Here is a 49,783-nt window from a genome sequence, read left to right as displayed (position 1 = left end):
GCGTTAAAAAACCCAACCCCAATGTGCGTTGGGTATGGCCGTGGCCCGGCGGGCCACGGACATCGTTACGCTCAACGCAGGGCGAAGATGTTGGTCTGCGTGCTGTCCGGACCCGAAGCCAGATTGCCGTTGTTGAAGCTGCCGCTACCGCCGGCACCGGCCGTGGCGCCACCGGAGACGCGGTCGCCCGCCTTCGTCACGTACTTGTGGTTCATCGGACGTACCGCATCGAAGTGCGTATCGCCGCTGCCCGAGTACTCGGCCAGATTCGCGAGGTTGTCGGCGATGAACTTCTCGGTGTACTTCGAGCGGTTCATATACGACGTGTTCACGCCCGGATCGGCCAGTGCGAACATGTCCTGCATGGTGCGCACGAACGAGAAGTGGCTGTACGAGTCCGAATCCACGACCTGCTTCGGTGCGCCAGCCTGGTTCGTCAGCACGCCGAAGATGGTCGGGCCGTCGCCGCGGTTGGACTTCGAATAGGTCGGAACGGGCGTGGTGTTGCTCTCGCCGAGCGGCACGCCCGACGATTGCAGGCCACCCACATTCCAGCCGCAGCACGACGAGCTGCCGAAGAAGCTCGAGCCTTCGTCGAAGATCATCACGATGGCCGAGCGCTTGTTCGGGTTCTTCCACACCGGCGATGCCTGGATCTTCTCGACGAGGTACTTGGCGTACAGGTCGCCGCGGCTGATGATGGCCGTGCCGCCCGTGCAGTTCGCCACGGCCGAGCCGGTGGCATGCATGTCGTCGCACTGATCGGGCACGATGTAGTTCAGCGCGCCCACATCGCCGCTCTTCAGGTCATCCTCGAACTGATGCGTGTTCCACGTGATGTTGTTGGCCTTCGCGTACGTGTCGATGGCCGAGTCCCACTGACCGCCGCCCACCGAGCGCGTCAGGTTCTTGAAGAAGTCGGGACGGTTGCGCACGTCGTCGAAGTTCACGGCCGGGTGGTGCTTGGTCTTGTACAGGCTGCTGATCATCGGCTCCAGCGTATTGGTGCCGTTGCTCGTGTTCGCGCCCATGATGGCCGCGTTGCCGGCGCCGTCCTTGCGCGGATCCTGGCCCGGGTCCATCGACTCGCTGTAGACGCGCGTCGAGAGGCCGGCCTTGTACGTCGCGGTGAACAGGTTGCGGCGGTTCTTCAGGTTGTGGATCGCGGTGTTCGTGCAGGCGTTCAGCGGCACGAAGGCGTCGGTCGGCGCGTCGGCGGTGTTGCCCGTGGGCAGGCAGTTCCACGGGCTGTCGTCGGACACGCCCCAGTCGTCGGCGCTGGCCAGCGAGATGTAGTTCGGCTCGCTCGGGTTGCCCGTGGAGAAGTAGTTGGCCGCCTTGTTGCCTTCCTGGTTCAGGTAGCGATACAGGTTCGGGTACGACGGACTGTCGATCGACTGGTTGCTGTGGTTCTCGAAAATCACCACGAACAGGTGGTCATAGCGCGGAATGCCTTCCGGGTTGAACGCGGCGTCCTGCGCGGCGGCCAGTGTGGTGACCGGATCGGTCTTGGCGTCCGACGCATAGCCGCGGTCCAGCATCGTGCTGGCGAGCGCGAAGCGGTTGGCCAGCGCGTTGGCTTCGGTCAGCAGTGCCTTCCTGGCGTTGGCGTCGGCAACGGTGCCGGCGCTGGCGACCACGTCCGCGGCCTTGACCGTGACGTCCGTGGCTTGCGCCGTGTCGTTGTTGAAGCTCAGGCGGCCAGCCAGGCGCGCGGTGGCGTCGGCGTAGGTCAGCTTTTCGGCCTGCATCAGGCGCGCAACTTCGGTCGTCAGCGGACTGATGGTGACGTTCGCGCCGTTCAGTGACTGGTCCGGCGCGCTGCGCAGAACCATTTTTCTCGCGACGGCCGTGTTCCTGCCATTCTGGTTCGGATCGGCGAACGTGGTGGTCGTGCCGACCGTGGCGAGGAGGCTCGTGCCCGTCACGCTTTGCGGCACGGTCAGGCGGAACGTGCCGTCGAGCGCGGTGGCCGTGCTGGGTTCGCCCTGATCGCAGGCGCCGTTGCCGTTGATATCGGCGCAGACGGTGGCATTGCCGTACGCGATGGCCGTCGGCTTCAGATCGACGTCGTCACCGGTCGTGGACTTCGCGTAGTCGACGCCCGCGGCGCTCGATGCGGCCACGCCGGTCGGGGTCTTCATGGCCGCGCCGACGACGCTGCCCTGTACCGTGACCGAGGCCGGCGTGGTACCGCCGCCGGGCGTGCCGTTGCTGGCGCTCGTGGAATCGTCGCCACCGCAGGCGGCGAGCAGCGATGCCGCTGCCAGTGCGGTGAGAGCGGTGCGGACCTTGGGGGATTGAGCCAGATGACGATATGGCGTGTTCTTGTGCATGACTGACCTCTGCTTGTAACGGCGAAGCGTGGGATTTCTCTAGGGGATAGCTGACGGTGGCATGCCGTCGCGCCGTGTAGCGGCAGGCGCGATAGTAGGGTGCATAAATGACAATTTAATTTCATATGAAACTATATGACGAGGCTGTGGCTGAATGTCTGGACGTTGCATCAGGTGAAACACGCGGCAATAATGCGCGGCTGTTGCTATCCGGCAGGCGCCACGCGCCCCTCGTCATGACCACCCAGCAGACCACCATTCACTTCTCGGACGCGCTCGGCGACTGGATTGCGCGCAGCCTCGGCGCGGGCCACACCCCCGGCGATATCGTGGATGCGCTGGCCGCGCAGCAGTTCGACGCGGGCATTGCGGGACAGCTCGTCGCCGCCATCGCCCGCGCGCAGCGGGAGGGCTTGTCGATGCCGCGTGGCGCGTTGAACGTGGCCATGCCCGTGGCCGCGGGCCCGGTAGCTGCCGGCGACGGCCCGCGCATCGGCAAGGGGCCCGTCATCGCGACGACGGACCGCGACGTGCGCGTGGTGTCGCGCATGGAAAAGCCTCTGATCGCCGTGCTCGAGGGCGTGCTGAGCGGCGACGAATGCGAGGCGTTGGTGGCGATGGCGCGGCCGCGCCTCACGCCGTCCACCACCGTCGATCCTTCCACGGGTTTCGATATGGTCAGCGGCAACCGCACGAGCGAGGGCATGTTTTTTCGGCTCGAGGAGAACCCGCTGGTCGCGCGGCTCGATCGCCGGATCTCGGCGCTGATGGGGATGCCCGTGGAGAACGGCGAAGGGCTGCAGGTGCTGCGCTATGCGGAAGGCGCCCGCAGCGCGCCGCACTTCGACTTCCTGATGCCGAGCAACGCCGCCAACCAGGCGTCGATCGCGCGCAGCGGCCAGCGCGTGAGCACGCTGGTGATCTACCTCAACGACGTCGCGGGTGGCGGAGATACGGTATTCCCCGAGGTCGGCTTCGGCGTGGTGCCCCGGCGAGGCAATGCGGTCTATTTCGAGTACTGCGACGCCCGCAGCCAGCTCGATGCGCGGACGCTGCACGCGGGGTCGCAGGTCACGGCTGGCGAGAAATGGGTGGTGACGAAATGGATGCGGCAGCGGCGTTTCGTGCCGGCGGGAATGGCGGGCGGGATGTGAGAACCGGCCGCACAAAGAAATACCCCGACGCGCGGGGGCCGTCGGGGTACCAAGAGTTGCCAAGTGCGTTAGAGCCGTGTCGATACGACCCTGCCCACAGTGTGACGCGTCGGGCGCGGCACGCCAATAACTCAGCTGAGTTATTGCATGATGTTGCGGAATCTTTGGGGGAAATACGCGCTAAATCCCATCGCATTGCAGCATTCTGAACAAAGGAACGCAATTCCGTGCAATGTTCCCCGCACCTCGGTCCGGTTACTCCCGGAACGTGCACTGCATCAAGGTTTCCAGCCGATTCCGGGGACGCGTCAGCCGTTGCTGTCGGGATGCCCGGCGCGGCTGTCCACGGCCGGATGGTCGGGATAATGCTGCAGTAGCGCGCTCACAACACCGTTGGTCCAGCCGAAGCCATCCTGCAACGGATACTCGCCCCCGCTGCCCCCCTCGGCACCATCGCTGTGCCGCTGGAGCCGGTATTTCTCCACCAGCTTGAATTCCCGCGTGTACAGGCTGGCGACCGTCGCGAGCCAGCGGCTGGCGATGTCGTCGGCCAGCGCGTCGTGGCCATAGTGACGCAGCCCGACCACACCGATCCACTGGAGCGGCGCCCAGCCATTGGGCCGATCCCACTGCTGGCCGGACTGGGAGGCGGTCGTCGCCAGCCCGCCGTCCTCGAGCAGCCGCACGGCCACCGCCTCGGCCACGCGCGCGGCCTGTTCCGGGTTGGCCAGCTGCACGAACAGCGGCATCAGCGTGGCCGCCGAAAGCTGTGGCCGGCGTTCGCCGCGGAGCCAGTCCACGTCGAGGAACGTCCCGGTCGCGTCGTCCCACATCGTCATGTTCATCGCCTCGGCGCGACGGGCAGCGGCATCCTTGTAGCGCGTGGCGGCAATGGCATCGCCGGCGGCGGCCGAGAGTTCGGCGAGGTTGCGCTCGGCGTGCCATAGCAGCGCGTTGAGATCGACGGGCAGGATCGATGTCGTGCGGATCGTCGTGAGATCGGCGCAGGTCGCTCCGTCGGCATCCAGCGCGTCGCACCAGCGCGAACTGAAGTCCCAGCCCGATTCCGCCGCGGCGCGCAGGTCGCGGAACACGAGGTGCGCCGGCCGGCCGCTGCGCCGCGCGGTCTCGATGTCCTCCAGATAGGCTTCCTCGCGCGGATGCGCGCGATCGTCCCAGTAGCGATTGAGGATGCGTCCATCGGGCAGCATCACCACGCGGCGATGCGCGGAGCCGGGCCGCAGGATCGACACGCCGTCCATCCAGAACGCATATTCGCGCTGGAGCTGCGGCAGATAGGCGAGTGCGTCCTCGATGCCGTGGACCTCGAACAGATCGACCATCAGCGTGAACACCGGCGGCTGCGATCGGCTCAGGTAATAGGTGCGCGTGCCGTTGGGAATCAGGCCGTACGTGTCGAGCAGATATGCGAAGTTGTCCGCCATCGCGCGCATGAGGTCGTAACGGCCGCTCGCGGACAGGCCCAGCATCGTGAAGTACGAGTCCCAATAATAGAGCTCGCGGAAGCGTCCGCCGGGAACGACGTAGGGCTTCGGCAGCGGCAGCAGCGAGCACAGGGGCGGATGCTCGCTCGGCTCGCGCGTCAGGATCGGCCAGAGATCATCGATATGCTCGCGCAGCGAGCTGTTCGGGTCCGATTCGTAATGGTCGTCGGGCAGTTGCTCGCGCGCGAAATGTGCTTCGACAAAGCGCTGCAGCGAGAAGTCCGGCGCATCGCGTTGCTCGCGGTAGCGCGCGAGGATGACATCGGGCGGTTCGAGCGGGGCGCAGTCCGGAAACGTCTTGCTGTCGGCAAACAGCCCGCTCGACTGGACATCGACGAACAGCTCGGCATAACGTTCCGCGGGCGATACCGCGTCCGCCGAGGCGCAGCCGTGGAGTGTGCGGGGTTCGGGGCACGGCAGGTGCGTGATCGACGGTGCAAGCGAATGGCAATGCGCGTGGCGCGGCGCGGTGCCGGATGGATGCCCTACGGGATTATTGTTCTGCATAGTTCCAAAGCAGGCCGCCATCGACGAACAACGTGGTGCCGGTCATATAGGCCGCGTCGTCGCTGGCGAGGAAGGCGGCCAGGCCCGCGACATCGTTGGGCTGGCCAAGTCGGCCGAGCGGGATGTTGCGCAGCAGCGCGTCGAGTTCTTTCGGATCCGACATCAGGTTGCGGTTGATCGGCGTTTCGATGGCGCCGGGCGCGATATTGTTGACCGTGATGCCTAGCGGAGCGAGCTCGATCGCGAGGTTGCGCATCATCATGCGAAGGCCGCCCTTGCTGGCGCAGTAGCTCGTAAAGTGCGGGAACGGCAGTTCCTCGTGCACCGAACTGATATTGATGATGCGGCCGCCGGACTGGCCTGCCTGCTGCAGATGCCTGACGAATGCCTGCGTCAGGAAAAACGGTCCCTTGAGGTTCGTGTCGAGCACGCGATCGTAATCGGCCTCGGACACGTCGGAGAACGGCGCGCGGACTTCGACGCCGGCGTTGTTCACGAGGATGTCGAGCCGGCCGGCCGCCTGCACGCCTGCCTCGACCATGGCACGGGCGTCGGCCACCTTGCCCACATCGCCGCTGACCAGAAACGCGCGGCGCCCGGTTTGCGCGAGTTGCTCGATGACCTGCTGCGATTGCGCGTTGTCATGATGCGCGGCGACCACGATGTCCGCGCCTTCCTGCGCGAGCCGCAGTGCGATCGCCTGGCCGATTCCTGCCGCGGCGCCCGTGATAAGTGCAGTCCTGCCCTGCAGTCGCATGAAAGCCCTTTCGCATGGAACCCGATCACAGTGAGAGCGACGGATGCCGGGCAAAGTTCACGGCGGCGAGTCTGACTCTTCTGTCAGCCAAAGCCGCACGGCGTGGGGCCGGGCGGCTCCAGCCCCAGCAGCCGCAGCACCATGGTCGCGGCCTGTTCGACGCTGCCCTGGTGGGCGGGCATCACGAGGTGCGCCAGTTCACGATAGATGGGTTCGCGCGCGCGGTACAGCGCCTCGATGCGCGCGCGGGGATTCTCGCCCTGCAGCAATGGACGATTGCGGTTGCGCCGCGTGCGGCGCCAGACCTCGGCCAGCGAGGCATCGAGGTAGACCACGCGCCCGCGCGTGCGCAGCATTTCGCGATTCTCTTCCCGTAACACCGCGCCGCCGCCGGTCGCGAGCACGATGCCGCGCTGCCGCGTCAGTTCGTCGAGCATCCGGGTTTCGCGGCGCCGAAACCCTTCTTCGCCCTCGACCTCGAAGATCGTGGGAATGCGCACGCCGCAACGCGACTCGATCTCGTGATCGGTATCGAAAAACGGCCGTTCGAGCCGGCGCGCCACCGCACGGCCGATGGTGGTCTTGCCGGCGCCCATGAATCCGATGAGGAAAAGATTGTCGTCGTCCAAGATCGTTGTCGCCGCCTGCTGGAGCGACGTGTCGTGCGCTTTCGCAACGGTATCACGATGGCGTCATGAATCAAGGGGGGAAAACGCAGGCTGTCACCGACTGGGCCGGCAATCCGTTTGGCGTAGCTATACGTTGCAAGTATCGATACTGCGGGATACATATATTTTACGTGGCACCCTCCCGGTGATACCGTCACGGTCCAAAGCGAAATACCAGTGAAAGCCGGCCACTCGACCGGATACACATGGAGGAGACCAGATCATGACCACCGGAACATCCGGCCAGCGGCGCTATGCGTTGCTGGCAGCCGCTTTCGCGGCGACCCTGTTGCTCGGTGCCTGCGGCGGAGGCGACGACGCGCCCGCCACGGGCTCGACCACGCCGCCGCCCGCGGGCGGTAATCCGTCCGACCCGGGCAACCCCGGTACCGGCACCGGCAATCCGCCGCCCACGCTCAGCGCGCAGGAAGCCTGTTCCGCACTGGCCAGCGTCGCGGTCGGTCCCTCCCAGATCGCGCTCGCCACGGGCGGCGCCAAGGTAACGGCCGCCACGCTCGTCGCGGCCGATGCCACCGGCAACAAGCTCGGCGAATACTGCCAGGTGCGTGGCGCGATCGCGCCCGTGGACGCCGCCTCGCAGAGCATCAACTTCGCGGTCAACCTGCCGACGCAGTGGAACGGCAAGGGCATCCAGTTCGGCGGCGGCGGTTTCGACGGCACGCTGATCGACGGTACCGAGACCGTGCGCTTCGCGCTGCCGGACGATCCCGCGCCGCTTTCGCGCGGCTACGCGACATGGGGCGACGACTCGGGCCACCAGAGCACGAGCATCACCGATGGCCGCTTCGCGACCAACGACGAGCAACTGCGCAACTACGGCGGCGACACGCTGAAGAAGACCCACGACGTGGCGCTCGCGCTGATCCAGCAGCGTTACGGCAAGGCCCCCACGCGCGCGTACTTCCTCGGTACTTCGACCGGCGGCCGCGACGCGCTCAGCTATATCCAGCGCTGGCCGACCGATTACACGGGCGTGATCGCCAACGAGCCCGCGCTCAACTACACGGGCACGCGCCTCTCCAACGTTGCACTGGGCCGCGCGCTGTACCTCAACGGCGGTGCCGGCTGGCTCAACCTGAACAAGACGCTGCTCGTGCAGAACGCGGTGATGTCCGCGTGCGACACGCTCGACGGCGTGGCCGACAAGGTCATCAGCAACGTCGAGGGCTGCCGCCTGAGCTCGATGCAGGTGCTGCAGAGCCTGCAATGCCCGGGCGGTACCGATACCGGCGACACCTGCCTCTCGCTCGCGCAGATCGCGACGGTCAAGGTCATCGAGCAGCCGCTGCAGCTCACCTATCCGCTCGCCAACGGTGTCACGGTGGCCGGCGGCTACAACATCCTCGAAGGCGCGCTGGTAGCGGGCCCGTTCACGACGCGCGACCTCGGCACGCGCGCGGTGCCCGGCAATCCGGCCACGACGGCGGACGCCAACATGTACGTGACGGGCGACCAGTGGACCAAGTACTTCGTCACGCGTAACGCGACGTTCGACACCCTGACGTTCGATCCGGCAAGCCCCGGCAGCTGGACCTCGCGCGTGCAGGATGTGTCCGCGCAGACCGACGCGACGAATCCCAATATCGCGCCGTTCCTGTCCAATGGCGGCCGGCTGATCCTGCTGCACGGCCTGGCCGACGAGGTCATCAGCCCCAACTCGACGATTGCATGGTTCAAGGCCGTGACGACCACGGTGGGCCAGGCAGCCGTCGATCAGGGCATTCGTTTCTACACGGTCCCGGGCATGGGCCACGGCACCGGCAGCTTCGTGCCGGCATGGAATTCTCTGACCGCGCTCGAGAACTGGGTCGAGATGGGCGTGGCGCCGGGCACGATGCAGGTCATGGACACCAATGCGGGCACCTATGGCCGTACGCGTCCGCTGTGCCAGTACCCGGCATGGCCGAAGTTCAAGGGCGCGGGCAGTGCGGACGCCGCGATCAACTACACGTGCGAAGGCGCTTCCGGCGCGGTGCAGGCCTGCCTGAACATGCCGACGGTGGCTACCACGTGGAAGGGCGGCAACACGAACGGCGAAGAACTGTCCGTGCGCATCGACCCGGCCACGCTGCGTTACACGGTGACGATCGACGCCAGCCTGCAGCGTCCGGCCGCGACGGTGCGCACCGGCCAGCTTACGCTGCAGAGCGGCTGCACGTACAACAGCGACGAGAACGGCGCGCGCTTCACGCTGACCGGCGGCGGTGTGCTTGCCGGCGGTGTGGCACCCGCATCGGGTGGCGGCTTCCTGCCGCTGGTGGCATTCCAGAACACGACCTCCGACTACAAGGCCGTGGCGGACATCTACAACGTCAACGGCATCCTGAACACGGGCGGCACGGTATCGGTGGTCAACGGCTCGGCACGCATGCGCTCGTCGGCCGCAACGTGGCAGACGTGCAAGGATCCGGTCAACGGGTACATCGTCTATGACGCGGCCTGCGCGACGACGACCAAGGGCTATATCGCGTGGAACGCCTCGCGCAATGCGTTCGATGCATTCGATACGGGCGCGACCACGGGTACGACCGGCGGAACGGCCATCGGCTCGGTGGTGGGCGGCCTGGTCAACGGGACGCCGGTGCCGCTGATCCTGACGCGCAGCGCCACGTCGTTCGGCATGAGCGTCTATGCGAAGCAGACCGCCACGGCCGTGGGCTCGGCGGACGGCAACTTCCGCATGATGTCGACGGACGGCTCGCAGTTCGCTTCGCAGCTGGCCGGGACGTCGATCACGCGCGACGGCACCGCGGGCGCGCTGACGTACAACCAGCCCGTGCTCGGCGTGATGACGGCCGGTGGCGGTGTCGCGGCGACCTACCTGAACAACGGCGGCCTGCTGTTCGGCTCGTTCGGCAACAAGTTCGAGATCGGGCTGCTGAACTGAACCCCGTCATCACGATACGTCGCGGAATCGATCTTCAAGGGCCCTGCGGGGCCCTTTTTTTATGACTAGAATGGCACGGCGATCCCCACGCTCCGGAGGCCGGCATGAAACGATGCGTTGTGCTGCTGTTCGCAATGGTGTTGGCGTGGCCGGCAACGGCCCTGTCCTGTACGCGGTTCGTCTATATCGGCAACGACGGCGACGTGATCACGGCGCGGTCGATGGACTGGAAGTCCGATGTGGCGACCAACCTGTGGATTTTCCCGCGCGGGATGCAGCGCGACGGCGCGGCGGGGCCGCGCTCGATACGGTGGACTTCGCGTTACGGCAGCGTGGTCGCGTCCGGCTACGACATCTCGACGACGGACGGGCTCAACGAAGCGGGACTGTCGGTCAACGTGCTGTGGCTCGTCGAATCGAAATACCCGGCCGACGATGGCCGCCGGCCGCTGTTGTCGCTGGCTGCCTGGGGCCAGTACGTGCTGGACAACTTCGGCACCGTGCGAGAGGCGGTGGCCGCGCTACGCACGGAGCCGTTCACCGTGGTCACCGACAACGTTCCCGGCGAATCGCGCCTGGCGACGCTGCATCTGTCGATGTCCGATAGCACGGGCGACAGCGCGATCGTCGAGTACATCGACGGCCGGCAGGTCATCCATCACGACCGCGCGTACCAGGTGATGACGAACTCGCCGATCTTCGAAGAGCAGCTTGCGCTCAACACCTACTGGAAGAATATCGGTGGCACGACGTTCCTGCCGGGGACCAATCGCTCGTCGGACCGCTTTGCGCGCGCGAGCTTCTACGTCAATGCGATTCCGAAGAGCGAGGACCCCGTCGTCGCGCTCGCGAGCGTGTTCAGCGTGATCCGCAACGTGTCGGTCCCGTTTGGATTGACCACGCCGGACGAGCCCAATATCTCGTCCACGCGCTGGCGTACGGTGGCCGACCACAAGCGGCAGTTGTACTTCTTCGAATCGGCGTTGACGCCCAATACGTTCTGGGTCGATCTCAAGCGGGTCGATTTCTCGCGCGAGACGGGCAAGGTCATGCGGCTGGATCTGGGGCCGGAGCAGCGCATCGTCCATGCGGGCGACGCGCTGCGCGACTTCCGGCCGGCGCCGGCGTTCGGGTTCCTTTCGCCGGCGGTCGCGCGTCGCTAGCGTCGCTAGAGGCCGAATGGCCAGGTATCCGGCACGCCCGCGCGTGGCGTGGCGGGGAGCGCCTGCAAGGCGGTGGTCTCGGCGAGCCACAGCCAGGCATCGAACTGATGCGGCAGGACCGTTTCCATGTAATGGCTCTGGAATTCGGCCTCGGGGCGATAGATCACGCCGATAAAGCGCTGCTGGCGCGGGGCGAGGAGCGCCGCGCGCAGCGTATCGCCTGCCGCGCCCGGTCCGGTGGCGCCGGCACGCAGGTCGAGCATCGCGCGCGCGAGTCCCGCATCGTGCGCCAGATGCGCGTAGCTGTTCGCGCGCGCGGGGCGCACGGTCTTCGTCTCCGTGGGACCGTCCCAGTCCGAGGCGGCGGTGACCGTGCCCATGTAGGTATCGAGGCCGATCAGTGCGGCTTGCGTACCGAGTTCGTCGCGGCACAACTGGCCGAGGCTGATTTCGTTGCGCTCGGTGCCCATCGAGGTCGCGGCCGCGTTGCCGATATGCGAGTTGTGCGCCCAGACGACACCCTTCGATTTGCTGCCGTGCAGCGTCAGCAGTTGCATCAGCGTCTCGAACATATGGGTGTCGCGCAGGTTCCAGCCTTCGGCCGAGCCTTGATACATGATGCGGTAGTAACGTTCGGCCGAGGCGACGAGACGCGCGTTCTGCGCGGCCTCGAAAAACGCATCGCGATTGGCTTCGGCGTAGTGCAGGCGTTTGTCGAGCAGGTCTCGCAGCTGCGCCAGTACCGCTCGCTCGCAGGTGTCGAGCGCGCCCGTCATGACCGCGCGGCCATAGGCCGATGGCGCCCTGCGCCACGGATCGAGGCATCCATAGCGTTCGCGCGCAAGCGCGGCCGCCGCGGGATCGATCTGGTTGAGGTACGACAGCACGGCGGCCATCGAGGCGCGCATGCTGTAGATATCGAGCCCGTAGAACGCCACCCGATCGGCGGGGGAACGCTCGGCGTTGATCGCATGCAGCGTGTCGGTCAGTTGCGCGATTTCCGTGTTGCGCCACATCCAGGTGGGAAAGCGCGAGAACGGACGCGCCTCGTCGCCGCCGGGCACCGCAGGCCGCTGGCGGATATGGCGATCGATGGCGGCGGCATCGGGCCAGTCCGCCTCCACCGCGACGAAGTCGAAGCCGTGTCGTGTGACGAGCGCCTCGGTGATGCGGGCGCGCGCGCGATAGAACTCGGCCGTGCCGTGCGTGCTCTCGCCGAGCAGGATCACGCGGCAGTCGGCGAATGCATCGATCCATTCGGCAAACGCGGGGCGGTCGAGATCGGGCAACGGTAGCGCGGCGGCCGCGATCATCTCCGATATGTTACGTCCAGCGACGCTGCTGAGCCCCTGCGTCATGGCAGCGTCTCCCGATCGGCGTCGGCCTGCCAGCCTTGCGCGCCGACCAGCGGAACGAAGACCACGGGGCCGAGATCCTCGCGACGCAGCGTCCCATCGTCATCGCGCGTGATGCGCACGAGTTCCTGGCGGCCGAGCGTATCGCCGAGCGGCATGACCATCGTGCCTTGCGGCGCGAGCTGGTCGATCCATGCCTCGGGAATGCGCGGACCGCCGGCGGCCGCCACGATCGCGTCGAATGGCGCGGCGTCGGGCCAGCCGAGCGTGCCGTCGGCCGCGTGGACATCGACGTTGTCCACCGCGAGCGTGCGCAGGCATTCTCGTGCGGCGTCGGCGAGCCGGGGGTGGCGTTCGAGCGTGGTGACGTGGGCGGCGATGCGCGCCATCACCGCGGCGGCGTAGCCGGAGCCCGCGCCGATTTCGAGCACGCGGCTGACGTGCGTCAGCTGCAGGGCCTCGACCATGCGGGCGACGATGTAGGGCTGGGAGATGGTCTGGCCGGCACCGATGCCGAGCGGCGCATCGTCGTACGCGCTATCGACGAGGTCGGCCGCGACGAAACGCTCGCGCGGCACCTCGTTCATGGCACGCAGCACGGCCGCATCGCGAATGCCGCGGCGTGCCAGTTGCATTTCCACCATGCGGCCACGGCGCTCGCAGAGCGTACTCATGGCATGAGTCTCCTGACGGGGAATGTCCCTTCAGGGGCGCGCAAGATTCCTGCCACCGCGCGGGGCGCAGCGGAGGGCCGCCGACGCGGCGCGTTTTGTAGTTTGGAGGTGCAGGGGTGCAGTTTCTCCCGTCTTCAGGTTGCGCCCTCTTCCCCCCGTTTTCGATGCCGCGCCGCAATACGATGCGTGAGTGCCACGAGCGCCGCCAGCGCGGGGTCCTGGTCGGCGGATCGATAGCCGAGCGTCAGCGGCGCGCGCAGGCGGTCCGCCTCCACCATGCGGCAGTAGGCGACACCGTGGCGGTTCAGGCCCGCCATCGACGCGGGCACGACGCTCACGCCCGCGCCGGCCGCAACGAGGTTCAGGTTGGTCAGCATGCGTTCGACTTCCGCGCCGATGCGTGGGGTAAAGCCCAGCGCTTCGCATTCGCGCAGCAGATCGCCGTACATGCCCGGCGCGCCGGGGCGGCGCACGAGGATGAACGGATCGTTGGCCAGTTCGCGCAGGGAGACCGGTGTGTGCGTCGCGACCCCGGCGGCACTGCGCTTGCGCAGCAGCGGGTGGTCGAGCGGGAGGGCCATCACGAGTTCTTCCTCGAGCAGCAGGTCGAACTGGACGCCTTCGGGGTATTGGACCGGCGCCCGCACGAACGCGGCGCTGAGCTTGCCGTCGGCCAGTTGCTCGATCGCCTCGGCCGCGTTGCGCTCGGACAGCGACAGCGTGACGCGGGGAAATTGCCGGCGGCAGGCGCGCAGGACTTCGGGCGTGAGCTTGTGCGCGGCGGCCGAACTCGTAAAGCCGATGGCCAGCGCGCCTTCGTCGCCGCGGGCCATGCGCTGCATGCGGGTACGCATGCGTTCGATGCGCGCGAACAGATCCTGCGCGTCGTCGAGGAGGGCAGTGCCGGCCGGCGTGAGGGCGACGCCGCGCGGCTGACGTTCGAACAGCGTGACCCCGAGTTCGGTTTCGAGCGCCTTGAGCTGCTGGGACAGCGGCGGCTGCTGGATGCCGAGCTGCTCGGCGGCGCGCGTGACGGACCCGGTTTCGGCCACGGCAAGGAAATAACGGAGGTGTCTCAACTCCATGGTGGTCTATGTATATGGAAAAAATATAAGAAAGCCTGGAGGTATACATCCTACGTCGGTCATCGGAGCGAGGGCCATGGGCGTTTTCCCTTCTGTACGTCCCCCACCGTACGTCCCCCCATCTGCAAGGAGATGCCGTGCGCCTGCGTGCTTTGCTTTCCACCGCTGTCATCCTGCTGGGCAGCCATGTGCTGGCCTCCGCGGCCGAACCTCAATGGCAGCGTGTCCATCTGGGGCAGGGCGCCGGCTACGACTTTCCGGTTTATGCGAACCATCGGCTCGATGGCGATCTGCGCGGAATCCGGGAGGTGGTGTTCATCCAGCATGGGCTCAGGCGAAATGGGGACAGCTATTACGCGGCGGGCGAGGCGCTGTTGAAGGCCAGCGGGCGTCCGCCGGCGGAAGTCCTGCTGGTGGCGCCGAACTTTCCGGGCCGGGCCGATGGCCAGCGGTTTTCCGATATGCCGCACTGGACCACCGATGGGTGGATCGCGGGCGAGGACGCGGTGTCGGGGATTTCGGTGCCGCTGAGTTCGCTCCAGGTGCTGGACGACCTCGTCGCGTTCGTGACCGATCGGGCGCGGCTGCCGCGGGTGAGGGAGGTGGTGGTGGCTGGGCACTCGGCGGGCGCGCAGATCGTGCATCGCTATGCGGTGCTCAACAATGTGGACGAGCGCATCCGGGCGAGCGGGGTGACCTTGCGCTATGTCGTGGCGAACCCGTCCTCGTATCTGTATTTCACGCCGGTGCGGCCGGTGGCGCCCGATTACGAGCGGTTTGCGCCGTACGACACGGCCGTGTGTGCGAACTACGACCGGTACCGGTATGGCGTGCAGAATATGGTGCCGTATGCGCGGGGGGCGGATGGGATGGCGCTCTATACGCGGTATATGGGCCGGCAGGTGACTTATATGGTCGGCTCGGCGGACAACGATCCGAACCATCGCTTGCTCGATAAATCGTGCGGCGCCGAGGCCGAGGGGCCGACGCGGCTGATGCGGGCGCGCGCTTACATGCGCTACGAGCGGCTGCTGGCGGCGCCGGGGGAGGTGATCCGGCACGAGGCGTTCGAGGTCGAGGGCGTGGGCCACGACCAGTCACGGATGTTTGGGTCCCAGTGCGGGGCGAGGGCGCTGTTCGGCACGGACCCGGGGGCAGACTCGAGGGGGGCGGCCTGCGTGCCGGCGGGGGGCGGCTGAGGCTGGCCGCCAGCGGTCCGTGCAGCCACGCTGGTTGCAACCGGGTTTGCCCGGAGGCGGCACCTGGAGTGCGGTGCTACCATGCGGCGAGCATTCGCCTTTGGTCCAGCCTCATGCCTCTCCCCGGGTGGCCCGGTTCCGATAGCCGCGCCAAGACGCGTCCAGACCCGCCGCCGTATCGCACTCCCGCAAGCATCCCGCCAGATGTCGCCCGCCGACGGCTGCTGGCCGCGCTCGCCTGCCTGCCGCTTGCCCGCGGCGGGTCCGAGGCGTGGGCGGCCGACGCGGCGATTCATATGCTGGTCGGCTATGGCGCGGGCGGCGGAGCGGACCATATCGCGCGCCTGCTCGCGGACAGCCTGACTGGCGACGGCGTGCTGACGCTGGTCGAGAACCGCCCCGGCGCGGCGGGGCAGGTCGCGCTGAACGAGGTGGTGCGTGCGGGTCCGCAGCGGCAGACCTTGCTGCTCGGGACGGTCGGCTCGGTGAGTATCAGTCCGTTGCTGCCGAATCCGAACGCGCAGGCGGGATCGGCCCCCGGCATGGCCAGCCGCGCCGCCGGTGGCGCCCCTCGTGTCGATGGCGGCGCGGTGGCCCTCCCGGGCGCCCCGGGCGGGGCACGCGTGCCGCCCGCGCTTCAGCCGATCGCCGTGGTCGCCAGCACCCCTCACGTGCTGCTCATCGGCGGCGACGGCGCGCGGTTCGGCAGTGGCGACGCCATCGCGGCATTGCGCGCGCGCCTTGCGCAGGCCCGCCAACAGCCGGGCGAACTCGCCTACGCCTCGCTCGGCATCCATTCCAGCGCGCACCTCGTGGGCGAGCTCATGTGCCACGAGGCGGGCGTCACGATGACCCATATCCCCTATCCGGGCAGCGCCCGGGCGCTCATCGACCTGCAGGGCGGCCATGTGACGATGCTGGTCAGCACGCTGCAGGCCTCGCTGCCGCTGATGCGCCAGGGGCGCGTCCGCGCGCTGGCGGTGACGGGCCGGACCCGCAGCCCGCTGGCACCCGCCACGCCGACGTTCGCGGAGGCGGGTATCGACGGCATGTGGCAGTACGCCTGGTACGGCGTACTGGCCGCGCCCAGCGTCACGCGTGCCCAGTGCGCCGCGTTATCGCGCCGCTTCCAGCGGCTGCTGCTGGACGCCGCCCTACAGCGCCGGCTGGGGCAGGATGGCGCCGAGCCGCTGGGGTTGACCGGCGCCCGGGCCATCGACTACCTCGACCGGCAACGGGAAATCTGGCGTCAGGCGGTGGCGCTGGTGTCGCACCGGATCGCCTGAACGGCCGCGGCGTGCGCACACGCACAACGCCCCGCGCACAAGTGGCCGAATCCTCTCTACAATCGTCGCTGTGATGCCGCGGCGCGTGCCGTGGTCGCGCACGACGGGGTCAATCATGAGGGGCATCGTTCGCCGTACGGTTTCCAGGCTGTCCAGCCTGGCGCTAGCCTGCGCGTGCATGGCCGCCGTCGCGCCGGCCTTTGCCGAGACCCAGCAACTGGCCCCGCAGCCCGATCCCCCCACCGAATCCCAACCGCCGGCGGCCGCCTCCCCGCAGCCAGATGCCGCACGGAGCGCACCCGCCGACGGCGTGACCGTCATCGACATGAACACCGCGCTCACGCGCCTGATCCGCGCGATGAACGTGAGCCGGCTCATGATCGTCGGCATGGACCGCGCATTCGCGCGCATGCCGGACAAGGTCGGTCCGATTCCCAAGGACAAGCTCGCCGCGTGCGCGCATGCCAAGCTCACGCCCGAGATGCTCGAGCAGGTGGTGCGTCCCGCGTTCGCGCTGACGTTCACCGAGCCGATGCTACCGACCGAACTTTCCGTGGTGTTCGAATCGCGATTCGGTACCAAGATGATCGACCTCGTCATCCAGAACAAGTCCGTCGACCGCAGCAGCTTCACCGCCGACGAGGTCGAGGAAATGAACCGCTTTGCGCAATCGCCCGAAATTTCGGCATTCCTGCGCGACAACGGCTTTGCGCGGCTCATGCGGTCGATCACGCCGTACATCCTGGCTGCCGGCAGCCAGGCGCGCGACGCCTGCGTGCGCGAACTCGTGCCGCGCGAAGTCCCCGTGACCAACCCTCGTCCTGCCTGACGTGTCCCTGCCTGCCGATCCACGCCGCACCAGCGCGGCTTTCTACCTGTATTACGTGTCGCTCTACGCGCCCGTTGCCATCACCATCAGTTTCTTCCCGCTGTGGATCCGCGCGCAGGGCCTGAGCGAGCAGCAGACCGGCCTCGTGCTTGCGCTCGGCGCGGGCCTCGCCGTGCTGGTCAATCCGATGATCGGCGCGATGGCCGATCAGGCCCGCAGCCGCAAGACGATTCTGCTCGCGATGGTGGCGGCCTCCGCGATGAGCGCCGCCATGCTGACCCTCGCCGACGGCTTCGTCGGCGTGCTGCTGGTGTTCCTGGCCACGCGCGCCTGCTCCGCCAGCCTGCTGCCCCTCAGCGAGTCCATCGCCATCGCCGGTGTCGCGCGCCACGGCCTCAACTTCGGCCGCCTGCGCAGCGCGGGCTCGATGGCCGTGGTGGCCATGTCCATCGTGCTCGGCTGGCTCGTCGATCGCGCGGGCACCGACATCATCGCGATCGTGTTCCTCGTGGCCTATATCGCGCAGGGCCTCGTCGGCCTCGCGTTGCCCGGCGATGCCGTGCGCGTGGGCCAGCGCGTGCAGGGGCCGATCATGCAGGTGCTGCGGCGCCCAGGGTTCATGCTGTTCCTGTGCAGCGCCGCGGTATCGCAGGCCTGCCACGGGTTCTTCTACAGCTATGGCGTGCTGTTCTGGAAGCGCGAGGGATTCTCCGGCGCGGCCATCGGCTATCTTTGGGCGCTCGGCGTGGTCGCGGAGATCGTCGTGTTCACCGTGGGCGCACGCATCGTCGCGCGTGCCAGCGCGCCAAGGCTCATCGCCCTGGCGTGCGCGGCGAGCGCGTTGCGCTGGACGCTGATCGGCATGGCGCCGCGCATGGAGGTCGCCGTGATCGCACAGTTGCTGCAGGGCGCGACGCTTGGCTTCACGCAGCTTGGCGCGGCCGAGTACATGCGCTCACGCATGCCGGCCAATGTCCTGTCGAGCAGCACCGGTGTCTATGCGGCATTCACGGGTTTGCTCACCGCAGCGAGCGTCTACGCGGGCAGCTTCCTGTTCGCAAGCGTCGGCGGCCGGGCGTTCCTGTTGCCCGCAGCCTTGTGCGTGGTGGGGATGGCGTCCGCGATGATGCTCGCGCGCTCGCGTGCCGAACGCGCGGCGGACGCGCCCACGCGCGTCACCGCATAAAAAGAAGCCGGGACATCCATGACGGATGTCCCGGCCGTGGGCCTCGTCTTACCTCATTGCGTTGCGACAACCGTGGAGATGTCGCATCGAGGCCCGGGGGGAGCTTCGCAGTTACTGCTGCTTGTTACCTTGCTGCTGGTCGCGCTGATCTTGCTGGCCCTGTTGGCCCTGCTGGCCGCCCTGCTGTTGCGACTGGCCCGGGCGCTGATCCTGGTTGCCCATCTGACCGCCACCCTGACGCTGCTTGTCGTCTTGCATGCCGCCTTGCTGGTTACCGCGCTGACCGGGCTGCTGCGATTGTTCCTGCTGCTTCTGGCCCGATTGGTTCTGGCCCGATTGGGATTGATTTCCCGATTGCTGTCCCTGTTGTCCCATCGCTAGTCTCCATGACGCGGCGAGCATGCCGCGGTCCTTTCGTTGCAAGCGTCGTGCCACGCGGAAGATGTGTGTCCTCTTTCATCTGACAGGCCCGCAGGTAACGCATGCGAGGCATCGCAAGCACCGCGATTTACAACGCGTGCGGTGTTTTTACATGCCAGGCGCCGCGCTCGCTTTCCGATATCCGAACAAGTCCCGTCTGTGCCTGATTTCACGGGTGTCTTCGGGCTGGCCCGGGATTTGCAGTAATGGTCGTAACGGTCTCGTACCGTCGTTGCAAACAATCCCAAGCACTCAGGAGAGAGCCATGAAGAAGACTGCACAGACCCTTCGTATCGTTGCCGTCGCCGCAGCACTCGCCTTCGCTGGCGGTGCTCACGCCCTGGACATGGGCGGTGGTGGTTTCATCAAGGTGGCCACCACCTCGGATAACAGCAAGGCACCGCCTGCCAACAATGCGCCGGGCATGCCGGGCCATACGGAAGGCGACAAGGAAAAGCTGCCTGCCGCCACCACCGATGCCAAGCTCGGCGACAAGGTCGAGAACACGGCCGACAACGCCAAGCAGGGCGTGACGGACGGCGCGCTGACGACCAAGGTCAAGACCAAGCTGCTCGCCACCAAGGACCTCAAGTCCACGGGCATCCACGTCAAGACGAAGGACCGCGTCGTGAACCTGACGGGTACCGTGCCCTCCAAGGAACAGCATGAGCTCGCGCTGAGCACCGTGCGTTCGGTGGAAGGCGTGACCTCGGTCAACGACTCGCTCAAGGTTTCGTCGCGTTAATTCAACCGGATCCTTGATGCGCGGCGCAACATGCCGCGAAGCCGCGACACACGATTGGTGCCGCGGCTTTTTTTCGACCTGATTTTTCCAGTTCGGCAGGACATGGTGTTTCCCGGAAAACACCATTCGTGTGGCACGCCATGACGCAATATGTTCTCAAGCGTTACGGAGAATTTCCATGAGCCACAACCTCGACCACCTGCCCACTGCGGAAGAGGGCGCCGTCTACTCGCCGCTGATGCTGCGGCGTCACCAGATGTACCCCTGCCTGACCGCGGCCGAGATCGAACGCGTGAGCGCGTTCGGCATCCGGCGCGAGTGGGTCGCGGACGACTACGTCGTGCGCACCGGCGGCCCCGGCATGGGCATGATCCTCGTGCTGGCAGGCCATGTGCGCGTGCTGCAGCGTGACGGCCTCGAGCGCGCGGCATTGGTCACCGAGCATGGACCGGGCAATTTCCTTGCAGAGATCGGCCAGTTGTCCGGCAGCCCCGAGCTTGTCGATGGCATTGCGCTCGATGCGGTCACCGCCGTGGTGATACCTCCCGAACGTCTGCGTGCGTTGCTCGTGGCGGAAGCCGAGCTCGGCGAGCGCATCATGCGCGCGCTGATCCTGCGCCGCGCGGCGCTGATCGAGCGCGGACGCGGTCCGATTCTCGTCGGCCGCAGCAACGACTCGCGCATGTCGCTGCTGCAGGCCTTCCTGCGCAGGAACAATCATCCGCATACGGTCATCGACATCGACGCGGACGCCGATGCGGCGCGGATGTTCGCGGCCGATACGTGCGCGCCGCACGATCTGCCGCTGGTCGTGTGCCCGGGCGGCAACCTGCTGCGCCGGCCCGATGCGGGGCAACTGGCCTCGTGCCTCGGCCTGTTGCCGGAGTTCCAGCCCGAGCAGGTCTACGACGTCACGATCGTCGGGGCGGGTCCCGCGGGACTGGCCTCTGCCGTGTACGCCGCGTCGGAGGGGCTATGCGTGACCGTGCTCGATTCACTATCGCCGGGCGGCCAGGCGGGCGCGAGTGCGCGCATCGAGAACTATCTCGGTTTTCCGACGGGCGTGTCCGGGCAGACGCTTGCGAGCCGCGCGTTCGCGCAGGCCCAGAAATTTGGCGCGCATATCGCGATACCGCTCGAGGTGGACCGGCTGCAATGCAGCGGCAGAGGTGACGAGACCCATCAGGTGGTGCTCACGGATGGGCGGTGCATTCGCACGCGCGCCGTGGTGATCGCCTGCGGCGCCGCCTATCGCCGGCCGCCGCTGTCGCGGCTTGCCGAGTTCGAGGGACGGGGCGTCTATTACTGGGCGTCGCCGGTGGAGGCGCGCCTCTGCGCGAAGCAGGAGGTCGTGCTCGTGGGCGGTGGCAATTCGGCGGGGCAGGCCGCGGTGTATCTGGCCACGCATGCCGCGCATGTCCACGTGGTGATTCGCGGTCCGGGACTCGAGCAGAGCATGTCGCGCTATCTGATCGACCGGATCGCCGCGCAGCCCAATATCACCGTCCATTGTCATACGGAAGTGGAGGCGCTGGGCGGCGCGCATCAGCTGGACGACGTGACGCTGCGCCATCGCGACACCGACGTGCGTACGCATATGGCCGTGCGCCACGTCTTCCTGTTCACGGGTGCCGAGCCGAATTCGCGGTGGCTGCGCGATTGCGATATCCGGCTCGATGCAAAGGGCTTCGTGGTGACCGGGTTCGATGCCGAGCGGGGACAGGCGGGCAGCGGCTCGCTGCAGACGAGCGTGCCCGGCATCTTTGCCGTGGGCGACGTGCGGTCGGGGTCGACCAAGCGCGTGGCTACGGCAGTGGGCGAGGGCGCGGCCGTGGTGTCGCAGATCCACGCCTACCTCGCCGCGCACGCCATGGTCTGAAGCGAAGGGCTTTCCTCAGGGCATGCCGAGCAGCGGCAGACGGATGACGATGCGCGCGCCGCCTTCGCGCGGCCGCTCCGCACGGATATTGCCGCCATGCGCATGCGCGATGGTGCGGCAGATGGCGAGTCCCATGCCCATGCCGTCCGGCCGCGTCGTATAGAACGCATCGAACATGCGTGCCATGACGGCGTCGTCGAGGCCCGGGCCATTGTCCTGGACGGCGATCTCGGCCTCGCGGCCCACGCGGGCGAGCGTCACGCGCAGCCGCCTGCTGTCGTCGGCCGGACGCGCCATCGCCATGGCCTGTATGGCATTCATCAGCACGTTGACGAGCACCTGCTGCAGCGGCACGCGTTCGCCGAGCAACCGCAGGTCGTCGCGCGGCAGCATGGTCTCCACGGCGATGCGATGGCGGTCGAACTCATGGTCGAGCCATGCCAGGCACTCGCGCGTGAGGGCATTCAGCACGAGGGTCTCGGGCGCCCCCGGCTTGTCGCTCGCCATGGCGCGAAAGCGCGTCACCACCTCCATCGCGCGGTCGGCGTCGACGATCAGGCGCTCGATGGCGGCGATGGCCTCGGGCACGTCCGGCTGCGAGAGCCGCAACCAGCGCAGGGCGGCATGGCCACGCATCACGCTCGCGGAGATCGGCTGCAGCACGTCATGGACCACGGTCGCGCAGAGTTCGCCAAGCATCGACACGCGTGCCCCGCGCAGCGCGGCGCGCTCTTCGGGCGTGAGCAGAGGTCGGGTCGGTGTGGTCATGGGGGATGTCATGCCGGCCTCGTGGCCTCGTGTGGGTTGGGTGCGGCGATGTTACGAGGACGCCGGACGCACGGTAAATGACAGATATCCCTGTATTACTGCCGACTGCGTCCCGACGGCGATTATCCGCAAGGTGTAGGACCTCCGTCCATTGGACGGCAGCCACGCGGGCGTCGCGCTGCTAGATTTCGCGCCATGCCTCGCTCCCGGCGAGGGATACGATGATTGTTGCGCGTACGGAAACTTGAACGTCCCGGTTTCCGTCTTGACGCGTATTTTCACGATACCTAGACTCCATCGACGTAACAATTGCAGTCTGGAGTCTCGCCGTGAATCCCTCGTTTCTCCTCCCGTCACGCGAGCGCGTCCTGCCCGATGCGCTCGTCTATATCGTTGACGACGACCCCCATATGAATGGCGCGCTCGCGGACCTGCTGAGGTCGGTCGGCATTGCCTCGCGCGGCTTTCTTGCCGCGCAGGAGTTTCTGCAGAGCGAGCTCGAGGACCTGCCGGGCTGCCTTGTCCTCGACGTCAGGCTGCGGGGCACCAACGGCCTGGATCTGCAGGAACATTTAAGGCTGCACGGTATCGACCTGCCGATCATCTTTATCACGGCGCATGGCGATATCGAGATGTCCGTTCGCGCGATGAAGGCAGGCGCGCATGACTTTCTGACCAAACCGTTCCGCGATCAGGTGTTCCTCGATGCGGTGTCCGGCGCCATCGAGGCGGACCGCTGCAAGCGCGCCACGTTCCGGTGCGGACTCGACCTGCGCGCGCGATTCTCGACGCTGAGCGACCGGGAGCGCGAGGTGATGCTGCTGGCGGCGTCGGGACTCATGAACAAGCAGATCGCGGGCCGTATCGGCATCAGCGAGGTCACGATCAAGATCCATCGCAGCAAGGCCATGCGCAAGATGGCCGCGCGCACGTTCGCCGATCTGGTGAAGATGGTCCACGAACTGGGCGATGCGGCGGCGCGGCAGGAACCCGCATTTGCGGTGCCGCGCGCCACCGCGATGCCGGCCGCGCGCGCGGCCGGCTGACATCGCGGTGCCGGCTATTGCCGGTGCGTGCGGTGCAGGTCGTGCGTGACGAACGGCGCGTCGTGCGTCGGCATGGCGAGCCACTCGGGATGGCGCAGCGTTTCGCGGATATCCTCCAGGCCGCTCTGCCAATGCTCGCGCATCGTCAGCGGGCCGAACTGGAAGTCTTTGGCGTTGCCCTCGAACGGCTTGTCGCGATAGATCATCTGGATGACGTTGCGCCGCGCCGTGCAGGCATAGGCCGCCGCATCGCGGTAGCCCGCGCTATCGCGCTTGCTGGCCGGCACCAGCGCCATCACGTCATTGAGCATCTGCCGGAAGCGCTGCTGCTCCGCCATGTAGTCGGTGATCGCGCGCGTGCGGCTCGAGTACTGCACGTCCTTCTGTCGCGTCGCCACGTCCATCAGGTTGTCGGGCAGCGCGCCGCGCGCGCTCCACAGGTCCACCTGAAAGATCAGCGCATCGCGGCGCGGCTTGGCCCGTAGTACTTCCGACAGCGGTGTGTTGGAAACCAGTCCACCGTCCCAATAGTGCTCGCCGTCGATCTCCACGGCGGGAAAGCCAGGAGGCAACGCACCCGATGCCATGAAGTGCTCGGCGCGCAGACGGGTCTCGGTATTGTCGAAGTAGGTCAGATTGCCCGTGCGCACGTTCACCGCGCCGACCGAGACTCGCATCTCCTGATGGCGATTGATGCGGTCGAAGTCAACAAAGCGCTCGAGCGTGGCCTTGAGCGGCGCGGTATCGTAGTAGCTCGCCCCGGCCGCGCCGTTGCCCGGCGCGAACGGCAGCGGCCAGGCGCGCGGATGAAAGAAGCCGCGCTGGCCCTCGAGGAGCGCGCGGCTTGCCTCCAGGCCGTCGAACCACACCCGCAGCGTATCGGGCCAGTGCGCGGCGCCGTCGGCGATCAGGTCGTAAGGGAACAGGCTCGGCAGCCACGGCTGACGGCAGATATGGGTCCAGAACGCTCGCAGCTGGGCCACGCGGTCCTCGGGAGCATTGCCCGCGATGACCGCGGCATTGAGGGCGCCGATCGAAATGCCGGCCACCCAGTTGGGCGCGATGCCGCCCGCGGCCAGTCCCTCGTAGACGCCCGCCTGATAGGATCCGAGCGCGCCGCCGCCCTGCAGCACGAGCGCCCTGACGGGGTAGGCATCGTGCGCGGCGGCGATCTTGCGCGCAAGGGTGTCCGCGGCCGCGCGGGGCGGCCGTTGCTGAACCATCGACATGGATTGCTCCTTGGTCTTGTAGGGCCGCCGCGCGCGTCCCTGCGGAACCGATGGCGCGCGGCGCGCGCGCTTACTGCATGTACCAGCCGTGGCTGACCACGAAGGACTGGCCGGTCAGTGCCTGCGACGGGAACGCGCAGAGGAACAGCGCCGTCTGTGCGACATCCTCGACGGTCGTGAACACGCCATCGACGGTGCCGCCCAGCATCACGCGGCGCACGACTTCCTCTTCGCTGATATTGAGTTCCTTCGCCTGTTCGGGAATCTGCTTGTCGACGAGCGGCGTGCGCACGAAGCCCGGGCAGATCACGTGCGAACGCACGTTGCGCTCGCCGCCTTCCTTGGCGAGCACGCGCGCCAGGCCGAGCAGCCCGTGCTTGGCCGTGACATAAGCGCTCTTGAGCGGCGATGCTTCATGGGAGTGGACCGAGCCCATGTAGATGACCGTGCCGCCGCGCTTGGGATCCTTGTACATATGACGCAGCGCGGCGCGCGTGGTCAGGAACGCGCCATCGACGTGAATCGCCTGCATCTTCTTCCAGTCCGCGAAGCTGTACTTCTCGATCGGGTTCACGATCTGGATGCCCGCATTGGAGATGAGGATGTCGAGTCCGCCGAACGCTTCCGCCACCTTGTCGGTGGCTTCGTCCACCGCCTGCTCGTTGGTCACGTCCATGGCGATGGGCAGGGCACGGCCGCCCGCGCGCTCGATTTCCTCGGCGGTGGCGCGCGCGGCGTCGAGGTTGAGGTCGGCGATGGCGACGGCCGCGCCTTCGCGCGCGAGCAATTCGGCGATAGCCTTGCCGATGCCGCTTGCGGCGCCGGTCACGATGGCGGACTTGTTCTGGAGTTTCATGATGTGGCCTTCAGGTGAACTTCAGGTGAGAAGAGACGCGCGAACGCGGTCATGCCAGGTAATCGAATGCAACCTCGCCGAGACCGAGCGTGAGGTCCGCGACATAATGCTTCGCGCCGATGACTTCGAGTACCGGCAGCGATGCGACGGGAGCCAGCGCATGCGGCGCCAGCGAGAGGGCTGCGGGGCCCGTCCATGCCCCCTTCATCTGCACGTCCTTGAGAAAGTAGCAGACGAGTTCGAGAATCCGCGGCGATCCATCGACATGCGGAATGATCTTGAGCAAATAATTGGGCGTTTCCGAAAGCGAGCGCCCAAGCGCCTCCTTGTCGATTTCGCGGTGCTTGTAGCCCATGGTGCCCGTTGCCACGCGCACGGGGCCGTAGTCGAGCGTACCCACCAGCGTGTCGGTATGCACGGCGAGCTTGGGGCTGGCGAGCTTCTTGGGAAAGCCCCACAATTCCCGGCCGCCCGCGAGCGGGGGATGGTCGTCGAGAAACATCGCATGCGTGTAGCTGCCCGCGCGGCCCTCGTAGCTCACCGGAATGACCTGTCCGGATTCGGTGTAGTCGCCAAAACCCGTGGAATCGGGCATGCGGATGAACTCGTAGTGCACGATCGGATCGGTGATCTCCAGCGGCTCCGGCACCGCCGCGCGCAACAGCGCGGGATCGGTACGGTACGTAATGACGAAGAACTCGCGATCGATGAAGCGGTACGGGCCCATCGGATAGGCAGGGCTACATAGCGGCGTCGCGAAGGCGCGCTCGCGGATCGTCTTGATTTCCATGGGTAACGGTCCTCAGGGTGATGTCGCAGATGGGTGACTCACGAATCGCGGGCAACGCCGTGGCGCATGCCGGCACGATGCGATCCATTGTGGGAGCGCGAACGATGGATCGCCATCACACCTATGGGTGACTCGCTCCGCCGTACTGTGTGCGGCATGATGCGCCTGAGCTTGCAGAATCTTTCAATTGGCCTACGATCCAGACAACCCTGCCCGTCCCGTCATGTCCATCGCCACCCTTCCGACGCTTGCGGCGCCGCGTCGCATCCTGTTTGTCACATTTCCGAAGTTCGGGCTGCTCGACCTCAGCGGTCCCCAGACCGTGTTCTGGTGCGCGACAAATCTGGCGCAGGCACGGGGGTTGCCCGGTTATGACTGCCATACGGTCAGCATCGGTGGCGGCATCGTTCGGTCGATAGAGGGTGTGGTCCTGCATACCGAGGATGTCGGGCAATATCAGCCGCGCGACGTGGACACCGTGATCGTGCCCGGGACGCCCGAGATCCTCGAGGTGGTCGATGCTTCGGCGCACCTCGTGCACTGGCTGCGGCAGACCGCCGGCATCGTGCGGCGTACCGCGTCGGTGTGCACCGGTGCGTTCTTCCTTGGCGAAGCGGGGTTGCTGCAGGGCCGCCGCGCCACGACGCACTGGATCAATATCGACGACCTCGCGACGCGCTTCCCCGGCATCACGGTCGACCGGAACGCGATCTTCGTGCAGCAGGATCCGGTCTGGACCTCGGCCGGCGTCACGGCGGGTATCGACCTCGCGCTGGCGCTCGTCGAGGCGGACCTCGGGCATGACATCGCGCTGGCCGTGGCCAAGCAGCTCGTCGTGTACCTGAAGCGGCCGGCGGAGCAGCCACAGCTCAGCGAAATGCTCAAGGCACAGGTCCGGGACACGCCCGCGTTCGATGGCTTGCACCTCTGGATCCTCGACAATCTCGGCGACGAGGCGCTGACCGTGGACCGCATGGCCGCGCGCGTGAACATGAGCCCGCGCAATTTTGCGCGCGCCTACAAGGAGAAGGTCGGCCGCACGCCAGCCAAGGCGGTCGAGCATTTCCGCGTGGAAGCGGCCTGCCGCCTGCTGCGCGCATCGGAGCGTTCGATCGACCAGATCGCGCACGCCTGCGGCTTCGGCGACGAGGAACGCATGCGTGTCACATTCCGCCGTCATATGGGATTGTCGCCGTCCGAGTATCGTCAAGACGGTATCGAGGACGTTCCAGTGTCGTTCGGCATGCAACGCTGACCAATACCCCTGAAATCCTGCCAATCTGCGCGGGTGACATTGCCTTTGTGTGAATGCATTAGCAGAATGATTCGCATGTCGTGCAAAACCGTTACCCGTATGGACGTCCAGCGCTTGCAGCGCGTGCTGGATCACGTCGATGCCAATTTGGAAAGACATGTCAGCCTCGATGAGCTGGCCGCCATCGCCTGCCTGAGCCGCTTCCGCTGGTCGATATCCGCGATGGCCCTCAATTTGTTTCCCGTCATGTGACACAAGAGAGCAATCTGGGCATACGTGTTTTGAGGGAAACAATGGAGAATGAGTCAAGTATCGAAACTCGCGCCCGGCCTGCCACGGAATCGGTCGCTATCCGGGGTGTCCCATCCATGAATGCAACAATCCGTCCGGCAATCACAGCGCCCGCGGTCGCCATGGCCGCCGTCGCGGACGTGGAAGAGATCGTTGCATTCGGCGCGTTCCGATTGTTTCCCACGCAGCGACGTCTCGAGCGCGACGGCCTGTGTGTGCCGCTGAGCAGCCGCGCGATGGATATCCTGATCGCGTTGCTGGAGCGCGCGGGCGATGTCGTCGACAAGCGCGAGCTGATGGCACGTGCGTGGCGCAACATGGTGGTCGATGACAGCAACCTGCGCGTGCATATCGCGGGCCTGCGCAGGATGCTCGACGATGGCGACGGTGGGGCGCGCTACGTGACCAACGTGCCGGGACGCGGCTACTGCTTCGTGGGACAGATCACGCGTGTCCGCGCGTCGCATCGCGATGCGCCCGACACGGAGTGCGCCGCCGCACCGCGCGATGCCGGCACGGATCGCGGCGCCATGGGTGGCATCGCCACCCGGCCCGCGCCTGCGGTGGAGCAGCCGTTGCCGCCACGTCTGGCGCGCATGCTGGGGCGCGGCGAAGCCGTGGGGCATATCGCGGCGGCTTTGCGCGTGCATCGCTTCATGTCGATCGTCGGCCCTGGCGGTATCGGCAAGACGACCGTGGCGGTGGCCATCGCGCATGACGTTGCATCGGGTTGCGGCGCGGCCACGTCCTTTATCGACCTCGGCGCGCACACCGATGGCGACGCGCTGCGGCACGCATTGCAGGCGTTCGCCGACGCGTTGCCGGATGCGCCCGTGCTGATCGTGCTCGACAACTGCGAGCACGTGCTGTGCACAGTGGCGTCGTTCGCGGAACGGCTGGTCGCGCGATCGCGGAACCATCATGTGCTGGCCACGAGCCGCGAGGCATTGCGTGCCGAAGGCGAGCACGTCTACCGCCTGCCGCCGCTGGCGAGCCCGCCGCCGGACGCGCCGTTCACGGCCGCGCAGGCGCAGGCCTATCCCGCGGTGCAACTGTTTCTCGAACGTGCCGAGGCCAACGGTCATCCCATCGCGATGACCGACAGCGAGGCGCATCAGGTGGCCGCGATCTGCCGGCGCCTCGATGGCGTGCCGCTCGCGATCGAGCTTGCGGCCTGCCGCGTTGGGGCATTCGGCATCGACGGCACCGCGGCGCTGCTCGATACCCGCTTTCTGCTGCAATGGCAGGGGCGCCGCACGGCGCCGCCGCGCCATCGGACGCTGGGCGCGCTGCTCGACTGGAGTCACGATCTGCTCTCCGATGTCGAGCGCAAGGTATTCCTGCGGCTGGCGCTGTTCGGGGATGCCTTCGCACTGGAGACCGCGCTCGACGCGCTCTGCGTGGTCGATGGCGAGCGCGCCGACGTGGTCGATGCGATCGACAGCCTCGTCGCGAAATCGCTGCTGTCCGCCACGCAGTTGGAAGACGAATCGGTGCGCTACCGGCTGCCCGCACACACGCGGATCTATGCCGCCGAGAAAGCGGGCTCGCAAGGGGAGCACCCGCGGCACGCGGACACGCACGCCGCCGAGCGCGTTCCGGCGCGCGACCTGCCGCTTGCCGAGGCCGGCTGAGCGGCGGGGTGCCCGATCATGACGCCTGCTCGCGGCGGCGCGGTTCCAGTGTGCCGACGAGCACGCCGAGCACGATCAGTGCGCTGGCCGTGAAGATCAGCGGCCAGTTGGTGTGCGTGTCGCGCAGCGTGAGGGCCAGCCCGAGCATCGACAGCACGGGCGTGGCATAGGCCACGGTGCCGATTTTCGCGGCATCGCCGGCGCGCATCGCGCGATCCCATAGCACGAAGGCGTACCCGAGCGGGCCGAGGCCGATTGCGGCCATGGCGATCCAGTTGGCGCCGGTTGGCACGTAGCGCGCCTCGAAGGCGAAATGCCCCGCCAGCGCCAGCAGCCCCGCGCCGAGGCAGAACCCGCCGACCGCCCACGACGAATAAGGCGGCAGCCACCGCGAGCCGAGCGAATAGATGGCCCACGTCAGCGCGGCAACGGCCGCGCAGGCGTAGCCGGCCAGCTGCGTCATCGTGAATGCGGCGCTGCCGCCCGACGGCTGGATGGCGAGTGCACAGCCGGCGAACGCGATGCCGCAGCCGAGCCATGCACGCAGCCGCGGTGTCGCGATTGCGGCTGCGGCCGACGTCGCACGACGGCCGACAAAGCCAGACAGCATCACCATCAGCAGCGGCCACAGGTAGTTGATCAGGTTCGCCTCGGCCACGGGCGCGAGCCGGAACGCGCCGATCAGGCACACGTGATAGACGAACAGGCATCCGGCGCCGAATGCCCAGGTGCGCACGGGCACGCGCCACGCGCGCATGCGCGGCAGCGAGACGAGGCTGCCGATGCAGAGCGAAATGCCCGTGAGCAGCCAGGGCGGCACGTCGCGCGCCTGACCGACCATCGAGGCGAATGCAGCCCAGAGAACGATGGCGCCGAGGGCGCACAGCCATGCGGCGAGACTCAAATTTTTCTCCAGGTAGGCGGATACTGCGGATCGTAGTCGCTGAGGCATGCAAGGTTCAGCGCGCGGATGCGATCGGTCACGAAGTCGATGAACACGCGGATGCGCGTGGGCAAGTGCTGCCGGCTCAGGTAGCAGACGTAGTGGCCGCGATCGTCGGGCGCGTGGCGGGCCAGCGCGATGACGAGCGATCCGGCGGTCAGGTGGTCGCAGATCTGATAGCCCGCCATCTGCGCGATGCCATGGCCGTCCAGCACGGCTTGCAGGACGAGATCCGCGTCATTGAACGTGAGCGAGCCGCGCGGCTGGTATTTGCGCGTCTCGCCCGACACCTTGAACTCCCATTCGAAGATGCGGCCGTTCGCAAAACGGAAGTTGACGCAGTTGTGATCGGCAAGGTCGTCGAGGGTCTCGGGCAGGCCGTGCTCGCTGGCATACTGCTTCGACGCGCACAAGGCCATCTGCATGGGGATGATCTGACGCGCGATGATGCTCGAGTCCTCGATGCGGCCGTTGCGAAACGCCACGTCGATGCGATCCGCGGCGAAATCGGTGTGGCGGTCGTCGAGCAGCAGGTCGATCGCGATCTCCGGGTAGCGGCCGCGGAATTCCGCGAGCAGCGGTGCCACGACCTTGCGGCCGAAGCCCACCGTCGCGCTGATGCGCAGCAGTCCCGACGGCGGCCCCTCGCGGAGTTCGCGCATGTCGTTCATCGCCTCGACGATGCGCTCCACGCCCTGGTGGCAGTTCTCGAAGAACAGCTCGCCTTCGCGCGTGAGCCGCGTGGAGCGCGTGGTGCGCAGGAAGAGCCGGGTGTGAAGCTGGTCTTCCAGCCGCTGCACGCTGCGGCTGACCGCGGAGCGGCCAATGCCGAGGCGCTCGCCAGCCTTGGCGAAGCTGCCTTCGCGCACGACGGCGATAAAGGCCATGACGCCCGCGTAGCTCGTCGCGAAGCTGGCGGACAGGGCGTCCATGCCCGCGTCCGGCGAGGTGGTGTGCGAGGTGGCGTGCGAGGTGGCGTGCGAGGTGGCGTGCGAGGTGGCGCGCGAAGATTCAGTGAGTCTCATGGGTACCGGCACATCGACAGGAGTATCGAGCCGATTGTTGCCGCGGCCTTGCCCCGTGCGCGGTGGCGCTAACGAGGATTTACAACGCTTAACGGGTCCCGAATGCGTGGCTCACGCCGTGCCGATGCCCGCCCCGCGGCTGTACCGCCAGTGTGATGCTCGGAATGCCCTGCCGTGTCATTTTGGAGTAAGGACACACGCGCTCCGCATTGCGCACGAGTTCTTCAGCCACCGCGAACTCGACATCCGGCAGGTGAATCTCCACGTCCGCGGTAAGCATGAAGAGTCCGTCCACGGGATCGCGTCCAAAGGTCACGGTGACATCGACGGTCATATTGGGCACGGCGATGGAAGCGCGGGCCGCGAGCAGATGCAGCACGCCATGGAAGCATGCCGCATAGCCGGCCGCGAACAACTGCTCGGGATTCGTCCCCCCGCCTGGCCCGCCCAGCGCCTTCGGCATGCGCAGCGCCAGCTGGAGCATGCCGTCGTCGGACTGCGCGATGCCGGAGGCCCGCCCATGTTCGGTGGTGCCGCCGGCCACCGTGACCCGGGTAGCGTAGAGCGGCTTGAATGCCTCCCCCCGGTATCGCTCGAGCAGCGAAGTGGGTGGGGGTGTCAGGGTTGTCATGTTGTAAGCCGTAATGAGGCCGAGCCGAGTTTCAATGCTAGGCGGGGGGCGAGGCGATGACTAGCGCATGCGAGGGACGCAGTATGTTGCATCGCCGGCACCAATGTATTGCGGCCGGGGCGGTGTCAGGCGGCTTTTCTGACGGTCGGCTTTCGGGCGGGGGTCTTGTTGGCGGCAACCTTCCTGGGGGCGGCCTCCCTTGCGGCCTTTTTTGCGGCTGGCTTTGCCGCTCTATTTGCCGCGACTTCCTTTGCAGCGACTTTCTTTGTCGCGACTTTCTTTGCAGAGGCCTTTTTTGCAGCGACCTTCGTTGCAGCCGCCTTCGTTGCAGCCACCTTCGTTGCAGCCACCTTCTTTGCGGCGGCCTTCTTCGCGGCGGCCCCCTTTGCCGCGGCCTTCTTTGCCGGGGTCTTCTCCGCAGCCGGGGCCTTCCCCGCAGCCGGGCTCTTCTCCGCAGCCGGGGCCTTCTCTTCGGCTCGCTTCCCTCGCTTGCCGAGGCTATCCCGCAGCAACGCCATCATGTCGATGACCTTGGCACCCTTGCCGGCAGGTGCGGTGTCCTTGCTCGCCGGCGTGAGCAACTGCGTGTTGCCGGACTTGATCTTGGCGTCGATCACGGCCATCAGGTCGTCGCGATAGGTATCGCGGTATTGCTCGGGCGACCAGTCCTCGCTCATGTCCTCCACGAGCTTTTCGGCCATCTCGACCTCGCGCGCGGAGGCGCCCTGCTTGCCCCCCTTGGGCAGCGCAAGGTCCTCGATCGGCAGCACCTCGTCGGCGAACCGCATCGTATTGAGCACCAACGCCTTGCCGGAGACGAGTAGGGCCGCCAGATGCTGGCGGTTGCGCAGCACGACCATCGCCAGCGCGGCGCGGCCCGTGCGGCGCATCGTTTCATGCAGCAGCGCGTACCCGCGCTCGCCGCGCTTGTCGGGTTCGAGGTAGTAGGGCGTCTCGAAGTAGTAGGGGGGAATGCTCGCCGCGTCGACAAAGCTGACGATATCGACGGTCTGCGTGGCTTCGACGTTGGCCTGCCGGAAGTCCTCGTCGCTCAGGACGACGTACTCGTCCTTCTCGTACGCATACCCCTTGACGATGTCGTCGCTCTCCACGGGCTTGCCCGTGTGCTTGTTGATGCGCTGATACCCGATGGGCGCCATGTCGCGCTTGTCGAGCATGTCCAGGTCCAGCGTGTGCGTGCGCGATGCCGGCTTGAGGGACACCGGAATATTGACGAGGCCGAAACTGATGGCGCCCTTCCAGATGATGCGCGACATGGCGGCCCTCCTACGCGCGTTGCGGCGGCGGCGGGGGCACGTCTCCCGGGGGCGGATCGCTGACAGGATCGGCCGGCATATCGGGCGGTGCCTCGGGCGGCGGCACTTCCGGCGGGGGTGGGGTGATATCGGGTTCAGGCGTAATGTGCAACGTCAACTCCTTGGTATCGGTGAGCGGCGGATGGCGCTGGCTCAGGCATCGAGTTCGTCCAGCAAACGGGTGATGGCATCGAGGTCGGCCGGCTTGACCAGATGGAGGTCGAAGCCGGCGGCCCGCGTACGGCGGCGGTCGTCGGGCTGGCCGAAGCCGGTCAGCGCCACAAGCCGCGCGTTGCGCAGTTCGGGAATCTCACGCAGGCGCCGCGCGGTTTCGAAGCCGTCCATGGCGGGCATGCCGAGGTCCAGCAGCACGACGTCGGGACGCACGCTCGCGGCCTGGTCCACGGCGGTCTGGCCATCCGAGGCCGTGACCACCGTATGGCCGAGCGTCTGCAGCGTCATCGTCATGGCTTCCAGCGCATCCACGTTGTCATCGACGAGCATGATCGTGTGGGCGGTGCTGGCCTGCATGCGCGGCTTGCCCGCCGACGGCTGCCAGTTCTGCCACGGCTCCACGGGCAGCTCGACGATAAACGTGCTGCCACGGCCCGGTCCCGGGCTTTCCGCCGAGACGCGCCCGCCGTGCAGCACCACGAGTTTCTGCACGAGCGTCAGGCCGATGCCGGGACCTTCGCGCGCCGCGAGGTTGTCGGGATGGCCGTCGTCGTCCTGCAATGCGCTCGCGGCGACCTGATCGTCATGCTCGGCGAGTGCCTGCGATTCCTCTGCATCGTTTAGCTGGCCGTTGCCGTTGTCATGCACGGCGGGGGCGAGCGGGTCGAACAGCTGCCGCTGCAGCATGGTGGAAAGGCCCGCGCCATTGTCGGACACGCGCACGGCGACCCGGTCACCGTTCGGCGAGCTGACCACGGAGGCCGTGACGGACAGTGCGCCGCCTTCGGGCGTGTACTTGGCCGCGTTGTGCAGCAGGTTCGCGAAGATCTGCGTCAGCCGGACCATGTCGCCGCAGACCGGCAGCGGCTGCTCGGGCAGCGACAGGCGCAGCGTATGGCGGCGCGTCTCGAGCAGCGGTCGCACCGTTTCCACGGCCGTGTTCAGCGCGCTGCGCAACTCGACGAGGTCGCGCCGCAGCGTGATCTTGCCCTGGTTGAAGCGCGACACGTCCAGCAAGTCATCGACGAGGCGCGTGAGGTGGCGCAACTGCCGGCCGATGATGTCGCGCGCGCGGAACATGTCTTCGCGCGAGGGCGCGCCGCGTTGGAGCAGGTCCACCGCGCTGCGCATCGGCGCGAGCGGGTTGCGCAGTTCGTGCGCGAGCATCGCGAGGAATTCGTCCTTGCGGCGCTCTTCGTTATGGAGCGCGCGTTCGGCGCGGTTGTGCCGCGTGACGTCCTGGCAGATGCCCGCCACGCGCAGGCAGCGCCCATCGGCGCCGCGCACGGGAAACGCCCGCATATGGACTTCGCGGATTTCGCCGGTGGGCCGCTCGAGCTGGAATTCGGTATCGAGCCGGCCATCGCGCAGCATGGCATCCCACTCGCTGCTCATGCGGTCGCGCTCTTCGGGGACGACCCAATCGACCCAGCGCTTCGGTTCCTGCTGGATGGCGCCGACGGGGCGGCCCCAGAGCGCTTCGAACGACGGGCTCACGAACAGGAATCGCCGCGCGGCGGGATCGAAGATCCAGACCACGTCGGCCAGCGACTCGGCCAGCTGGCGGAACAGGTCCTCGTTCTCGTGCAGCGCCTGCGACGTACGGCTATACGCATCCTCCGCGCCCCGCATGCGCAGCAGCGCGTTGATGCTGGAGACCAGTTCCTCGGGCTCCACGGGTTCCACGAGGAAACTGTCGGCGCCGCCATTGAGCGCCTGCGCGCGCCGGTGCGAGTCGGTGACCCCCGGCGAGGTCAGCAGCACGAGGCTGCGCGCGGTCTGCGCATCGGCCTTGATGAGCCGGCAGACCTCGAGGCCGTCGATATCGGGCAACCGCGTGCCGAGGAGCACGAGGTCCGGCGAATGCTGGCGTACGAGCGACAGCGCCGCCTGTCCGGACGATGCCTCGAGCACCGTGAAATCGGCGCGATGGAGGATTCGGCTTTTCACATAGCGCGGCCCCTCGCGATCCTCGACGTTGAGGATCAACGGACGACGGGTGGCAGCGGTCGTGGCGGCGGAGGGTGTCGGCGCGTGTGTGGACGTAGTCATGGCAAGCGGGCGGCGCAGGACGTCGCGGTAGCGGAAGCGGCGATCAAGAAAGTACGAGGAGTGCGATGTATTGTTGTCGTCACGTCAAAAACAGTAGAAAGTGCCTGGGACCGCTCGGGACGGTCGATGTTGTAAAAATTACCCGTTTGGCGCACCGTTGCCTTGTAATTTTTGTATCGCGCGTCAACGCGTCGCCGGCCGGCGCATGGGCCCCTTCAGCCACGTGGCATGGCGGGCTGGCGCGGGTTTGGACGGGCCTGACGGGTGGTGTCTCATGGTTTCGCCTCGTTGCTCGGGCCGGAAATGGCATACGTTTTCCGACCGGAGTGGCAAGAAGCGTGCCGCGCGCCTCAGACCCGCTGACAGACGGACGCCTACAGCGGAAGTCGGGGGGCGGTCAGGCGTCGGCGAGCAGCTTTCGGGCGCGCGTCAGCGTCTGGCGGACCTTGTCGTGGCCGGCCCACGGGTCGTGGCGCGCCAGCGCGTCGAGCCGGTCGGCGACATTGGCGATGGTCCATTGCGCCGACGAGGTCAGTTCGTCGAGCTCATCCCAGGCCACGGGAATGGAGACGCCGAGGCCGGGCCGCGCGCGTGCGGAAAACGCGGCGGCGGTGGTAGCCCCGACACCATTGCGCAGGTAATCGATGAAAATCTTGCCAACACGGTTACGCGGGCCGCTCTTGACGACAAAGCGGTCCGGAATGGTGGTCGCCATATGCCGGACCACGTCCTGCGCGAAGTCGCGGACCTCGTCCCACCCGGCGCGCGCGGCAATCGGCACCACCACGTGCAGGCCCTTGCCGCCGCTCGTCTTCAGGAAGCTTTGCAGGCCCAGCGTGTCCAGCAGCGTTTTCACCAGATGCGCGGCTTCCTGGATGCGGGGCCATTCGACGCCTTCGCCGGGATCGATGTCGAACACGACGCGATCGGGCTTGTCGATCGTCTTCGCGCGCGCGTTCCAGGTGTGGAATTCCACGACATTGAGTTGCGCCACGGCGACGATGGCCGTCTCGGAGGCGATCTCCAGCAGCGGCGGATGGCCGGGCCACAGTTTGGGATCGAGCGCGTTGACGCCATCGATATCGAGCGTATCGCCGTGGCGCTGGAAGAATTGCTGGCCATCGATGCCGGCGGGCGCGCGCACCAGGGCGATGGGGCGGCCCTTGAGGTACGGCAGCATCAGTCCCGCGGCGCTGGCGTAATAGCGCACGAGGTCGCCCTTGGTGAGGCCCGTGGAGGCATCGATCACGCGGTCGGCGTGGCTGATGACGATCTTGCCGAGTCTTGCATCGGATTTGCGGCCGGCCGCCTTCGCTGCCGTGCCCGATCGCTTCGCTACCTTCGATGCCGTCACAGGTTTCTCCACGGAGACCGCGCCCGCGGGCTTGTCGGTGCGCAGCCCATGAAACACCGAATGCCGCACGCGGCCATCCTTGGTCCACGCGCCGAACGCCACTTCGGCGACGAGCTTCGGCTTGACCCAATGGCCCTTGACGCCGCGGGGCAGATCCGCGAACGGCGTGGTGTCCGCGGCCAGCGCGTCGAGTTGCTTGCGCAGGCTGTCGAGCAGCGCCGTATCGAAGCCCGTGCCCACGTTGCCCGCATAACGGAGCTTGCCATTGGCATCGTGCACGCCGAGCAGCAGCGAGCCGAGTCCGTTGCGGCTGCCCTTGGGATCGGTAAAGCCCCCGATCACGAACTCCTGCCGCAGCGTGCATTTGAGCTTGATCCACGTGTTCGCGCGCGTGTTGACGTAGGGCGCATCCACGCGCTTGCCGATCACGCCTTCGAGCTTCATGCGGCAGGCGGCTTCCAGCATCTCGTGCGGATCGACGTCGTGGCTTTCGCTGAAGCGCAGGCGCGGCGCGGTATTGTTCTCCATCAGCCGCCCCAGCAACGCCCGGCGCTCGCTCAGCGGCACCGCGCGCAGATCGTGGCCCGCATAGTAGGGCAGGTCGAACAGGTAGTACTGGATGGCGTCGACGCGCGAGGTCTCGAACGCATTCTGCAGCGCCTGGAAGTCGGTAGCGCCATTGGCATCCACGACCACGATCTCGCCGTCGAGCCACCCGTCGGGCAGGCCGAGCGTGCGGACTTCCGCCGCGAGCGAGCGAAGCTTGCTGGTCCAGTCGTTGCCGTTGCGCGTGAACAGCCGCACGTCGTCGCCATCGACGCGCGCGAGCAGGCGATAGCCGTCGAACTTGATCTCGTACTGCCAATCGCCCTGCGCGGGCGGGGCATCGACCAGCGTCGCGAGCTGCGGGGCGAACGCCAGCGGCAGCGTGGCCTGCTTCGCATGCCTTGCCACGGCGTCGGGCAGGGCGACGGCCTTCGCCTTCTTCGCGCGTGCCGGCTTGCCCGACTTGCCGTCGGTCACCGCCTTCGCCGTTCCGGCGAGCACGCTGTCCGGCAATGCCTCCACGACGTCGAAGTCCGATGCCGCGCGCGCGAGTTCGTCGCGCTCCTTGATCAGCAGCCATGCATCCTGGTCGCGCTGCCGCTTGCCACCCATGCGCACGAGCGTCCAGTGGCCCTGCATCTTTTCGCCGCGCAGTTCGAACTTGAGCTTGCCATCGCGATAGCCCTGTTCGGGATCGGTATCGGGAATCCACACGCCGCGGTCCCATACGATGACGGTCCCCGCGCCATAGTGCCCGGCGGGAATCACGCCCTCGAAATTCGCATAGTCGAGCGGATGGTCTTCGACGTGGACGGCCATGCGCTTGTCGGCCGGATCGTAGCTCGGACCCTTGGGAATCGCCCAGCTCTTCAGCGTGCCGTCGAGTTCCAGCCGGAAGTCGTAATGCAGCCGTCGTGCCGCGTGCTTCTGGATGACGAACGACAGCGCCTTGCCCGCGCGGCCGCGCGTCGACTTTTTCCCTGACGGCTCCGGCGTCGCGCCGAAGTCGCGCATCGTCTGGTATTTGCCCAGCGGCGAAGGCGTGTCCGCCGCAGGCGTGCTATGTGAGGTTCTGGCCATGGTCGATGCCTCTCGATGCGTCGGTGGCGGTTGCCTTCCAGCTTATGCAGCAAACGACGCCCCGGAAATAAGCCCCTGTCCTACATGCGCGCGTTGTAAATCTTTAATACGCATTGCACACGCCGCGGCGAGAAATACAAGGCGGTGTATGGCGTGCGGCCCCGGGAACGGGAATTGCGACGTTCGACTGATTCTGATTCGCTACCGTTCAGGAGGACGCGACACAATGGAATCCGGAAAAAAGGTCGAACTCAAGAAGATTGGGTCGCAGGTCATCGTCATCACGGGTGCCAGCAGCGGCGTCGGGCTCGTGACGGCCCGGGCGGCCGCCGCGCGCGGGGCCAAGCTCGTGCTGGTCGCGCGCAGCGAAGAAGCGCTCCAGCAGCTGGCGGAAGAGTTGCGCGAGCACGGCACTGAAGTCATCACGGCGCGGGCCGATGTGGGAAATCAGGAGGACGTCGCCCGCGTCGCGCAAATGGCCATCGAGCGCTTCGGCAGCTTAGATACCTGGGTCAATAACGCGGGTGTGACGATCTTCGGGCGTCATGGCGACGTTCCGCTGGAGGACCAGCGACGGCTGTTCGACACCAATTACTGGGGCGTAGTGCATGGCTCGCTCGTCGCGGCCGCGCATATGCGGCATAGCGGCGGCGCGATCATCAACATCAGCAGCGAAGCGGCCGACGGGCCGATGCCGCTGCAGAGCGCTTACGCGGCGTCGCAGCACGCGATCAAGGGCTTTACCGATACGCTGCGGCTGGAACTCGAGCAGGAGAAGGCGCCGATCTCCGTCACGCTGATCAAGCCGGCGGGGCTGGAGACACCGATGGTGTCGCATGCGAAGAATTTCCTGCATTGCGAGCCCCAGCAGCCGCCGCCGCTCTACGATCCGGCACTGGCCGCCGATGCGATCCTGTTCGCGGCGCAGCATCCTCGGCGCGATCTGTTCGTGGGTGGCGCCGCCAAGGCGTTCTCCGCGGCGGCCTATCACGCGCCGTACGCGTTCGACCGCTTTATGCGCCGCTTCATGGGCCGCGCGCAGCAGACCAGCGCGCCGGCGGGGCCGCGCGAGGACAATGCGCTCTATGACGGGGCCAACAGCCTGATCGAGCGGACTGGACATCGGCGCGCGTTGCGGTCCTGCCCCTATACGTCGTCCGCAAAGCATCCGCTGCTGACGACGATGGTCGTGATGGGCGCATCGGCGGCGGTGGCCGCCATGCTGCGCAGCCGCCGCTGAAGCCGCACCCCGGCGCTGCACCCCGGCGCTGCTAGCCGGGGCCTACCCGCGCACGAGCAACGCGACGGGCAGTTGATGCAGGACGTCCTTGATGCGCAAATGTCCCGCGTGCACGGCAATGGCCCGTCCGGTCAGCACATCGACCCAAGCGCCGCCGTCGCGCGCGCGCAGCGCCGTGTCGCCCCAGCATTGCGTGGGCACGCGCGGCAGATCCGGTTCCACATGCCGCGCGGCATGCCGGGTGACCACGGTGATCGCTTCCAGCGCCCCGCATTGCCGCGTGAACGCCAGTACGCTGGAGGACATCGCGCCCGTGGCGACCAGTGGCTGGCATGTGCCGGCGGTGAACAGCGTTTCCTGCTCGCGGCGAAACTGCAAGACCGCGCGAATCAGCTGCTGCTTGATGCGGCCGTCGCGCCAATGCCGTAACCAGTGCGCCCACCCTGCCGTGCATTCGCACTGAGCGCGCAGCCGTTCGTAGTCGGGCGCGCGGCGATTGTCGGGGTCGACCAGACTGAAGTCCCACGCCTCGTTGCCCTGATAGCGGTCCGGTACACCGGGGGCGGTCAGTTGCAGCAGGGTCTGCGAGAGGCTGTTGAGTGCCGCCGCGGGACCGATGCGATGCGCGAACTGCCCGATGCGTTCGAGCACGCTATCGGCGCCGCCTGCCGCCAGCGCGGCGACGAATGCCTCGCAAGCCGCCTCGTACTGCGGATCCGGATCGGTCCAGCTGCCGTGGCGCTTGGCCTCGCGGATGGATTTCGTCTGCCAGGCGAGCACGCGCGCAATGAGGTCGCGCTGGGCGTCCTCTCGCTCCAGCACGCGCGGGTCGGCAGGCCAGGCGCCAAGCAGGGTCTGGTAAAGCATCATGCGATCGACGCCGTCCGGTCCCTTCGGCGAGGCGGTCACCACGGGTGCGAGCCTCGCCTCCCAGTCGCGCACCGCGTCGCTCCACGCTTCGGCAAGCTCGCTGAGCACGGCGAGCCGCATGCGCGCGTCTTCTCCGCGCTTGTGATCGTGCGTGGCCGTGGCGAGCATCGCATGGCGGGGGCGCGCGAGCAGCCGCGCATGGAAATGCTCGGGTGCGATCGCCAGCACGCCGGGGTCGCTGCCCACCTCGTTGCGCGACAGCAGGCGGCCGTAGCGATAGAACGCCGTGTCTTCGCCACCCTTGGCCGCGAGCGCGGGCATGATCTGCTGGAGCCGCGTCCGCAGGTCGCCGGCTGGCGTGCCGATGGGCGCATCGTCCCGCAGCGATGTCACGATGAGGTCGAGTGCGACGCGCTCGTCGCCGGCCAGCGTGGCGCGGGCGCGCTCGGCCGCCGCATCGAGCAGGGCATCGTCGGTGCCGCGCGATGTCCTGCCTTCGTCCGCCACGTAATAGGTCCGATACACCGGAATCTGCAGCAGCAGCGCGTGCAGCGCGTGGCGCAGGGCCGCGAGCGTGATATCGCGCAATGCGGGCGTGGCGCGCACGCGCGAGTACAACCGCGCGCATGCGCCGCCGAACTCGGTCATCAGGTGCCGGTCGAGAATGCGATCGCGCCCGGCTTTCACATGCGCCGGATAGTCGCGCATGTCTCCACCGACTTCGTGCCACAGCGCGTCGAGCGCCGTTTCGCCCCGCGCGTCATGCAATACGGCCGCGACATCGTTCATGAAGTCGTAGCCCGTGGTGCCGTCGGTCTGCCAGTCCGCGGGCAAGGGCTCGTCTTCGCCGAGAATCTTTTCGATCACGACCCAGGGATGCATGCGTGCCTGCTCGCCCGGGCGGCCCGGACGCAAGGCATCGAGCCGCGCGCGCAACTGGCGGCAGTACCCGGCCGGATCGGCGAGGCCATCGACATGATCGACTCGCACGCCGTCGATCCAGCCTTCGCGATAGAGCCGGAACACGAGTGCGTGGGTGTCCTCGAATACGTCCTCGCGCTCCTGTCGCAGCCCGACGAGTTCGCTGATCTCGAAGAAGCGGCGCCAGTTCAGCTCCGCCGCGGCCGTGCGCCACCATGCGAGGCGATAGTGCTGGCGTTCCAGCAGCGCGTGCCAGGCCTCCGCGCTGTCAGGGGAGGTCGCCGGCGTCTCGGCCAGCGGCAGCGTCTGGTCGCCGTATCGCAGGACGGCGCGGTCGTCGGCATCGCGTTCGATAGAGAGCGCGCCCGATGTCAGCGTCTCCCAGTAACGCTCGCCGAAGATCGGCACCAGCACCTTGCCGGCCAGCACCGGATCCCGCGACTCCCAGTCGATATCGAAGTGATGCGCGTAACGGCTGTCCTGTCCCTTTGCCAGCACGTCGCGCCACCAGCCGTTGTGCGTCACGCTCGCGGCCATATGATTCGGCACGATATCGAGCACGATGCCGAGGCCTGCTCCGCGGGCCGTGCGGCACAGGGTATAGAACCCTTCTTCGCCGCCGAGCTCCGGATTGATGCGCGTGCAGTCCGTCACGTCATAGCCGTGCGTCGAGCCGGGCCGTGCGCACGTGATCGGCGACAGATACAGATGGCTGATGCCGAGCGCCGCGTGGTAGGGCACCAGGGCCGCGGCCTGGGCAAACGTAAAGCCCGCATGCATCTGCAGGCGAGCGGTGGCGCGCGGCACCCCGGCAAGTTCAATGTCGCTCATGAGTCCTTGGGTGAATGCTTGCCGGCGGGCTCAGGCATGGCCATGCGCGTCGGCGCGGTGCAGGCAGGTGACGCAGCACTTCGGCGGCAGCGTGCCGCCCGTCAGCGTGGCGATGCCGCCCGGCAAGAGGCTAGAGTGCAGCGCCGTGGAAGGTTCGCATTGCGCCGGCACCGGCGTATCGCCGAGATTGAGCCAGATCGACAGCACGCTGCCATCGCCGAGCGTCCAGCGCGCCACGAGCGCGCGATCGCCGAGAATCTCGACGCCCGCGCTGCGCGCACCGGCCAGGCGCGGCACGATCTCGTGCCGGCGGATCGACAGCAGTTCGCTGTAATAGTGATGCCACGCGCGGCAGTAGCCGTCGGTGTCGTCGCAATGCGGCCGGGAGGCCTCGAAGGTCTCGGGCGCATTCGGGTCGGGAATCTGTCCGGCGCGTGCCTCGTCGCGAAAAGCCGCGGCGGCGGCGAACTCCCGGCGACGTCCGTCGCGCACGGCCTGCGCGAGTTCGGGCGAATGATCGGTGAAGTACAGGAACGGTTCGCGCGCGCCGTCTTCCTCGCCCATGTAGATCAGCGGGATCTGCGGACTCAGCAGCTGCAGCGCCACGGCGGCGCGCAGTGCGTCCGGATCGGCGAGCGTCGTCAGCCGTTCGCCAAAGGCGCGGTTGCCGGTCTGGTCGTGGTTCTGCAGGAACATGACGAACGCGGTGGCCTCGAGCATCGCGCTCGGCTGCCCACGGCGCACCGCTCTGCCCTGCAGCGGTCCATCGGCGTCGCCCGAGCGATGCGGGGACAGCTCGCCCTGCCATGCGAAGCCCTCGCCCAGCACGCGCGCGAGATGGCGCAGCGCGGGAGTACCGGGGCCGGAGGGCGTCGTTTCGGGCAGGTCCGCATTGAACTCGCCGTAGTAGCCGTCATGCTCGCCGGTCAGCAGTACATGGAGCGCGTGATGCGCGTCGTCGTTCCACTGGGCGTCGTAGCCGCTGCGCAGAAGGCCGGCGTCGTTGTGATCGTTTTCGAGAACGAGGTGCAGATGCCGGCCAGGGATGCAATGGCGGAGATGGTCCGCGAGTTGCGGCAGCCAGCCTTCATCTTCGATCGCGTGCACGGCATCGAGCCGAAGGCCGTCGAAGCGGAACTGTTCGAGCCAGTAGCGCGCGTTCTCGGTAAAGAAACGCCGCACTTCCGGTTGACGGAAGTCGATCGCGGGGCCCCACGGCGTCTGCCGGTCCTCGCGAAAGAAGCTGCTGGCGTAGCGATGGAGGTAATTGCCATCGGGGCCGAAGTGGTTGTAGACCACGTCGAGCAGCACCATCATGCCGAGGCCGTGGGCGGTATCGACGAGTTCGCGCAGCTGATCGGGCGTGCCGTAGGCATGTTCGGGCGCGAACGGCAGCACGCCGTCGTAGCCCCAGTTGCGTGCGCCGGGGAATTCCGCGATCGGCATCAGTTCGACGGCGGTGATGCCGAGCGCGGCCAGGCGCGGCAGCACGCGCAGCGCGCCGGCGAAGCCGCCGTGCAGGCCCACGTGCATTTCATAGATCACGGCTTCGTGCCATGGGCGGCCGGTCCATTCGACATGCCGCCATGCATATCCGGTCTCGTCCGCCGGATGCCAGAATACGCTCGCGCCATGCACGTCTTCGGCTTGCGCGCGAGAGGCGGGGTCGGGGACCGTCGTGCCGTCGTCGAGCCGGAACCAGTAGCGCGCGCCATGGCAGCAGGCGGTCACGGCCTCGAACCAGCCGCGCTCGCCCTGCGACATCAGGATGGGCGGCACGCCCGCGATTTCCAGCCGCACCGTTTGCCCCTGCGCGGCCGCATCGGGCGCCCACAATCGAAAGCGCACGCGTCCGTCGGCGAGTGCCGCGGGGCCGAAGCGATAGACCGCTTCGCCGTCTTCGTTGCACGGCAGCGTCCGCACGTCGCCACCCAGCGTCTCCCAGTTGGCACCGGGCGGGGCGGGCGTCGCTGAAGGCTCCATCGGCATCGTCTGCATCATGACGCGTTCCGGTCAGGCAAGTGTGGCGGCAGCCACGGACTCCACAGTCGCGCCCTGCGGCTCGGCAACGGATGCCGGGCGTGCGGGCTTGCGGCTCCTCGGCGCCCTGGCCGGCTTCGTGGCAGCGGCCGCCTGGGCTTCGTCGCGCTCGATGGCAACGGCCAGTGTCTCCGCGATCGGTTGCGGAGCGATGGCAAGTGCCGGTGCAAGCGCGCCGTACAGTGCCATGTACTGGCGTGCCGGGCTGTCCCAGCTGAAATCGGTCTGCATGCCCACGCGCTGCATCGCGCGCCAGTGCCGCGACTTGCCCAGCCAGCCCAGCGCGCGCGTGATGGCTTCCGCCATGTCCTCCGCGCTTTCGCCGTCGAAGATGATCCCATTCGCGCGCGGGGCTGGCAATGCCTCGTGTCCCACATCGCGCACGGTATCTGCCAAACCGCCCACGCGCGAGACGATCGGCACGGTGCCGTAGCGCATCGCGTACACGGGCGTCAGGCCGAAGGGTTCGAAGCGGCTGCCATGCAGCAGCGCATCGGCGCCGGCATGCAGCAGGTGCGCGTCTTCCTCGCGATAGCCGATGGCGACCGCGACACGATCGGGATAGCGCGCGGCGAGTTCGACGTACGCAGCCTCGAGCGTGCGATCGCCGCAGCCGAGAATCGCAAACTGCACATCCGCATGCGCCGACACGATGATTTCGATCGCATCGAGCGCAACGTCCGCCATCTTCTGATGCGTGAGGCGGCTGCCCATGGCGACGATCGGGCGGTCCGCATCCTGCGGCAGGCCGAAGCGCGCCTGGAGCGCAGCCTTGCATGCCTTCTTGCCCGCCATGCTGCGCGCGTCGTAGCGCTGGGGCAGCAGGCGGTCTGTCGCGGGATCCCATGCCGACGTGTCCACGCCGTTCGGAATCGCGCCAAGTACATCGGCGCGATAGTCCAGCAGCCCGTCGAGGCCGTGGCCGAAGTGGCTCGTGCGGATTTCGCGCGCATAGGTGTGGCTGACGGTCGTCACGCGATCGGCGTAACGGATGCCGGCCTTGAGGAAGTTGAGCTTGCCCCAGAACTCGATGCCATCCGGCGCGAGATATTCGTCGGGAATGCCCAGCGTGCCGGCCAGCTCCATCGGGAACACGCCCTGGAATGCGAGGTTGTGGATCGTGCAGACCGTAGGGATGTGCAATCCGCGCATGCGCATGAACAGCGGCGTCAGGCCGGCATGCCAGTCGTGCGCGTGAACCATCGCCGGCGCCGGGAGCGGTGTCTCGCCCGCGGCGATCGCTGCGGCCGCATGTGCGAGCGCAGCAAAACGCTGCGCGTTATCGCAGAAATCGCGGCCCGTCGGATCGACGTAGAGCGAACCGGGGCGATCGTAGAGCGAGGGGCAATCGAGGAAAATCACGCGCGCGCCGCTGTCCGGCATCTGGCCCTCGAGCAGCCGGGCGGGACTATGCCCCGGAGGCAGCACCATTGGCAGCCGGATCGCGCCCAGGCTGCGTACGCCGCGTGCCGCCGCGACCGCGCGCGGATAGCCGGGCATAAGGACAGACACGTTCGCGCCGCGTTGATGCAGCGCGCCCGACAAACCGCCAATGACGTCGGCAAGGCCGCCCGTCTTGGCAAGAGGTTGCGCTTCCGCCGCGACGAAAAGGATGTTCGCGTTCAAGGTGGACTCCGGATGAAAACGAACCGCAGGTGCGGCGAGCGCCGCAATACAGGGTTCGTTCTTGTTATTGGCTCGTGGCGCGGAAAACGCGCGCCGACGACCAATGCGAAGTCCGTGCCAGCGTGCTGCACTGCGTGAAAACCGCGCCGGCACGTGTGCGGCGGTGGCTGCACGCCGGCGCATTGTCATAGGTGGATGTACAAGCTTCCTCGGTCGTTGTAGAAACTACCGCGCTGCCCCGTTCACGGTGCGCAGCGCTCGCTGAAGCCGGGTTCGCCCGCCTGTCGCGCGCCCTGAACCTGTCCGCTCGAACGGTGCAGCAGGCAGACCGGGACCGGCTCCACGCGCCAGATGCGGTCGGCATACTCGCGAATCGCACGATCGGACGAAAAATGCCCGGAGCGTGCGCTCGACAGGATCGACATGCGCTGCCAGCGCGCGCGGTCGCCGTAGGCGTTGGAGACGTTCTGCTGGCAATGCACGTACGACGCGAAGTCCGCGAGCAGCATGTATGGGTCATGCTGGAGCAGGCCTTCGAAGAGCGGACGGAACACCGCGGCATCCCCTTTCGAGAAGAAACCGTGCTGAATCAGGTCGATGACCGCGCGCAGTTCGGGGTCGCTCTCGTAGAACGTTGCCGGCCGGTATCCCGCGGCCTTGAGCGCGTAGACCTCGGCCGCATTGAGCCCGAACGGGAAAAAGAAATCGGGGCCGATCGCGTCGCGCAGCTCGATATTGGCGCCGTCCATGGTGCCGATCGTGATGGCGCCGTTCATTGCGAATTTCATATTGCCGGTGCCCGAGGCCTCCTTGCCCGCGAGCGAGATCTGCTCCGACAGGTCCGCGGCGGGATAGATGCGCTGGCCATGGGTCACGTTGAAGTTGGGCAGGAACACCACCTTGAGCCGGTCACGCACCTGCGGATCGTTGTTCACCACGTCGGCAACCGACGTGACGAAGCGGATCATGAGCTTGGCATAGTGGTAACCGGGCGCGGCCTTGCCGCCGAACAGGAACGTGCGCGGCGTGATCTCCGCATGCGGATCCGACTTGATGCGGTGATAAAGCGCGATGATATGGAGCACCGCCAGATGCTGGCGCTTGTATTCGTGGATGCGCTTGACCATGACGTCGAACATCGACTCGGGGTCGATGACCACGCCGGTGGCGTCGCGCACGAGGCGCGCGAGGTCGCGCTTGTTCTCGCGCCGCACGTCGTACCAGCGCTCGCGGAACGCCGCGTCGTCGGCGTAGGGCTCGAGTGCGCGGATCTCGCCGAGGTCGCGGATCCAGCCGTCGCCGATGGCCTCGGTGACCAACTGCGTCATGCGCGGGTTGGACAGCGCAATCCACCGGCGCGGCGTGACGCCGTTGGTCACGTTCGTGAACTTGTCGGGCCACATCTCGTAGACGTCCTTGAGCACGTCCTCGCGCATGAGTTGCGAGTGCAATGCCGCGACGCCATTGATCGCATGGCTGCCCAGGCAGGCCAGATTGGCCATGCGCACATGGCGGCCGCCCTGTTCGTTGATGAGAGATAGCCGGGTGAGCCGGGTCTCGTCGCCATAGAATCGGATGCGCACGTCGTCGAGGAAGCGCGCGTTGAGCTCGTAGATGATTTCGAGGTGGCGCGGCAGGATGCGGCCGAACAGTTCGAGCGGCCATTGTTCGAGCGCCTCGGGCAGCAACGTATGGTTGGTGTAGGCAAAGGCGTGCCGTGTGATATGCCACGCCTCCTGCCATGGCACGTCGTGGTCATCGACGAGCAGCCGCATCAGCTCCGCAATACCGATGGCCGGATGGGTGTCGTTGAGCTGTACGGCGAACTTCTCGTGGAACCGCGTGACCGGCATGCCCTGCGTCGCCAGCAGTCGCATCATGTCCTGCAGCGAGCACGCGACGAAGAAATATTGCTGCTCCAGCCGCAGCTCCTTGCCCTGCAGGGTCTCGTCGTTGGGGTAGAGCACCTTGGTCAGGTTCTCCGACGTCACCTTCTTGTTGACCGCGCCCAGGTAGTCGCCACGGTTGAACGTGTGGAAGTCGAACGCTTCGGTCGCTTCCGCACGCCATAGCCGCAGTGTATTGACGGTGTTGACGCGATATCCCAGGATCGGCGAATCGAACGGCACGCCGTGCACGGTCTTGACCGGCACCCAGCGCACGCGGTAATGGCCCCGATCGTCGGTGTAATGTTCGGTATGGCCGCCCAGGCGCACCTGTACCGCCCATTCCGAGCGCTGGATCTCCCATGGGTTGCCGTTGCGCAGCCAGGTGTCGGTACTCTCCACCTGCATGCCGTCGATGATGTTCTGGTGGAAGATGCCGTACTCGTAGCGGATGCCGTAGCCGAGCGCGGGAATCTCGAGCGACGCGAGCGAGTCCATGAAGCACGCCGCCAGCCGGCCCAGGCCGCCGTTGCCGAGGCCGGGTTCCACTTCCTGCGCGAGGATTTCGTCGAGATCGAGGTCCAGCGAGGCCATGGCCGCGCGTACGTCGTCGAAGATCCCGAGATTCACGAGGTTGTTGCCGAGGTGCGGCCCCATGAGGAATTCCGCGGACAGATAGGCCACCGTGCGGGACGGCTGGCTCTGATAGGTCTCGGCGGTACTGATCCAGCGCTGCACGAGGCGGTCTCGCACCGTATGGGCGAGTGCCTGATAGAGATCGTTGCCGCTGGCATGGCCGGGCAGTTTGCCCTGCGTGTAGAAGACGTGGTCGAGAAATGCCCGGCGGATCGTCGCGCCCGACATCGCGGTGCGCGTGTCGTCGCCCTGATCCGTGTTTGCCGCGGGCGCGGCCCGCAGCCGTGTGGGTTCATTCATCGTAGGAGCTCCTTGGGGAGGGACGGGAGAGACCTCAGCCTCCATGCTAGAAAAAAAGCGCCGCGGCGCGTCAAGCGGGCGCGGCATTCGATGCAATCCGTATGAAACGCGCGATAGGTACGAAACCTGCATCGCCCGTGCGTCAGGCACGTCGTTATGACGTAGCATCCAGCCCACGCCCCGGAGACAAGCCATGGCCACCCATATTCCGCACGAACCTGCCCGACGCCCGGACCATCGGCCCGACCAGTGTCCGGACCACGGCAAGGAGCGCGGCGACAAGCCCGCGCGCGACCTCCCGGACAAGCATCCTGTGCCGCCTTCCACGTGAGTGGCGTTGTAGTTTTTGCCCGCGCGAGCAGTTTCGGGTTACCGGCTTGCGTAAATAATGCGGTCATTACCGACCGTCTATGATGAATGGACGCGTCGGTATTCGCGCGCGTCCCCTGGCTTCCAAGAAAAGCAGCGCTCTCGCGATAAGAGAAGGACAACCTATGTGGCAGCGGCAGTCGTCGGTCTTTCAGCCGGCGCGGGAGGAATCCGCGGGCACGCGCGTGAGCGGCGTGTCGCGCGGCATATCGGATGTATCGAACGTATCGGCATCGCATCCCGCATGGCTCGACGCCCTGCAGGATGTTGCCGTATTCGATCTGGCCCCCGACGGGCATATCCGTCAATGGACCCACGCGGCCTGGCGCACGTTCCGCTATGCGGAGGAAGAAGTGGTGGGACGGCATGTGTCGTGGGGGGGGGGGGGGGGGGGGCGGCCCCGCGCCCGGAACCCCCC

The 49,783-nt window shown here is 67.0% G+C and carries 37 protein-coding genes and 1 pseudogene; 17 read left to right on the top strand and 21 right to left on the bottom strand.

Annotated elements, in window-relative coordinates; genetic code table 11:
* Nucleotides 1-71: 71 nt before the first annotated feature.
* On the bottom strand, nt 72-2,336 hold the full coding sequence (locus AAHB16_RS30185; RefSeq protein WP_342052704.1) for an alkaline phosphatase family protein: 2,265 nt from the start codon (nt 2,334-2,336) through the stop codon (nt 72-74).
* A gap of 236 nt (nt 2,337-2,572) precedes the next feature.
* Between AAHB16_RS30185 and AAHB16_RS30180 the strand changes: the two genes are divergently transcribed.
* A complete protein-coding gene (locus AAHB16_RS30180) occupies nt 2,573-3,490 on the top strand; it encodes a 2OG-Fe(II) oxygenase (RefSeq protein WP_342052703.1) in 918 nt (305 codons plus the stop codon).
* A gap of 308 nt (nt 3,491-3,798) precedes the next feature.
* On the opposite strand, the gene treF is transcribed toward AAHB16_RS30180, so the two are convergent.
* The 3 genes from treF to AAHB16_RS30165 form a co-directional block, all read right to left on the bottom strand.
* Complete coding sequence (treF, locus tag AAHB16_RS30175; RefSeq protein ID WP_342052702.1) at nt 3,799-5,502, bottom strand: alpha,alpha-trehalase TreF; 1,704 nt, start codon at nt 5,500-5,502, stop codon at nt 3,799-3,801.
* Nucleotides 5,489-6,259 (bottom strand): SDR family NAD(P)-dependent oxidoreductase, encoded by a 771-nt coding sequence (locus AAHB16_RS30170; protein WP_342052701.1) that lies wholly within the window; start codon nt 6,257-6,259, stop codon nt 5,489-5,491. The genes treF and AAHB16_RS30170 overlap by 14 nt, the downstream gene beginning before the upstream one ends.
* A gap of 83 nt (nt 6,260-6,342) precedes the next feature.
* Nucleotides 6,343-6,855 carry a shikimate kinase gene (locus AAHB16_RS30165; protein ID WP_150377530.1) on the bottom strand — a complete coding sequence of 171 codons (513 nt, stop codon included), beginning with the start codon at nt 6,853-6,855 and terminating at the stop codon, nt 6,343-6,345.
* Nucleotides 6,856-7,150: 295 nt separating this feature from the next.
* Here AAHB16_RS30165 and AAHB16_RS30160 point away from each other — a divergent pair, with 295 nt between their 5' ends.
* Both AAHB16_RS30160 and AAHB16_RS30155 read left to right on the top strand, forming a co-directional pair.
* Nucleotides 7,151-9,835 carry a tannase/feruloyl esterase family alpha/beta hydrolase gene (locus AAHB16_RS30160; RefSeq protein ID WP_342052700.1) on the top strand — a complete coding sequence of 895 codons (2,685 nt, stop codon included), beginning with the start codon at nt 7,151-7,153 and terminating at the stop codon, nt 9,833-9,835.
* Between the two features lie 104 nt (nt 9,836-9,939).
* The gene (locus AAHB16_RS30155; protein WP_342052699.1) at nt 9,940-10,998 is read left to right on the top strand and encodes a linear amide C-N hydrolase; all 1,059 of its coding nucleotides are present in this window, start codon (nt 9,940-9,942) and stop codon (nt 10,996-10,998) included.
* A 5-nt stretch (nt 10,999-11,003) separates the two neighbouring features.
* Here AAHB16_RS30155 and AAHB16_RS30150 read toward each other — a convergent pair whose 3' ends face one another.
* The 3 genes from AAHB16_RS30150 to AAHB16_RS30140 form a co-directional block, all read right to left on the bottom strand.
* On the bottom strand, nt 11,004-12,356 hold the full coding sequence (locus AAHB16_RS30150; protein ID WP_342052698.1) for an erythromycin esterase family protein: 1,353 nt from the start codon (nt 12,354-12,356) through the stop codon (nt 11,004-11,006).
* Nucleotides 12,353-13,027: a protein-L-isoaspartate(D-aspartate) O-methyltransferase gene (locus AAHB16_RS30145; protein WP_342052697.1), complete on the bottom strand. Its 675-nt coding sequence runs from the start codon at nt 13,025-13,027 to the stop codon at nt 12,353-12,355. Before AAHB16_RS30145 ends, AAHB16_RS30150 begins: the two co-directional genes overlap by 4 nt.
* Nucleotides 13,028-13,161: 134 nt before the next feature.
* The gene (locus AAHB16_RS30140) at nt 13,162-14,112 is read right to left on the bottom strand and encodes a LysR family transcriptional regulator (RefSeq protein ID WP_150376566.1); all 951 of its coding nucleotides are present in this window, start codon (nt 14,110-14,112) and stop codon (nt 13,162-13,164) included.
* Nucleotides 14,113-14,264: 152 nt separating this feature from the next.
* Between AAHB16_RS30140 and AAHB16_RS30135 the strand changes: the two genes are divergently transcribed.
* From AAHB16_RS30135 to AAHB16_RS30105, 7 genes are all read left to right on the top strand, one after another.
* Complete coding sequence (locus tag AAHB16_RS30135; protein ID WP_446718149.1) at nt 14,265-15,311, top strand: alpha/beta fold hydrolase; 1,047 nt, start codon at nt 14,265-14,267, stop codon at nt 15,309-15,311.
* Between the two features lie 113 nt (nt 15,312-15,424).
* Nucleotides 15,425-16,597, top strand: coding sequence for a tripartite tricarboxylate transporter substrate binding protein (locus AAHB16_RS30130; RefSeq protein WP_342052696.1), 1,173 nt, complete (start codon nt 15,425-15,427; stop codon nt 16,595-16,597).
* Nucleotides 16,598-16,712: 115 nt separating this feature from the next.
* Nucleotides 16,713-17,426, top strand: a complete 714-nt coding sequence (locus AAHB16_RS30125) for a hypothetical protein (RefSeq protein ID WP_150376572.1) — start codon at nt 16,713-16,715, stop codon at nt 17,424-17,426.
* A 1-nt stretch (nt 17,427) separates the two neighbouring features.
* Nucleotides 17,428-18,612 carry an MFS transporter gene (locus AAHB16_RS30120; RefSeq protein ID WP_191002292.1) on the top strand — a complete coding sequence of 395 codons (1,185 nt, stop codon included), beginning with the start codon at nt 17,428-17,430 and terminating at the stop codon, nt 18,610-18,612.
* An 18-nt stretch (nt 18,613-18,630) separates the two neighbouring features.
* A complete protein-coding gene (locus AAHB16_RS30115; protein WP_150376576.1) occupies nt 18,631-18,993 on the top strand; it encodes a hypothetical protein in 363 nt (120 codons plus the stop codon).
* A 304-nt stretch (nt 18,994-19,297) separates the two neighbouring features.
* Entirely contained in the window at nt 19,298-19,777 is a 480-nt protein-coding gene (locus tag AAHB16_RS30110) for a BON domain-containing protein (protein WP_150376578.1), read from the top strand.
* A gap of 178 nt (nt 19,778-19,955) precedes the next feature.
* Complete coding sequence (locus tag AAHB16_RS30105) at nt 19,956-21,656, top strand: FAD-dependent oxidoreductase (protein ID WP_342052695.1); 1,701 nt, start codon at nt 19,956-19,958, stop codon at nt 21,654-21,656.
* Nucleotides 21,657-21,671: 15 nt separating this feature from the next.
* Here the strand turns inward: AAHB16_RS30105 and AAHB16_RS30100 are convergent, their stop codons facing one another.
* Nucleotides 21,672-22,424: a sensor histidine kinase gene (locus AAHB16_RS30100; RefSeq protein WP_342052694.1), complete on the bottom strand. Its 753-nt coding sequence runs from the start codon at nt 22,422-22,424 to the stop codon at nt 21,672-21,674.
* 329 nt (nt 22,425-22,753) lie between these two features.
* Here AAHB16_RS30100 and AAHB16_RS30095 point away from each other — a divergent pair, with 329 nt between their 5' ends.
* Nucleotides 22,754-23,470 (top strand): response regulator transcription factor, encoded by a 717-nt coding sequence (locus AAHB16_RS30095; protein WP_342052693.1) that lies wholly within the window; start codon nt 22,754-22,756, stop codon nt 23,468-23,470.
* 14 nt (nt 23,471-23,484) lie between these two features.
* On the opposite strand, the gene AAHB16_RS30090 is transcribed toward AAHB16_RS30095, so the two are convergent.
* The 3 genes from AAHB16_RS30090 to AAHB16_RS30080 all read right to left on the bottom strand — a co-directional run bounded on the left by AAHB16_RS30090 (nt 23,485) and on the right by AAHB16_RS30080 (nt 26,345).
* Nucleotides 23,485-24,693: a DUF3734 domain-containing protein gene (locus AAHB16_RS30090; protein WP_223851817.1), complete on the bottom strand. Its 1,209-nt coding sequence runs from the start codon at nt 24,691-24,693 to the stop codon at nt 23,485-23,487.
* A 76-nt stretch (nt 24,694-24,769) separates the two neighbouring features.
* Entirely contained in the window at nt 24,770-25,555 is a 786-nt protein-coding gene (locus AAHB16_RS30085; protein ID WP_150376588.1) for a 3-hydroxybutyrate dehydrogenase, read from the bottom strand.
* A gap of 49 nt (nt 25,556-25,604) precedes the next feature.
* Nucleotides 25,605-26,345 carry an acetoacetate decarboxylase gene (locus AAHB16_RS30080; RefSeq protein ID WP_150376590.1) on the bottom strand — a complete coding sequence of 247 codons (741 nt, stop codon included), beginning with the start codon at nt 26,343-26,345 and terminating at the stop codon, nt 25,605-25,607.
* Nucleotides 26,346-26,568: 223 nt separating this feature from the next.
* On the opposite strand from AAHB16_RS30080, the gene AAHB16_RS30075 reads away from it, so the two are divergent.
* From AAHB16_RS30075 to AAHB16_RS30065, 3 genes are all read left to right on the top strand, one after another.
* On the top strand, nt 26,569-27,600 hold the full coding sequence (locus tag AAHB16_RS30075; protein ID WP_150376592.1) for a GlxA family transcriptional regulator: 1,032 nt from the start codon (nt 26,569-26,571) through the stop codon (nt 27,598-27,600).
* A gap of 75 nt (nt 27,601-27,675) precedes the next feature.
* Complete coding sequence (locus AAHB16_RS30070; RefSeq protein WP_191002294.1) at nt 27,676-27,852, top strand: hypothetical protein; 177 nt, start codon at nt 27,676-27,678, stop codon at nt 27,850-27,852.
* 116 nt (nt 27,853-27,968) lie between these two features.
* Entirely contained in the window at nt 27,969-29,525 is a 1,557-nt protein-coding gene (locus tag AAHB16_RS30065; protein WP_342052692.1) for an ATP-binding protein, read from the top strand.
* A 16-nt stretch (nt 29,526-29,541) separates the two neighbouring features.
* On the opposite strand, the gene AAHB16_RS30060 is transcribed toward AAHB16_RS30065, so the two are convergent.
* The 6 genes from AAHB16_RS30060 to ligD all read right to left on the bottom strand — a co-directional run bounded on the left by AAHB16_RS30060 (nt 29,542) and on the right by ligD (nt 38,646).
* The gene (locus tag AAHB16_RS30060; protein WP_191002296.1) at nt 29,542-30,429 is read right to left on the bottom strand and encodes a DMT family transporter; all 888 of its coding nucleotides are present in this window, start codon (nt 30,427-30,429) and stop codon (nt 29,542-29,544) included.
* On the bottom strand, nt 30,426-31,400 hold the full coding sequence (locus tag AAHB16_RS30055) for a LysR family transcriptional regulator (protein WP_342052705.1): 975 nt from the start codon (nt 31,398-31,400) through the stop codon (nt 30,426-30,428). Before AAHB16_RS30055 ends, AAHB16_RS30060 begins: the two co-directional genes overlap by 4 nt.
* A gap of 181 nt (nt 31,401-31,581) precedes the next feature.
* A complete protein-coding gene (locus AAHB16_RS30050) occupies nt 31,582-32,124 on the bottom strand; it encodes an Ohr family peroxiredoxin (RefSeq protein WP_342052691.1) in 543 nt (180 codons plus the stop codon).
* Between the two features lie 125 nt (nt 32,125-32,249).
* Nucleotides 32,250-33,401: a non-homologous end joining protein Ku gene (ku, locus tag AAHB16_RS30045; RefSeq protein ID WP_342052690.1), complete on the bottom strand. Its 1,152-nt coding sequence runs from the start codon at nt 33,399-33,401 to the stop codon at nt 32,250-32,252.
* A gap of 192 nt (nt 33,402-33,593) precedes the next feature.
* Nucleotides 33,594-35,666, bottom strand: coding sequence for a hybrid sensor histidine kinase/response regulator (locus AAHB16_RS30040; RefSeq protein ID WP_342052689.1), 2,073 nt, complete (start codon nt 35,664-35,666; stop codon nt 33,594-33,596).
* 397 nt (nt 35,667-36,063) lie between these two features.
* Complete coding sequence (ligD, locus tag AAHB16_RS30035) at nt 36,064-38,646, bottom strand: DNA ligase D (protein ID WP_342052688.1); 2,583 nt, start codon at nt 38,644-38,646, stop codon at nt 36,064-36,066.
* Between the two features lie 226 nt (nt 38,647-38,872).
* Here ligD and AAHB16_RS30030 point away from each other — a divergent pair, with 226 nt between their 5' ends.
* Nucleotides 38,873-39,886 carry an SDR family oxidoreductase gene (locus AAHB16_RS30030; protein WP_342052687.1) on the top strand — a complete coding sequence of 338 codons (1,014 nt, stop codon included), beginning with the start codon at nt 38,873-38,875 and terminating at the stop codon, nt 39,884-39,886.
* A 42-nt stretch (nt 39,887-39,928) separates the two neighbouring features.
* Here AAHB16_RS30030 and treY read toward each other — a convergent pair whose 3' ends face one another.
* From treY to AAHB16_RS30010, 4 genes are all read right to left on the bottom strand, one after another.
* Complete coding sequence (treY, locus tag AAHB16_RS30025; RefSeq protein WP_342052686.1) at nt 39,929-42,508, bottom strand: malto-oligosyltrehalose synthase; 2,580 nt, start codon at nt 42,506-42,508, stop codon at nt 39,929-39,931.
* A 30-nt stretch (nt 42,509-42,538) separates the two neighbouring features.
* Nucleotides 42,539-44,509 carry a malto-oligosyltrehalose trehalohydrolase gene (treZ, locus tag AAHB16_RS30020; RefSeq protein WP_342052685.1) on the bottom strand — a complete coding sequence of 657 codons (1,971 nt, stop codon included), beginning with the start codon at nt 44,507-44,509 and terminating at the stop codon, nt 42,539-42,541.
* Between the two features lie 12 nt (nt 44,510-44,521).
* The gene (glgA, locus tag AAHB16_RS30015) at nt 44,522-46,174 is read right to left on the bottom strand and encodes a glycogen synthase GlgA (RefSeq protein ID WP_342052684.1); all 1,653 of its coding nucleotides are present in this window, start codon (nt 46,172-46,174) and stop codon (nt 44,522-44,524) included.
* Between the two features lie 242 nt (nt 46,175-46,416).
* Nucleotides 46,417-48,996, bottom strand: a complete 2,580-nt coding sequence (locus AAHB16_RS30010; protein ID WP_342052683.1) for a glycogen/starch/alpha-glucan phosphorylase — start codon at nt 48,994-48,996, stop codon at nt 46,417-46,419.
* 193 nt (nt 48,997-49,189) lie between these two features.
* Between AAHB16_RS30010 and AAHB16_RS30005 the strand changes: the two genes are divergently transcribed.
* A complete protein-coding gene (locus AAHB16_RS30005; protein WP_191002297.1) occupies nt 49,190-49,327 on the top strand; it encodes a hypothetical protein in 138 nt (45 codons plus the stop codon).
* Nucleotides 49,328-49,490: 163 nt separating this feature from the next.
* A pseudogene (locus AAHB16_RS30000) lies at nt 49,491-49,783 on the top strand (hypothetical protein); the annotation flags it as partial.

This window comes from Cupriavidus sp. OTU4054 (assembly GCF_038440175.1).
In the GTDB taxonomy this organism is placed as follows: Bacteria; Pseudomonadota; Gammaproteobacteria; order Burkholderiales; family Burkholderiaceae; genus Cupriavidus; species Cupriavidus pauculus_D.
This window is presented reverse-complemented; position numbering and strand designations above follow the sequence as displayed.

Excerpts from the sequence above, each read along its gene's own strand:
- AAHB16_RS30150 (WP_342052698.1), bottom strand. The coding sequence starts at position 12,356 with ATGACGCAGGGGCTCAGCAGCGTCGCTGGACGTAACATATCGGAGATG.
- AAHB16_RS30010 (WP_342052683.1), bottom strand. The coding sequence starts at position 48,996 with ATGAATGAACCCACACGGCTGCGGGCCGCGCCCGCGGCAAACACGGAT.
- AAHB16_RS30170 (WP_342052701.1), bottom strand. The coding sequence starts at position 6,259 with ATGCGACTGCAGGGCAGGACTGCACTTATCACGGGCGCCGCGGCAGGA.
- AAHB16_RS30050 (WP_342052691.1), bottom strand. The coding sequence starts at position 32,124 with ATGACAACCCTGACACCCCCACCCACTTCGCTGCTCGAGCGATACCGG.
- AAHB16_RS30105 (WP_342052695.1), top strand. The coding sequence starts at position 19,956 with ATGAGCCACAACCTCGACCACCTGCCCACTGCGGAAGAGGGCGCCGTC.
- AAHB16_RS30110 (WP_150376578.1), top strand. The coding sequence starts at position 19,298 with ATGAAGAAGACTGCACAGACCCTTCGTATCGTTGCCGTCGCCGCAGCA.
- AAHB16_RS30065 (WP_342052692.1), top strand. The coding sequence starts at position 27,969 with ATGAATGCAACAATCCGTCCGGCAATCACAGCGCCCGCGGTCGCCATG.
- ligD (WP_342052688.1), bottom strand. The coding sequence starts at position 38,646 with ATGGCCAGAACCTCACATAGCACGCCTGCGGCGGACACGCCTTCGCCG.
- AAHB16_RS30005 (WP_191002297.1), top strand. The coding sequence starts at position 49,190 with ATGGCCACCCATATTCCGCACGAACCTGCCCGACGCCCGGACCATCGG.
- AAHB16_RS30145 (WP_342052697.1), bottom strand. The coding sequence starts at position 13,027 with ATGAGTACGCTCTGCGAGCGCCGTGGCCGCATGGTGGAAATGCAACTG.
- AAHB16_RS30040 (WP_342052689.1), bottom strand. The coding sequence starts at position 35,666 with ATGACTACGTCCACACACGCGCCGACACCCTCCGCCGCCACGACCGCT.
- AAHB16_RS30075 (WP_150376592.1), top strand. The coding sequence starts at position 26,569 with ATGTCCATCGCCACCCTTCCGACGCTTGCGGCGCCGCGTCGCATCCTG.
- AAHB16_RS30185 (WP_342052704.1), bottom strand. The coding sequence starts at position 2,336 with ATGCACAAGAACACGCCATATCGTCATCTGGCTCAATCCCCCAAGGTC.
- treF (WP_342052702.1), bottom strand. The coding sequence starts at position 5,502 with ATGCAGAACAATAATCCCGTAGGGCATCCATCCGGCACCGCGCCGCGC.
- treY (WP_342052686.1), bottom strand. The coding sequence starts at position 42,508 with ATGAGCGACATTGAACTTGCCGGGGTGCCGCGCGCCACCGCTCGCCTG.
- AAHB16_RS30085 (WP_150376588.1), bottom strand. The coding sequence starts at position 25,555 with ATGAAACTCCAGAACAAGTCCGCCATCGTGACCGGCGCCGCAAGCGGC.
- AAHB16_RS30055 (WP_342052705.1), bottom strand. The coding sequence starts at position 31,400 with ATGGACGCCCTGTCCGCCAGCTTCGCGACGAGCTACGCGGGCGTCATG.
- treZ (WP_342052685.1), bottom strand. The coding sequence starts at position 44,509 with ATGATGCAGACGATGCCGATGGAGCCTTCAGCGACGCCCGCCCCGCCC.
- AAHB16_RS30140 (WP_150376566.1), bottom strand. The coding sequence starts at position 14,112 with ATGGAGTTGAGACACCTCCGTTATTTCCTTGCCGTGGCCGAAACCGGG.
- AAHB16_RS30125 (WP_150376572.1), top strand. The coding sequence starts at position 16,713 with ATGAGGGGCATCGTTCGCCGTACGGTTTCCAGGCTGTCCAGCCTGGCG.
- AAHB16_RS30115 (WP_150376576.1), top strand. The coding sequence starts at position 18,631 with ATGACGGATGTCCCGGCCGTGGGCCTCGTCTTACCTCATTGCGTTGCG.
- AAHB16_RS30090 (WP_223851817.1), bottom strand. The coding sequence starts at position 24,693 with ATGGTTCAGCAACGGCCGCCCCGCGCGGCCGCGGACACCCTTGCGCGC.
- AAHB16_RS30030 (WP_342052687.1), top strand. The coding sequence starts at position 38,873 with ATGGAATCCGGAAAAAAGGTCGAACTCAAGAAGATTGGGTCGCAGGTC.
- AAHB16_RS30180 (WP_342052703.1), top strand. The coding sequence starts at position 2,573 with ATGACCACCCAGCAGACCACCATTCACTTCTCGGACGCGCTCGGCGAC.
- AAHB16_RS30080 (WP_150376590.1), bottom strand. The coding sequence starts at position 26,345 with ATGGAAATCAAGACGATCCGCGAGCGCGCCTTCGCGACGCCGCTATGT.
- AAHB16_RS30165 (WP_150377530.1), bottom strand. The coding sequence starts at position 6,855 with ATGGGCGCCGGCAAGACCACCATCGGCCGTGCGGTGGCGCGCCGGCTC.
- AAHB16_RS30160 (WP_342052700.1), top strand. The coding sequence starts at position 7,151 with ATGACCACCGGAACATCCGGCCAGCGGCGCTATGCGTTGCTGGCAGCC.
- AAHB16_RS30100 (WP_342052694.1), bottom strand. The coding sequence starts at position 22,424 with ATGACCACACCGACCCGACCTCTGCTCACGCCCGAAGAGCGCGCCGCG.
- AAHB16_RS30130 (WP_342052696.1), top strand. The coding sequence starts at position 15,425 with ATGCCTCTCCCCGGGTGGCCCGGTTCCGATAGCCGCGCCAAGACGCGT.
- AAHB16_RS30070 (WP_191002294.1), top strand. The coding sequence starts at position 27,676 with ATGTCGTGCAAAACCGTTACCCGTATGGACGTCCAGCGCTTGCAGCGC.
- AAHB16_RS30155 (WP_342052699.1), top strand. The coding sequence starts at position 9,940 with ATGAAACGATGCGTTGTGCTGCTGTTCGCAATGGTGTTGGCGTGGCCG.
- ku (WP_342052690.1), bottom strand. The coding sequence starts at position 33,401 with ATGTCGCGCATCATCTGGAAGGGCGCCATCAGTTTCGGCCTCGTCAAT.